The 57,671-nt window shown below is 39.8% G+C and carries 57 protein-coding genes and 1 pseudogene (1 of these 58 running past the window's edge); 26 read left to right on the top strand and 32 right to left on the bottom strand.

Annotation, left to right across the window (positions count from 1 at the left end; genetic code table 11):
• The 11 genes from C502_RS0110235 to C502_RS0110185 all read right to left on the bottom strand — a co-directional run.
• Nucleotides 1–88, bottom strand: the 5' end (the start) of a protein-coding gene (locus tag C502_RS0110235; protein WP_018678732.1) for an AAA family ATPase. The gene continues 1,595 nt to the left of window position 1, outside the view; only the first 88 of its 1,683 coding nucleotides appear in the window; it begins with the start codon at nt 86–88; its stop codon lies off the left edge, out of view.
• Nucleotides 89–117: 29 nt separating this feature from the next.
• Entirely contained in the window at nt 118–2,262 is a 2,145-nt protein-coding gene (locus tag C502_RS0110230) for a Mu transposase C-terminal domain-containing protein (protein ID WP_018678731.1), read from the bottom strand.
• Nucleotides 2,246–3,049: a heteromeric transposase endonuclease subunit TnsA gene (locus tag C502_RS0110225; RefSeq protein ID WP_018678730.1), complete on the bottom strand. Its 804-nt coding sequence runs from the start codon at nt 3,047–3,049 to the stop codon at nt 2,246–2,248. Before C502_RS0110225 ends, C502_RS0110230 begins: the two co-directional genes overlap by 17 nt.
• Before the next feature lie 153 nt (nt 3,050–3,202).
• Complete coding sequence (gene glmS / locus C502_RS0110220) at nt 3,203–5,041, bottom strand: glutamine--fructose-6-phosphate transaminase (isomerizing) (RefSeq protein WP_018678729.1); 1,839 nt, start codon at nt 5,039–5,041, stop codon at nt 3,203–3,205.
• 12 nt (nt 5,042–5,053) lie between these two features.
• Entirely contained in the window at nt 5,054–6,418 is a 1,365-nt protein-coding gene (gene glmU / locus C502_RS0110215) for a bifunctional UDP-N-acetylglucosamine diphosphorylase/glucosamine-1-phosphate N-acetyltransferase GlmU (protein WP_018678728.1), read from the bottom strand.
• Between the two features lie 21 nt (nt 6,419–6,439).
• A complete protein-coding gene (locus C502_RS0110210) occupies nt 6,440–6,961 on the bottom strand; it encodes a phosphatidylglycerophosphatase A family protein (RefSeq protein ID WP_018678727.1) in 522 nt (173 codons plus the stop codon).
• The gene (gene thiL / locus C502_RS0110205; RefSeq protein WP_018678726.1) at nt 6,939–7,856 is read right to left on the bottom strand and encodes a thiamine-phosphate kinase; all 918 of its coding nucleotides are present in this window, start codon (nt 7,854–7,856) and stop codon (nt 6,939–6,941) included. The genes C502_RS0110210 and thiL overlap by 23 nt, the downstream gene beginning before the upstream one ends.
• Nucleotides 7,857–7,871: 15 nt before the next feature.
• Nucleotides 7,872–8,321: a transcription antitermination factor NusB gene (gene nusB / locus C502_RS0110200; protein WP_018678725.1), complete on the bottom strand. Its 450-nt coding sequence runs from the start codon at nt 8,319–8,321 to the stop codon at nt 7,872–7,874.
• 3 nt (nt 8,322–8,324) lie between these two features.
• Nucleotides 8,325–8,795 (bottom strand): 6,7-dimethyl-8-ribityllumazine synthase, encoded by a 471-nt coding sequence (ribH, locus tag C502_RS0110195; RefSeq protein ID WP_018678724.1) that lies wholly within the window; start codon nt 8,793–8,795, stop codon nt 8,325–8,327.
• A gap of 11 nt (nt 8,796–8,806) precedes the next feature.
• Nucleotides 8,807–9,928 carry a bifunctional 3,4-dihydroxy-2-butanone-4-phosphate synthase/GTP cyclohydrolase II gene (gene ribBA / locus C502_RS0110190; RefSeq protein WP_018678723.1) on the bottom strand — a complete coding sequence of 374 codons (1,122 nt, stop codon included), beginning with the start codon at nt 9,926–9,928 and terminating at the stop codon, nt 8,807–8,809.
• Nucleotides 9,929–10,138: 210 nt separating this feature from the next.
• Nucleotides 10,139–11,431 carry a DUF4175 domain-containing protein gene (locus C502_RS0110185; protein ID WP_162147122.1) on the bottom strand — a complete coding sequence of 431 codons (1,293 nt, stop codon included), beginning with the start codon at nt 11,429–11,431 and terminating at the stop codon, nt 10,139–10,141.
• Nucleotides 11,432–11,499: 68 nt separating this feature from the next.
• Between C502_RS0110185 and serB the strand changes: the two genes are divergently transcribed.
• The 3 genes from serB (at nt 11,500) to C502_RS0110170 (ending at nt 14,088) form a co-directional block, all read left to right on the top strand.
• Nucleotides 11,500–12,720, top strand: a complete 1,221-nt coding sequence (serB, locus tag C502_RS0110180) for a phosphoserine phosphatase SerB (RefSeq protein WP_023274634.1) — start codon at nt 11,500–11,502, stop codon at nt 12,718–12,720.
• Nucleotides 12,721–13,123: 403 nt separating this feature from the next.
• Nucleotides 13,124–13,459: a ciprofloxacin tolerance protein AciT gene (gene aciT, locus C502_RS0110175; RefSeq protein WP_018678720.1), complete on the top strand. Its 336-nt coding sequence runs from the start codon at nt 13,124–13,126 to the stop codon at nt 13,457–13,459.
• 149 nt (nt 13,460–13,608) lie between these two features.
• Nucleotides 13,609–14,088, top strand: a complete 480-nt coding sequence (locus tag C502_RS0110170; RefSeq protein WP_018678719.1) for a hypothetical protein — start codon at nt 13,609–13,611, stop codon at nt 14,086–14,088.
• A 51-nt stretch (nt 14,089–14,139) separates the two neighbouring features.
• Here C502_RS0110170 and dtd read toward each other — a convergent pair whose 3' ends face one another.
• Complete coding sequence (gene dtd / locus C502_RS0110165; protein ID WP_018678718.1) at nt 14,140–14,580, bottom strand: D-aminoacyl-tRNA deacylase; 441 nt, start codon at nt 14,578–14,580, stop codon at nt 14,140–14,142.
• A 151-nt stretch (nt 14,581–14,731) separates the two neighbouring features.
• On the opposite strand from dtd, the gene pncB reads away from it, so the two are divergent.
• From pncB to asd, 3 genes are all read left to right on the top strand, one after another.
• A complete protein-coding gene (gene pncB / locus C502_RS0110160) occupies nt 14,732–15,934 on the top strand; it encodes a nicotinate phosphoribosyltransferase (protein ID WP_018678717.1) in 1,203 nt (400 codons plus the stop codon).
• A gap of 353 nt (nt 15,935–16,287) precedes the next feature.
• Entirely contained in the window at nt 16,288–17,136 is an 849-nt protein-coding gene (locus C502_RS0110155) for a sulfurtransferase (protein ID WP_018678716.1), read from the top strand.
• Nucleotides 17,133–17,984 (top strand): archaetidylserine decarboxylase, encoded by an 852-nt coding sequence (gene asd / locus C502_RS0110150; RefSeq protein WP_018678715.1) that lies wholly within the window; start codon nt 17,133–17,135, stop codon nt 17,982–17,984. Before C502_RS0110155 ends, asd begins: the two co-directional genes overlap by 4 nt.
• Before the next feature lie 92 nt (nt 17,985–18,076).
• Here the strand turns inward: asd and C502_RS0110145 are convergent, their stop codons facing one another.
• Together C502_RS0110145 and C502_RS0110140 are read right to left on the bottom strand one after the other, a co-directional pair.
• Entirely contained in the window at nt 18,077–18,982 is a 906-nt protein-coding gene (locus C502_RS0110145) for an SEL1-like repeat protein (protein ID WP_018678714.1), read from the bottom strand.
• A 354-nt stretch (nt 18,983–19,336) separates the two neighbouring features.
• A complete protein-coding gene (locus C502_RS0110140; protein ID WP_018678713.1) occupies nt 19,337–20,272 on the bottom strand; it encodes a LysR family transcriptional regulator in 936 nt (311 codons plus the stop codon).
• Nucleotides 20,273–20,368: 96 nt separating this feature from the next.
• Between C502_RS0110140 and C502_RS19645 the strand changes: the two genes are divergently transcribed.
• On the top strand, nt 20,369–20,494 hold the full coding sequence (locus C502_RS19645; protein ID WP_018678712.1) for a hypothetical protein: 126 nt from the start codon (nt 20,369–20,371) through the stop codon (nt 20,492–20,494).
• 308 nt (nt 20,495–20,802) lie between these two features.
• Here the strand turns inward: C502_RS19645 and C502_RS0110130 are convergent, their stop codons facing one another.
• From C502_RS0110130 to C502_RS0110115, 4 genes are all read right to left on the bottom strand, one after another.
• On the bottom strand, nt 20,803–21,267 hold the full coding sequence (locus tag C502_RS0110130) for a DUF2147 domain-containing protein (protein WP_023274636.1): 465 nt from the start codon (nt 21,265–21,267) through the stop codon (nt 20,803–20,805).
• Between the two features lie 124 nt (nt 21,268–21,391).
• Nucleotides 21,392–22,750 carry a phosphate regulon sensor histidine kinase PhoR gene (gene phoR / locus C502_RS0110125; RefSeq protein ID WP_018678710.1) on the bottom strand — a complete coding sequence of 453 codons (1,359 nt, stop codon included), beginning with the start codon at nt 22,748–22,750 and terminating at the stop codon, nt 21,392–21,394.
• 9 nt (nt 22,751–22,759) lie between these two features.
• Nucleotides 22,760–23,470 (bottom strand): phosphate regulon transcriptional regulator PhoB, encoded by a 711-nt coding sequence (gene phoB, locus C502_RS0110120; RefSeq protein WP_018678709.1) that lies wholly within the window; start codon nt 23,468–23,470, stop codon nt 22,760–22,762.
• Nucleotides 23,471–23,719: 249 nt separating this feature from the next.
• Nucleotides 23,720–24,397, bottom strand: a complete 678-nt coding sequence (locus C502_RS0110115; RefSeq protein WP_018678708.1) for a TetR/AcrR family transcriptional regulator — start codon at nt 24,395–24,397, stop codon at nt 23,720–23,722.
• Nucleotides 24,398–24,791: 394 nt separating this feature from the next.
• Here C502_RS0110115 and C502_RS0110110 point away from each other — a divergent pair, with 394 nt between their 5' ends.
• A complete protein-coding gene (locus C502_RS0110110; RefSeq protein ID WP_018678707.1) occupies nt 24,792–25,619 on the top strand; it encodes an SDR family NAD(P)-dependent oxidoreductase in 828 nt (275 codons plus the stop codon).
• A gap of 78 nt (nt 25,620–25,697) precedes the next feature.
• Here the strand turns inward: C502_RS0110110 and C502_RS0110105 are convergent, their stop codons facing one another.
• The gene (locus tag C502_RS0110105) at nt 25,698–27,065 is read right to left on the bottom strand and encodes an MATE family efflux transporter (protein WP_018678706.1); all 1,368 of its coding nucleotides are present in this window, start codon (nt 27,063–27,065) and stop codon (nt 25,698–25,700) included.
• Nucleotides 27,066–27,164: 99 nt separating this feature from the next.
• Nucleotides 27,165–28,319 carry a methionine aminotransferase gene (locus C502_RS0110100; protein WP_018678705.1) on the bottom strand — a complete coding sequence of 385 codons (1,155 nt, stop codon included), beginning with the start codon at nt 28,317–28,319 and terminating at the stop codon, nt 27,165–27,167.
• Nucleotides 28,320–28,637: 318 nt separating this feature from the next.
• Between C502_RS0110100 and C502_RS0110095 the strand changes: the two genes are divergently transcribed.
• Nucleotides 28,638–29,075 (top strand): hypothetical protein, encoded by a 438-nt coding sequence (locus C502_RS0110095; protein WP_018678704.1) that lies wholly within the window; start codon nt 28,638–28,640, stop codon nt 29,073–29,075.
• A 128-nt stretch (nt 29,076–29,203) separates the two neighbouring features.
• Here C502_RS0110095 and C502_RS0110090 read toward each other — a convergent pair whose 3' ends face one another.
• The 3 genes from C502_RS0110090 to C502_RS0110080 are packed head-to-tail and all read right to left on the bottom strand — an operon-like array spanning nt 29,204 to nt 31,666.
• Complete coding sequence (locus C502_RS0110090; protein WP_018678703.1) at nt 29,204–30,511, bottom strand: DUF445 domain-containing protein; 1,308 nt, start codon at nt 30,509–30,511, stop codon at nt 29,204–29,206.
• A gap of 18 nt (nt 30,512–30,529) precedes the next feature.
• Nucleotides 30,530–31,087: a CC0125/CC1285 family lipoprotein gene (locus tag C502_RS0110085; protein ID WP_018678702.1), complete on the bottom strand. Its 558-nt coding sequence runs from the start codon at nt 31,085–31,087 to the stop codon at nt 30,530–30,532.
• A gap of 39 nt (nt 31,088–31,126) precedes the next feature.
• Nucleotides 31,127–31,666 (bottom strand): DUF924 family protein, encoded by a 540-nt coding sequence (locus tag C502_RS0110080; protein ID WP_018678701.1) that lies wholly within the window; start codon nt 31,664–31,666, stop codon nt 31,127–31,129.
• 193 nt (nt 31,667–31,859) lie between these two features.
• Between C502_RS0110080 and gshA the strand changes: the two genes are divergently transcribed.
• Nucleotides 31,860–33,437 (top strand): glutamate--cysteine ligase, encoded by a 1,578-nt coding sequence (gene gshA / locus C502_RS0110075; protein WP_023274796.1) that lies wholly within the window; start codon nt 31,860–31,862, stop codon nt 33,435–33,437.
• Nucleotides 33,438–33,455: 18 nt separating this feature from the next.
• A complete protein-coding gene (locus tag C502_RS0110070; RefSeq protein ID WP_018678699.1) occupies nt 33,456–33,959 on the top strand; it encodes a disulfide bond formation protein B in 504 nt (167 codons plus the stop codon).
• A gap of 49 nt (nt 33,960–34,008) precedes the next feature.
• Here C502_RS0110070 and C502_RS0110065 read toward each other — a convergent pair whose 3' ends face one another.
• Nucleotides 34,009–35,355, bottom strand: coding sequence for a PGAP1-like alpha/beta domain-containing protein (locus C502_RS0110065; RefSeq protein WP_018678698.1), 1,347 nt, complete (start codon nt 35,353–35,355; stop codon nt 34,009–34,011).
• 261 nt (nt 35,356–35,616) lie between these two features.
• Here C502_RS0110065 and C502_RS0110060 point away from each other — a divergent pair, with 261 nt between their 5' ends.
• The 7 genes from C502_RS0110060 to urtE all read left to right on the top strand — a co-directional run bounded on the left by C502_RS0110060 (nt 35,617) and on the right by urtE (nt 43,966).
• Entirely contained in the window at nt 35,617–36,204 is a 588-nt protein-coding gene (locus C502_RS0110060; RefSeq protein WP_026315778.1) for a YqiA/YcfP family alpha/beta fold hydrolase, read from the top strand.
• Nucleotides 36,205–36,221: 17 nt separating this feature from the next.
• Nucleotides 36,222–38,105 carry a DNA topoisomerase IV subunit B gene (gene parE, locus C502_RS0110055; RefSeq protein WP_018678696.1) on the top strand — a complete coding sequence of 628 codons (1,884 nt, stop codon included), beginning with the start codon at nt 36,222–36,224 and terminating at the stop codon, nt 38,103–38,105.
• A 254-nt stretch (nt 38,106–38,359) separates the two neighbouring features.
• Nucleotides 38,360–39,640, top strand: coding sequence for an urea ABC transporter substrate-binding protein (urtA, locus tag C502_RS0110050; protein WP_018678695.1), 1,281 nt, complete (start codon nt 38,360–38,362; stop codon nt 39,638–39,640).
• A 92-nt stretch (nt 39,641–39,732) separates the two neighbouring features.
• Entirely contained in the window at nt 39,733–41,355 is a 1,623-nt protein-coding gene (gene urtB / locus C502_RS0110045) for an urea ABC transporter permease subunit UrtB (RefSeq protein WP_018678694.1), read from the top strand.
• A gap of 4 nt (nt 41,356–41,359) precedes the next feature.
• Complete coding sequence (gene urtC, locus C502_RS0110040; protein ID WP_004683577.1) at nt 41,360–42,430, top strand: urea ABC transporter permease subunit UrtC; 1,071 nt, start codon at nt 41,360–41,362, stop codon at nt 42,428–42,430.
• The gene (urtD, locus tag C502_RS0110035) at nt 42,431–43,258 is read left to right on the top strand and encodes an urea ABC transporter ATP-binding protein UrtD (protein WP_018678693.1); all 828 of its coding nucleotides are present in this window, start codon (nt 42,431–42,433) and stop codon (nt 43,256–43,258) included.
• 9 nt (nt 43,259–43,267) lie between these two features.
• Nucleotides 43,268–43,966 carry an urea ABC transporter ATP-binding subunit UrtE gene (gene urtE, locus C502_RS0110030; protein WP_018678692.1) on the top strand — a complete coding sequence of 233 codons (699 nt, stop codon included), beginning with the start codon at nt 43,268–43,270 and terminating at the stop codon, nt 43,964–43,966.
• Nucleotides 43,967–44,150: 184 nt separating this feature from the next.
• Here urtE and C502_RS0110025 read toward each other — a convergent pair whose 3' ends face one another.
• From C502_RS0110025 to C502_RS0110010, 4 genes are all read right to left on the bottom strand, one after another.
• Nucleotides 44,151–44,579 (bottom strand): hypothetical protein, encoded by a 429-nt coding sequence (locus C502_RS0110025; RefSeq protein WP_018678691.1) that lies wholly within the window; start codon nt 44,577–44,579, stop codon nt 44,151–44,153.
• 77 nt (nt 44,580–44,656) lie between these two features.
• Complete coding sequence (locus C502_RS0110020; protein ID WP_023274797.1) at nt 44,657–45,397, bottom strand: hypothetical protein; 741 nt, start codon at nt 45,395–45,397, stop codon at nt 44,657–44,659.
• 71 nt (nt 45,398–45,468) lie between these two features.
• Nucleotides 45,469–46,014 carry a GNAT family N-acetyltransferase gene (locus C502_RS0110015; RefSeq protein WP_018678689.1) on the bottom strand — a complete coding sequence of 182 codons (546 nt, stop codon included), beginning with the start codon at nt 46,012–46,014 and terminating at the stop codon, nt 45,469–45,471.
• A 93-nt stretch (nt 46,015–46,107) separates the two neighbouring features.
• Nucleotides 46,108–46,833 (bottom strand): outer membrane protein OmpK, encoded by a 726-nt coding sequence (locus C502_RS0110010; protein WP_018678688.1) that lies wholly within the window; start codon nt 46,831–46,833, stop codon nt 46,108–46,110.
• A 370-nt stretch (nt 46,834–47,203) separates the two neighbouring features.
• Here C502_RS0110010 and C502_RS0110005 point away from each other — a divergent pair, with 370 nt between their 5' ends.
• The 5 genes from C502_RS0110005 (at nt 47,204) to C502_RS0109985 (ending at nt 51,705) form a co-directional block, all read left to right on the top strand.
• Entirely contained in the window at nt 47,204–47,578 is a 375-nt protein-coding gene (locus C502_RS0110005; RefSeq protein ID WP_018678687.1) for an HPF/RaiA family ribosome-associated protein, read from the top strand.
• Between the two features lie 140 nt (nt 47,579–47,718).
• A complete protein-coding gene (locus C502_RS0110000) occupies nt 47,719–48,264 on the top strand; it encodes an ankyrin repeat domain-containing protein (RefSeq protein WP_018678686.1) in 546 nt (181 codons plus the stop codon).
• A 31-nt stretch (nt 48,265–48,295) separates the two neighbouring features.
• The gene (locus C502_RS0109995) at nt 48,296–49,063 is read left to right on the top strand and encodes a transporter (RefSeq protein WP_018678685.1); all 768 of its coding nucleotides are present in this window, start codon (nt 48,296–48,298) and stop codon (nt 49,061–49,063) included.
• A 78-nt stretch (nt 49,064–49,141) separates the two neighbouring features.
• Entirely contained in the window at nt 49,142–50,986 is a 1,845-nt protein-coding gene (gene dsbD / locus C502_RS0109990; RefSeq protein ID WP_018678684.1) for a protein-disulfide reductase DsbD, read from the top strand.
• Nucleotides 50,987–50,991: 5 nt separating this feature from the next.
• Nucleotides 50,992–51,705 carry a glutathione S-transferase family protein gene (locus tag C502_RS0109985; protein ID WP_018678683.1) on the top strand — a complete coding sequence of 238 codons (714 nt, stop codon included), beginning with the start codon at nt 50,992–50,994 and terminating at the stop codon, nt 51,703–51,705.
• A 211-nt stretch (nt 51,706–51,916) separates the two neighbouring features.
• Here C502_RS0109985 and C502_RS0109980 read toward each other — a convergent pair whose 3' ends face one another.
• Both C502_RS0109980 and C502_RS0109975 read right to left on the bottom strand, forming a co-directional pair.
• Complete coding sequence (locus tag C502_RS0109980; protein WP_018678682.1) at nt 51,917–53,104, bottom strand: GGDEF domain-containing protein; 1,188 nt, start codon at nt 53,102–53,104, stop codon at nt 51,917–51,919.
• Nucleotides 53,105–53,389: 285 nt separating this feature from the next.
• The gene (locus C502_RS0109975) at nt 53,390–54,301 is read right to left on the bottom strand and encodes an alpha/beta hydrolase (protein ID WP_018678681.1); all 912 of its coding nucleotides are present in this window, start codon (nt 54,299–54,301) and stop codon (nt 53,390–53,392) included.
• Between the two features lie 176 nt (nt 54,302–54,477).
• On the opposite strand from C502_RS0109975, the gene C502_RS0109970 reads away from it, so the two are divergent.
• Nucleotides 54,478–54,915 (top strand): DUF2147 domain-containing protein, encoded by a 438-nt coding sequence (locus C502_RS0109970; protein ID WP_018678680.1) that lies wholly within the window; start codon nt 54,478–54,480, stop codon nt 54,913–54,915.
• Nucleotides 54,916–54,988: 73 nt separating this feature from the next.
• Here C502_RS0109970 and C502_RS0109965 read toward each other — a convergent pair whose 3' ends face one another.
• Complete coding sequence (locus C502_RS0109965; protein WP_018678679.1) at nt 54,989–55,339, bottom strand: arsenate reductase; 351 nt, start codon at nt 55,337–55,339, stop codon at nt 54,989–54,991.
• A 417-nt stretch (nt 55,340–55,756) separates the two neighbouring features.
• Nucleotides 55,757–56,581: an exodeoxyribonuclease III gene (locus C502_RS0109960; protein WP_018678678.1), complete on the bottom strand. Its 825-nt coding sequence runs from the start codon at nt 56,579–56,581 to the stop codon at nt 55,757–55,759.
• 41 nt (nt 56,582–56,622) lie between these two features.
• On the opposite strand from C502_RS0109960, the gene pyrE reads away from it, so the two are divergent.
• Entirely contained in the window at nt 56,623–57,273 is a 651-nt protein-coding gene (gene pyrE / locus C502_RS0109955; protein ID WP_018678677.1) for an orotate phosphoribosyltransferase, read from the top strand.
• 228 nt (nt 57,274–57,501) lie between these two features.
• Nucleotides 57,502–57,671 (top strand): annotated as a pseudogene (locus tag C502_RS18860) (IS982 family transposase); the annotation flags it as partial.

Raw genomic sequence — 57,671 nt, 5'->3', positions numbered from 1 at the left:
TGGGTGGCAAAGCCTCGATAAAAGGATTTCCCTGATAATCCGAAACTGGGCTAGGTGTATATACTGCATAATCATTTTGATTTGTCATAAACATATCCTAGAGTAGAGCTGGATGTATTAATCCTCATTATCTGAGTGATCAATATCTTCCAGCAAGTCCTGATAAATACCAAAAGTAAGTTGGTAATCCTCATCATGTTCCAGCTTCTGTTTGGACTTAGGCATCTGAATAATGTTATTTGTTGATTCAGATACAGTTTCAGTTGGTTGTTCAGGAAGTGGATTTTTCAGATGATCTGCTTTCCTCGCCAAACGTTCATGATTCTTTTCCCGTTGACGATTTTCCCTAATGCCTGTAACACGTTGTTTTTTGCTTGATGCTGTCTTTGGTTTTTGAGCATTGGCTTGAGCAATAATAGACTCTATATGCTCTTCAAGAGCAGCTTTAGATTTATTGGTTTCCAGCTCTTGAATTGCTTGGGTTTGCTTCTGTTCCTGTTGAACCTGCCAAACCTCCCAGAAACTACAACCCGTAAATTCTCTTGATCTTGGTGCAAGTACAGCTTCCCAATAGTGTAGGCTATCTTCCTGATAAAAAACATAAATTATCTCAGCATTACTTGGATCATAAGCGACTTGTAAAGTATCTGGTCTTGAGATTGATTTTTTACGGTGCATCCAGCCTTGTTGATGAATTTCCGCACAATAATAGAATACGCCAAAAATTTTGAGCCCAAGATCAGATAAGGTTGCTTTGGTTTTAGGAAGCAGTGCAACACGTAATGCCTTTTCGGAAACCTGTTTTAATCTGCCCACTCGGTGTTGTATACCCCAGTTCCAGAGATGAATCGGAACTAAAGATAAATCCGTTGGCATATCAATATCACGGTCATACTTTTTTAATTGGTGTGTCAGGTTGTAGGTGAGGACTGAACCGATAATAATCTGCTTAAAATCATGAATTGTTAAAGTAGCATCTAGACGATAGTCCGAACCACCTCGTTTTTTCTCCTTAAAGGGCTGTACCACACCTGAAGCAAAAGGCTTAAATTCTGCCTGAGCAGTTCTGAAATAACGCTCTACAATAGGTTTTAAATCCCCTCGATATGGTGCAGTATTTTCAATCCGAATTGAAAAACTATGTTCTAGTGCCTCAATCTGATGACCTAATAGTTCTCCACGATCTGCTAAAATCGCATCAGGCAATCCAATACAAGGCCATTCATCACTGGTAATTTCATAACCATATTGTTTGCATAACTCAACTTTATCGGTCACAGCGACTTGTAGAGCCTGCATTGCGGTTACATATGAAGCATTTTCAAAACCAATATAAAAACCGACTACCATTCTGCTAAATACATCAGCGATGAAGTAAATCGTTGGTCTTCCCACAATACAGGCACGATCAGAATCTGAAACAAGATAAATATCGGCAATCGTTGCATCAATCTCATAACGTGATCCTGGCCCTAAGACTTGGGTATTCACTGTCGAGTGAAGTGCCCGAATATCCTTGTTATATAGAATTGGATTACTACGGGCAGCAAGTTGGGCAACTTTAGGAAATTCACGTTCATAAAAATGTTTAAACTGCCATATTGATGGAATCTCAGTATCCTGAACATCAGAAAACAATGAACGATACATCGTATAGAACTTACGATAGGCATAACCTAAAGAATGTTTATCCTTGGTTAACATGTATTTATTGATGTTAATTCTAAATAATCGCTCAATATTTACATCAATAAGTGCCCCTATACCTGGCATAAATTTTCTAGGTCGTCCCAGCTTTTTATCTTTGGCAATTCGTTTACTACCTTTGGCACCAGAATTTTGATAGCTTGGAATAAGAGCATTAGGTATTTGACCTCGTTGCCAATACCTGCGGGCAAGCCTATAAATCGTCTGATGAGTAGATTTCTGCTGCTCCAATATACGTTTAACAAGATCAAAGCGAATAGATGGGTCAAAAAATTGATCATGTGTAATGAGCGGTCTGATTAATGCCATTCCAGCATCACGTTTTTGCTGCTGGATACTACCCTCAACAACTTTTAGCAATGCGATATCTGCAAAGGGGTCTTCAATCCATTCAGCTTCGTTTGCTTCTATAGATTTAGTTAACTCATTTTTTTCGATCAGAAAGGGGTTAGCACTCTGACTATCAATATCAATCCATACGATGTGATAAAGTGTCATTTTAAGGATACGAAAAGATGTATCGTGCAGCTTATAAACATCATTGATTCGAAACATGGCGAATTTCCTCCCACACTTCAATATCACCTAATGTAATTTCAGATAATTTGAGCTTTTTATAGTCTTTGGTTATATCAAAAATAAAATAACGTTGAGCAAGAAGCTCTCGAATTTCTGATAAAGATGAACCTAGTTCTAAATCATATGCCTGATCTACTTTTTTACTTAATTCGATTAATGTGAGATGAGGATATTGGGTAAATTTCTGGATATATTCATTGAGCTTTTCATAAACAGGGATAGTAGATTCCCTCATGGCAGGATAGAGCCATTTGATATTGTGAAGTACAGTGGCAGGAATATCTTTTTCTGTAAGAATGTACCAAGGTATCTTTGTACTTTCCCAATATCTTCGTTCCAGCTCAAGTTTTTCAATGGTTCTGATATCTTCCAAATCTGCTACGTATTTCGTTTGCAGAACAAAATTGGGTTGTTTGGAATCTTTACGGTCTATATAAAAATCCGAACTCATAATTTGTAAGGCATTACGAACTCTAGGGTGAGTAATTTGAGCCTGTTCTGCAATTTGGGTTGTGGCTTGAAGCGGTAAAGGAAACTGTTCTCGAATATCAATAACTGACGGATTCCAGTCTAAAAGTAGAAAGGTTGCAAGTTCTAAATCAGACAATAAATGATGTGTACGTTTGGTTGTATGTCCATATACACGATGTGAGCGACCTTTTGAGCCAAAATCACGCACAGTTACCCAAGGTTTATAGTTCTTTAGGTAGCCCTGACCACGACCTTCTTTAATCCAATTGTCTTGTTGTTTTTCAGTCGCCATAGCAAATCGCCTGCTACTCTCATTAATTTAAGAATAACAGGCGATTGTTATTTGAGCAATATGAGATGATACTTTATTACCTAAGATGAAACTATATTACTTAGGATGATACTTTATTATTCTCATACATAACCCTCCTTTCTTATTTTGTAATTACTCTACCGTTACACTCTTGGCAAGGTTACGTGGCTGATCGACATCTGTTCCACGTAATACCGCAACATGATACGACAGCAATTGCACAGGAATACTATAAACAATTGGTGCTAACCATTCATTGACTGATGGAATATGTACAACGTGTTGGCGGTCTTTACCATGAATTCCACTGTTTTCATCAGCAAAAACAAAGAGTTCACCACCACGAGCTTGAACTTCTTCCATATTCGATTTTAACTTGTCGAGCATTTCATCATTCGGCGCTAAGATCACGACAGGCATGTCATTATCAACGAGTGCAAGTGGGCCATGTTTAAGCTCACCAGCAGCATAACCTTCCGCATGAATATATGAAATCTCTTTCAGTTTCAATGCGCCTTCTAAGGCAATTGGGAAATGCGTACCACGACCTAAGAACAGGCAGTGGTTTTTCTCAACGAAAAGTGCGGATAAACGTAGAATTTCAGCATTGCCTTGTAACGTATTTAAAATGACTTTAGGGCAGTGCCATAATTCTTCAATAATTTCGGTGAGTTGAGTATCTGCAAGACGTTGTTTAACTTGACCAATTTTCAAGATTAATAGCATTAATGCCGCAAGTTGCGTGGTAAATGCTTTGGTCGAAGCGACTCCAATTTCTGGGCCTGCAAGCGTAAGCAAATGATGATCTGTTTCGCGTACCATTGATGAAGTGGCAACGTTACAAATGGTCATGGTGCTAATGTCGAGGTTCTGAGCTTTAGCTCGTTTCTGTGTTTCACGGAGGGCAGCTAAAGTATCAGCTGTTTCACCTGATTGTGAAATACAGATATAGAGCGTATTCGCGACAATCACTGGGTTGCGATAGCGAAATTCACTGGCAATTTCAACTTGGCAAGGCACGCCAATCAGTTGTTCGAACCAGTATTTTGCAATCATGCCAGCATGATAACTCGTACCACAGGCAATAATTTGAACGGTTTGAATTTTGGCAAAATCAGTAGTTGCGTATTGTAGGAAATCTTCACGTAGACTATTGCCATTTAGGGCTTGAGAAATCGTTTGTTGAATGGCTTCAGGTTGCTCATAAATCTCTTTGAGCATAAAATGTTTATATTCACCTTTAGAAACATTACTAACTGTTGCATCAAGTTCTTTGATCGGACGCTCTACACGTGCACCATTTACAAAAATTTCGATGCTATTGCGCGTCAAACGGGCAATATCACCTTCTTCTAAATAGACGAAGCGATTCGTGACAGGTAATAAAGCCAACTGATCTGAACTAATAAAATTCTCACCGATTCCAACACCAATCACTAATGGTGAGCCTTCGCGAACGGTGATCAGTTCATCAGGGTGTGCGGTATGCACAATACCAAGCGCAAATGCACCTTTTAGACGAGGAACAACAGTTTGGACTGCTTCAAGCAAACTATCAGTTTGTTTTAAAGCATCGTTGACAAGATGTGCAACCACTTCGGTGTCTGTCTGTGAAGTAAAGACATAGCCTAAAGCTTGTAATTCATCTTTGAGTTCTTGGTAGTTTTCAATAATACCGTTATGCACAACCGCAACATCACCTGAAACGTGAGGATGCGCATTATTTTCGGTTGGTTTACCATGGGTTGCCCAACGGGTATGTGCAATACCCACATGGCCCATCAAGTTTTGTTCTGATACAGCTTCAGCTAGATTTGCAACTTTACCTACGCGACGCTCACGCAAGATTTTTTGATCATTCAGTAATGCCAAACCCGCAGAATCGTAACCACGATATTCGAGACGTTTTAATCCTTCAATGAGGATATCGGTTACAGAACGTTCAGCAACACCACCAACAATACCACACATAATTGTATCCTCTTATTTTTTCAGCTTTTGGGGACGTTGATAATTTGCTTTTTCAAACTGTTTAGATCGTTCGACAGCTAAACTATGCTCAGCCACATTTCGAGTTAAGGTTGAGCCTGCGCCTGTTGTTGCACCTTGACCAATTTTGATCGGTGCAACCAATGAGTTATTGGTCCCGATAAACACATTATCTTCAATAATAGTGCGATGTTTGTTTGCACCATCATAATTACAGGTAATCGTGCCTGCCCCAATATTACAATTCGCACCAATATCTGCATCACCTAGATAAGTGAAGTGATTGGCTTTTGAACCCTGTCCCATATGGGTATTTTTAATTTCAACGAAGTTGCCAATATGCACATCATCCGCCAAGTTCGCACCTGGACGTAAGCGTGCAAAAGGACCGATTTGGGTATTTTCACCCACAATCGCATTCTCAAATACGCTATAAGCTTGAACTTTAGTGCCTGCGGCAATTCGCGTATTCTTTAAAATACAACCTGCACCCAGCTGAACGTTGTCACCGAGTTCACAGTCACCTTCAATGATGACATTGACATCAATTTGTACGTCTTGCCCACATTTAAGGCTGCCACGTAAATCAAAGCGATTTGGATCAATTAAGTGTACACCTTGTTCCATCAGCTCTTTGGCTTGCTGTTGCTGGAATTGGCGCTCCAAAGCAGCAAGTTGTAATCGGTTATTGACCCCTTCAACCTCAAATGCAAAATCTGGTTCAACCGAAGCAACTTCCAGACCATCCGCAATCGCCATAGCGACAATATCAGTCAGATAATATTCACTTTGCGCATTTTCATTTGAAAGTTTAGGCAACCACTCATGAAGTTTTGCGTTGCTAACACAATAAATGCCTGTATTAAATTCTTTAATTTGGCGTTGTGCCTCGTTTGCATCTTTATGTTCAACAATGGCTTGAATTTTGCCATTTTGACGTACAATACGACCATAGCCCGTTGCATCTTCTACGGTGAGCGTAACTAAGCCAATTCCTGTCTGAGTGGATGTATCTAATAATTTTTGTAGGGTATTTGCATGAATGCAGGGTACATCACCTGATAAAATCAGTGAAACACCTTCCTGTGGTAAAACAGGTAAGGTCATTTGTACCGCATGACCTGTGCCTAATTGTTCAGCTTGTTCAACCCATTCAATATGCTCTTCAGCAAAACTTTGTTTAACGAGTTCGCCACCATGTCCATAAATGGTAATAATATTTTGGGCATGGAGTTTTTTTGCCGTTTGAATCACATGTCCTAAAAGTGGACGACCAGCTAAAGGTTGGAGAACTTTGGGTAATTGAGAACGCATTCGCGTCCCTTTCCCTGCTGCAAGAATAATAACAGTTGTTGACATAACTAACTCTAATTCAATGGCTTAAGTCAAAATATAAAAATGAAGAATAAAAATACAGAGTGCTGCCCAAAGACCTGCGATGATGTCATCAAGCATGATCCCTAGACCGCCAGAAACTTTTTGGTCGGCCCAGCTAATTGGAAATGGCTTCCAGATGTCGAATATACGGAAAAAAATGAAACCGACAATGACCCATAACCAGTTTAATTGCTGTACATAGAGCAAGGGCAATAGCGTAATTGATTGTCCTGCGAATTCATCCCAAACGATGCGTCCATCATCATGTACATCAATGACTTTGGCAGTATGTCCGCAAATGTATATACCGATGACGGACATAATCGTGATTGCGAAAACGCTCAGATTAAAACCAAGATATAGCCAGAGTGGCGTAAATAGCAATGCAAAGGCTGATCCAAACGTTCCTGGTGCTTTAGGACTAAGACCAGAACCAAATCCAACACCGCAAAAAACGATGCAACGGTCAAACCAAGTCATTTGGCTGAAGTGAATGGGGGGCTTATGCAAAGTGTTGGTATCCATGAACATGTAATGGGGAAATTTCACCCATATACTCAAATAACAATCCAGTTTGTTGGGTAATTTTGCCGATTATTGTAAGCGGAACATCTAATTGTTGTCGCGACAGTTTTTCAAAATTTTGCGGTGATATTGTAAAGCATAGTTCGTAATCATCACCACCTGCAAGTGCATATTGCCAAGCTTGTCTTAAATCTAATTTTTTTAGTGATGCATCTATCGGAAGTTGGTCGAGGGATAATTTTGCACCCACATTTGAGGCTTTGAGAATATGCCCTAAATCTTGTGCAAGCCCATCTGAAACATCAATCATACTCGATGCTAGACCCTTGAGTTGTTGTCCTAACTGGCAACGTGGGGTTGGATAATCTAGACGCTGTTGTAAAGGATACCCTAAATGTTGTAATCCAAATGCGGCATCACCGACTTGTCCACTCACACAAATATGATCGCCTACTTGTGCACCTGCACGCGTGATGGCTTGACCTTGTTCAATCCAACCTAATGCAGTAACTGTTATGGTTAATTGAGTACTTTGAGTGGTATCGCCACCGATTAAAGCGACGCCAAATTGATCACAGCAAGCAAATAGTCCCTGACTAAATCCAGCTAACCAATCATGATCAACGGTAGGGAGACTGAGCGCGAGTAAAATACTATGTGGTTTTGCACCCATTGCAGCAAGGTCAGAAAGATTGACCGCTACACTTTTCCAGCCAATGGCATGGGCAGAGGTATCTAAAGGAAAATGACGACCAGCAACTAAGGTATCTGTGCAGATGACCAACTGCTGTGTTAGAGGAGGGGTGACGATGGCGGAGTCATCACCAATGCCTAAACTTACATCTGTATTGGATGTGCGTTTAAAGTAGCGATCAATAATTGAGAACTCAGCCATCGTACATCAAGCCTATTATTTTGCTTGTTGTTTTTCAGCTTCACGAAGCTTTGATGATAGACGATCTAATACACCATTGATGTATTTATGACTGTCTGCACCACCAAAGTGTTTTGCTAGCTCAATTGCTTCATCAAGTACAACACGGTATGGAACTTCGAGATGATCTCGTAATTCATAAGCACCAAGTCGTAAGGTTGCAAGTTCTACACCGTCAAGTGCAGTTAACTCACGATCAAGTACAGGGATGAGTAACTCATCTAAAGCTTCATGTTGAGCAACCACTTGAGTGAGCAATTCATGGTAATAGTTAAGGTCAACTTTGTGCATTGCATTTTCTACACGCGTGCGTGCTTCAATTTCATGTACAGGGTTACGACTCATTTGCCATTCATAAATACCTTGTACAGCAAAACGACGTGCTTTGCGTTTCGCTGCATAAGCGGCCTGAAGTGTTTGCGACATGCTTTAAATTGCCTTTAATAAGTTAACCATTTCGATTGCAGTCAATGCAGCTTCGCTACCTTTGTTGCCTGCTTTCGTACCTGAACGTTCGATTGCTTGTTCAATGCTGTCAGTTGTTAAGACACCATTGATGACAGGCATAGTGCTGTCAAGTGCAACCACACCTAAGCCTTTGGCACATTCACCTGCAACAAAGTCAAAATGTGGTGTGCTACCACGAATCACTGCACCTAAGGCAATGATGGCATCAAACTGATTTGAAGCCGCTAATTTTTTTGCAACGATAGGAAGTTCCCATGCACCCGGTGCATGAATAACAGTAATCGCTTCTTCTGAAACGCCATGACGTTTTAAAGTATCGATCGCACCTTCAAGTAAATGTTCAACCACGAAACTGTTGAAACGTCCTACTAAGATCGCATAACGACCTTCGCTTGCGAGATGTAATAAACCTTCAATTCGGCGAATTGCCATAGCAACCTCGATTATTTTGCTGTGATTTGATCGGCAGTGATGTATTCCACTACCTCTAAATGGAAACCTGACAAAGCATTGAAACGAAGTGGAGAACTCAATAACTTCATTTTTTCAACACCTAGATCACGTAAAATCTGTGCGCCGACACCAATCGTTTGGTACTGATGCGACAATGCTGCATTTGATTTGAGTGGTTTCGGTTGATTTAACTGATCTAAGGCATGCCCTAAATCTTCTAAATGATCCTGACCGATCCAAACTAAAACACCACGTTCACTTGCAGCAATCGTTTTCATTGCTAGGTCTAAATTCCACGCAGGTGAACCGTCGGCTTTATTTAGTTTTAATAAGTCGCGAACAGGATTAAAACCATGCACACGAACAGTGGTGATGCCTTGTTTTGGCTCGCCTTTCACTAAAGCTAAATGGATATCTGGATTACCAATTTCACGGTATTTATACAGTTCAAATGTACCGTATTCTGTATCAATGCTTTCTTGAGATAAACGCTCAACGGTTTGCTCATTGGTCATACGATAGTGAATCAGATCCGCAATCGTACCAATTTTCAGACCATGTTTTTCTGCAAAAACTTCTAAGTCTGGACGGCGTGCCATGGTACCGTCTTCATTAATAATTTCACAAATCACTGAAGCAGGTTCAAGACCCGCTAAACGTGTGAGATCACAACCTGCTTCGGTATGACCTGCACGATGGAGTACACCACCTGGTTGAGCCATCAATGGGAAAATATGCCCAGGTTGTACAATGTCACTTGGTTTTGCATGTGCCGCCACAGCCGTACGAATCGTATGCGCACGCTCAGCTGCGGAAATACCCGTACTGATCCCTTCTGCTGCCTCAATCGAGAGCGTGAAGTTAGTGGCATGTTGTGCGCCGTTTTGATCAACCATCAAGGGTAGGTTGAGCTGTTTACAACGCTCACGACTCAGTGTTAGGCAAACCAAACCACGTGCATGTGTAATCATGAAGTTAATATCTTCAGGGCGAACATGCGTTGCAGCGATGACTAAGTCACCTTCATTTTCACGATCTTCATCATCCATTAGGATGACCATTTTGCCTGCACGAATATCTGCGACAAGCTCTTCAACACGACTCAGCGGCATTCGCTTTCACCTTTTATGCTGCCTTTTAGGGCACTAGTATTCGATAAATCTGGTGTAGTTTACCGTATTTTAATAAATTTCGCCTGTGCTTCTTTATCAATTAAAAAAGTGAACAGAGCAAATAATAAAGCAACGCTTTGTCCTGAGGGGCATTTATAGCCTTGTAAGGGAGCGTTGCATTTTAAATTAGAGCCAATCTAGCCGATTAGCCTAGGATTCAGTCGAAGCTTTTACTTTTTTGCCCATTAGAATTTCAGTGCGAAGATCCTGAGCTAAAGTTGCACACTGCTCATTCATACCATTAATCATAAAGGCATGACGAGTCATAATGTTGCTTGGATTTGGCATGATGACCAACTCATAACTGTTTTGAACCGTTTTCAACTGCTCATGATTAAGATGCAATGCTGCTTCTTTGGCATGTAAATGCTGTGTTAAGCGTTTAGCCGCTTCAATTGCATCTAACTGCATAGCATCTACAGCACTGGCAACCGCACCACGTGTTTGTAGCGCAAAGCGTTTATCTTCACGATAACGTTTATAGAGGACATCCGCTAATAATTGGAAAACAGCACCAACCATCATCAGACATTCTAAGGCATGGGCGTGTTCTGAGGTCGTTGATAAGGTTGCACCCTCAGCATTGAACTCTTGGACTACGCGAATTTGTGCGACATCGAGCTGATAATGTTTAGCGCAGAGATCAATGCTTTTATCTAAGAATAATTGGCAGAGTTTAAAATAAGGCACAGAAACCGACTGATTGACACTGCTCAAGAGTTGTTTTGGATCGTAAAACTGGATGTTGAGTGCTACGGTTTGATGATCGAGTTGAGCTTGATCTGTTGAACTTTTTTCAATTCGTGATTTTGGTTGTGCTTTTGCTTGTTGTTGCGCTTGTGCAACCAAGGTCACGGTATTTTGTTTTTCGAGTGCAAGTGCCTGAGTTAAACGTTGAATTTCATGCTTGAGATGATTTTCTTGGTTAATACGGGCTAAATATTCACTGCGTGTTGGTCGAGCAATGGCACGGTATGCTAACCAAATCAACCCATGAATAAATAAAGATGCCAAAATCGCCAGCCATTGCGTGCGTAAGATTTCACCAATACTTGGTTGGATGAGCGTGATTTCAACCGTTCCAACTTTCTTCTCATTTTGTAACGCATCACGGACAAAGACTTCACCTTGACGCGTCTTTGCCATACCACTGGTCGCAAGGACTTGTTTATTGGCATCTAAAATACGAATTGAAGCAATACTCGGATTGGTTGCATAGCGATTGGCAACCAATGCCAATGAGACAGTATTGGCGGGTTCCAACTCTGAAAGACTATCCGCCACTAACTGACTAGTCATCAGTTGTCCTTGGCTGGCGCGATTTTCATTGAGTTGATGTGTCGTTGCAATCACCAATAAAAAGGTATGCAATGCAAAACTTACGATCAGTAGGCTAGCAAATAGCCCTTGGCGAGGCGCATTCAAGTTAAACTTCCAAGGCAAATAGATTTAGGTTGGGTTATGTTATGATTCTTACATACAATAGTTGTCGCTCAAACACGAGTCAATTCATGCGTGAAATCATTCTTATATCCTTTTTAGGACCAGATCAACCGAATCAGTTTACTCGATTAATGCAGGTACTTTCCGTGCATTCTTTGCAAATACTCGATGTGGGTCAGGCGGTTATCCATAATCAACTTACTTTGGGAATTGTTGTTGCTTCGGATAATGAGACTGCAACGGCATTGGCAATGAAAGAGATTTTGATTTTAGCACATGATATTGGCTTAACTGTGCGATTTAAACCAATCTCTAACGCAGAATATGATCAATGGGTGAGTGAAGGTGGGCGAACTCGCTATATCGTAACGGCACTTGCACCAGAACTCACTGCTGAACATTTGCAAGCGGTCACAAAAATTGTGTCTAGCCAAGGCTTTAATATTGAAACAGTCACTCGTTTATCGGGACGTTTAGACCTGGATGCAGAAAGCCAATTTCCACGTCGTGCCTGTGTGCAGTTTGGCCTCAGCGGACAGATGTTGGATGCACAAGCGATGCGTGCAGCATGTTTAAGCCTATCTGGTGAGTTAAATATTGATGTCGCTGTGCAAGAAGACAATGCATATCGCCGTAATCGTCGTTTAGTTTGCTTTGATATGGACTCCACCTTGATTGAGCAAGAAGTGATTGATGAACTGGCATTAGAAGCAGGCGTTGGCGCTCAAGTTGCTGAAATTACTGAGCGTGCCATGCTGGGTGAACTTGATTTTCAACAAAGTTTCCGTGCCCGTGTTTCTTTATTAAAAGGTTTGGATGCTTCTGTATTACCGAAAATTGCCGAACGCTTGACCGTGACTGAAGGGGCGGAGCGTTTAATTTCAACGCTTAAAGCGTTGGGATATAAAACTGCAATTTTATCAGGCGGTTTCCAATATTTTGCAGAGTATTTACAAGCAAAATTGGGGATTGATGAAGTCCATGCCAATATTTTAGATGTTCAAGATGGCTTGGTGACAGGTGAAGTCAAAGGCGCAATCGTGGATGGCGCACGTAAAGCCGAATTATTGCGTCAATTAGCAGATAAAATGGGAATTTCACTAGAGCAGGCGATGGCTGTTGGTGACGGTGCCAATGATCTACCAATGCTATCAATCGCAGGTCTAGGCGTGGCGTTTCGCGCTAAACCACTCGTTCGTCAAAATGCCAATCAAGCGATTTCGAGTGTAGGTTTAGATGGTGTTTTGTACTTATTGGGTATGCATGATAAAGATTTAAATCGTGCTTAACACATCAGTTCTTATACGTAAATGAAGCCGCTTTCGAAGCGGTTTTATTTATTTTGCAAGCGTCATTAATTCGTCATATTTATGTCTAAATGTATAGAAAAACAACGATAAAAAAATTCTGAAAAAAGTTTCTGAATGATTAAAAAGAGGTATATTTTTTTGTAATGACACGCCGCAATTGATGCTATATAGCACTTTGAGACTTTTGTAATTTAAAAAAATGTAATGACAAAAGCATATTGCGACACCTTGTGTCGTATGGTTAATTTCAGACTCTTTTTTTCTATAAAAAACTCGCCATAATGCTTTAAGACATTAATGCAATACAAAGTACTGTTAGAAATTACAGAACAATATGAGGTCTGAAGATTATACAGACCACCTTTTAAAGACGGAGGTTTCTATGGAAGCAGCGAATTTCACCATGTGGGTTGGATTTGGCTTAATCGCTGTCGCAGTTATTGCTGTTTTCTTTTCTCCGTATCGTCGTTGGTTAGGTTTTATGCTGGCAGGTATGCTGAGTTGGGGACTATTAGAAGTGGTGCGCTTTGGTATGCAAACCATGTTCGAAATGTCGGTCGCCTACAGTTATTTGACAGCCCTAAGCCTTGCGATGGTAACGGTTACATTCATACTTTTACGCGAAGATAAACAAACCCAGAAGCAATTGGAGAAGCGTCAATATATTGAACACACGCCAGTTTACAAGAATGATCAACAACAATGTTCTAGCCGATAATTTATAATAATTTGAACAACAAAAAAGGTATGCTCAGCATGCCTTTTTTTGTATTCATTTTCTGCAACAAAGCTTTTACAGACTGATCTACAATTGTGCTAGGATACAGTTGTCTTAATTTTCATCATTATACTGTGGGCATAAATGTCATGAAGCTTTCTTCTCTACCTGTCGTTAAGTTACCGATCGTTGATCTAAGCACTGATCCACTTGATTTGTTAGTGGCAGGTTTGGCGTTACGTATGAAGCAATTGGCACGTACTAGCCCAAAGTTTATTGAGTTGGTTCATGACCGTGAATTCCGTATTCAGATTGGTACAGATTTAGGTTTGGCACGTCAGATTATTGTCAACCGCGGCAAGATTGATACCGTTGCGGGTAGCCCTGAAAAAGCTGATTTTATTTTGCAATTTGCTTCAAGTGAGCAAGGTGTGAAAACTTTAGTGAAAGGTGATCCAACGGCATTCATGACAGGCATGCAAGATGGCAGCATTAAAATGGAAGGCGACTTTAGCTTGTTGGTTTGGTTCAACCAAGCAGCGAAATTAATTCCACCAAAAGTGCCAAAGCCAGTAAAAGAAAAAATCCGTCAAGCACGCGCATTTATCAAACAAAAAACAGGTAAATAAACCAACCTGAAAAAAAACTCCCTGAATGGGAGTTTTTTTTATTGCTTAGTACTATTCAATTTCTAAGTTAAACGTCACAGGTCCATCATTGATCAAATGGACTTTCATATCAGCAGCAAAAATACCAGTTTGGATATTTTCAAACTGCTGTTGTGCATATTCAACCAATTGTTCATACAGTGCTTTCGCTTCGGCTGGCGGCATGGCAGGTCCAAAGTCTGGACGCAAACCTTTTTGAGTCTGAGCCATCAAGGTAAATTGCGAAACCAATAATAGTCCACCTTTGGCTTGACTGACATTCCACCCCATTTTGCCTTGTTCATCATCGAAAATTCGATATTTTAAAATTTTATCAATCAGTTTTTGCCCTTTCTCTAGCGTATCTTCTCTGCCTAGACCTAAAAAAACCAGTAAGCCGTGTTGAATCTCCCCCGTGGTTTGACCCTCAACCACCACTTTCGCTTCGAGAACTCGTTGAATTAATGCACGCATAAGATTGAAAAAACAGAAAAATGAAGTGGGTAAGTTTAGCAGAGACACGCTATAAAAATGAGTTGTGCAGCAAAAGTCTACTATCCAACAAGCCTAATTTGATTGTATAACAACAATTATTATGCAAAAGAATTGGTTATAACCATCCGCTATGTCTGCCATTATTCGATCTTTATTGGACACTGACCTATATAAATTCACGATGTTACAAGTGGTGTTGCATCAATTTCCACAGACACATAGCGTGTATTTATTTCGCTGTCGAAACCTAGAAGATACGGTTTATCCTTTAGTTGAGATTCTAGAAGACCTGAATCATCAGCTTGATTTACTCTGTGAATTACGTTTTGCCGAAGATGAATTGCAATATCTTCGTTCTTTACGTTTCATTAAAAGTGATTTTGTTGATTATTTAGAATTATTTCAGCTTAAACGTCGATTTATTCAAGCCAATATTGATCAGGCAGATCGTTTGGATATTCGTATCGAAGGGCCGATGGTTCAAGCGATGATGTTTGAGATTTTTGTGTTGGCGATCGTCAATGAATTGTATTTCCGCCGTATCCGTAGCGATGATGTATTGGCAGAAGGCGAGCATCGTTTACAGCAGAAATTGATGCAATTAGAAAAATATTCGCAAGAACAACGGGATAATGAGCCACCATTTTTAGTTTCAGATTTTGGTACTCGTCGTCGTTATAGCTTTGAATGGCAGAAACATGTAGTCAAGGCATTTCATGCTGCTGCACCTAAAGTGTTTCGTGGAACCAGTAATGTCCTACTCGCCAAAGAATTAGGCATCAGCCCGATTGGTACAATGGCACATGAGTTTTTGCAAGCCTTTCAGGCTTTGGATGTGCGATTGCGTAATTTTCAAAAGGCAGCGCTAGAAGCTTGGGTACAAGAATATCGGGGGGATTTAGGCATTGCCTTGACTGATGTGGTGGGAATAGATGCCTTCTTACGTGATTTTGATTTGTATTTTGCCAAACTGTTTGATGGCTTACGCCATGATAGTGGTGATCCGTACGAATGGGGCGATAAAGCTTATGCACACTATCGTAAATTAAAGATTGATACCAAAACCAAGATGCTGACTTTTAGTGATGGTTTGAATTTAGAAAAAGCATGGTTATTACATCAATATTTTAAAGATCGTTTCCAAGTGAGTTTTGGTATCGGAACGAATCTAACCAATGATATGGGACAGACGCCATTGAATATTGTGTTGAAATTGGTGGAATGCAATGGTCAGTCGGTCGCAAAAATCTCGGATAGTTCAGGCAAGACTATGACTGATAATGAGACTTTCTTGGCGTATTTGCGTCAGGTGTTTGAGATTGAAGAAGCCTAGCTATTCTTTCACACTCAAATGGAATAGCTCAAACGTTATGAGAGATCTGTATAGGCACTCTTTACTTTTAAAAGATCAGAATTAACAAAAATCTTTTGTTGAACTGACGGCACATCCTTGATGCCGCAGTTCAACGGGCAGCATCCATGCCGCCTCCGCACCAGTAAATTGTCTCGATAGATTTATATGGCTTAACTTTAGCAATGGTCAGCAAATTTTATACTTTTAATCCATAGTCGTTGGGCTTTTTGCTATATCTCCTTTTCTGCTAAATGAATGCAAAAAATCAGACAAAGATAAAAAGTCGGCTATGCTAAAATCATCCACAATGCGGATGATAAAACAGCATAACTATGACTGACGTAGATTTTAAACTGGGTTTATTGATTGAGCCTGAACAACTGGTGCCTTATCTAGGGCATGAATTGATTCGTGTGGTTGATTTAAGCCGAGCTTCGGTATATGAGCAACTACACATTCCCCATGCGATTCATTTGCAGCCAAAATATTTGGTTGCGCAGCAAGAACAAGCCAATGGGGTATTACCTGATTTAGCAGGTTTGCAGGCTTTAATTGAGAAATTGAATATTACCCCTCAGCACCATGTCGTGGTCTATGACGATGAGGGTGGTGCATGGGCAGGGCGTTTAATTTGGAATTTACATTGTTTAGGTTTTGAGCGTACCAGTTTAATCAATGGTGGAATTCATGCTTGGTTAGGTGCAGCTTTGCCAACAACCGCAGATGTTGAAAAAGTCATACCAGTCGCTGATCTTCTACACGTTGATTTAGAGACGGTGCAACAACATCGTATTGAGTACAACGAATTACTTCAGCAAGTGCAAGAACAGAATATTCAGCTATGGGACTGCCGTACCAATGAAGAATATACTGGACTACGTTTAGCTGCACGACGCGGTGGTCACATCCCAAATGCATTGCATTTTGAATGGAGTACTGCCCTAAACCGTGAAAATCATCTAAAATTACACTCGCTTGAACGCACACAACAACGTTTAGAACAATTAGGCTTTAATTTACAACAACCTGTCGTGGTGTATTGTCAGTCTCACCATCGTTCGGGCTTGGCGTATATTTTGGCAAGATTGCTCAATTGGCAAGTTAGAGCCTATGACGGTGCGTGGAGTGAATGGGGCAATCGCCTCGATAGTCCTATTATTTCAGGGGAGTCACCGTCTTGAGTTTTTCAGCAGATTTAAAAAAACAACTTTTTATCCAAGCACAAAATTTAGTACCACAACATCAACTCAGCCGTGTGATTGGTAAAGTTGCCGCAAGTGAAAATGTTTTGGTGAAAACTGCTGTGATTCAAGCATTCAAAGCAAAATACGGCATTGATATGAGCATTGCCAAGCAAACCAATCCGAACCAATATAAGTCATTTAATGAATTTTTTACTCGTGCGCTTAAAGATGGTGTACGTGGTGTAGATGAACAAGCGGATAGTATTGTGTGTCCTGCTGATGGTGCGATTTCACAGCTTGGTAAAATTGAAGCGGGTGACATTTTTCAAGCCAAAGGTCAAAGTTTTTCTGTTGATAAATTGATTGGCGATCCACAACTGGCAAAACCATTTATTGATGGTCAGTTTGCAACGGTTTATTTATCACCGAAAGATTATCATCGTGTACATATGCCATTGGCTGGCACGTTGACTGAAACTTTATATATTCCAGGTGAGTTGTTCTCAGTCAACCAGACCACTGCTGAAAATGTACCAGGTTTGTTTGCACGTAATGAACGTATGGTGTGTTTGTTTGATACTGAACTTGGTCGTATGGCGGTAGTCTTAGTCGGTGCAATGATTGTGGCAGGCATTGAAACTGTTGCGACAGGTAAAGTAAAACCATCTGGCAAAGTTGAATTGCAGCATCATCAAATGAAATTGGATAAAGGTGCAGAGTTAGGTCGTTTCTACCTAGGTTCTACTGCTGTGGTTTTATTTGAAAAAGATAAAATGGTTTGGGAAGAACAGTTTAAAGCCAATTCAACTGTGGTGATGGGCGAGCGTTTAGGTCATACCGTTTAATTTATAAAGTGATTTGGAAAGCCCCAAAATTTTTGGGGTTTTTCTGTTTAGGTCTTGTCTATTTTATTCAAGCTATATGAGATTAATTTAAATCATTTAATTTCATTTAGTATTAACTGGGCTTGAGGATAGCCATTACTCGCAGCTTTTTTTAGCCAGTTTAATGCTAAAACTCTATTTTTAGATACGCCTTGCCCTTTTTCATACATCATACCAAGATTAAATTGAGCTTCTATATCACCTTGATCTGCCGCTTTATTATACCATTCAAAAGCTTTGGCATAATTTTGATCTACGCCTTCACCCTTATAATACATTTCCCCTAAAGCAAACTGTGCATCTACAAAGCCTAGTTCAGCTACTTTATTATAATATTCAAAAGCTTTGGTATAGCTTTGAGGTACACCTTCACCTTTGTCATACATCACACCAAGACTATATTGTGCATGTCCATTACCTTGATCTGCTGCCTTGTTATACCATTCAAAAGCCTTAGTATAGTTTTGTGGTACACCTTCACCATTGTAATACATCACACTAAGATTGAATTGGGCTTCCATGTCCCCTTGAGTAGCCGCTTTGTTATACCATTCAAAAGCTTGAGCGTAGTTTTGGGCTACACCTTTGCCCTTATAATATATCTCACCAAGATGGCTTTGAGCGTACATATTACCTTGTTGTGCTGCCTTATTCATCCATTCAAAAGCTTTGGCATAATTCTGTTTGACATCTTGAGTGCCAATATAATACATATATCCGAGTTGAGTTTGGGCATCAATATTTCCTTGATGAGCAGCTTTTGTATACCATTCAAAAGCTTTGGTATAACTTTGTTTAAGATTTTCTCCCATATAATATAGATCACCAAGCTTTTTTTGCGAAGAAGCATTGCCTTTGTTTGCTGAATCTAAAATCTCTTTAATCGTATTTTCATTGGCAAACGTAGAGCTAAGAAAAAAACATGGAAATAGTATCAAAAGAATTTTTTTAAATTTCATTATTTGTACAGCTATAAAGTATTATTGGACAATTCTAGACTAACCATAATTTGCAATGATTTTAATTTCAATAGATTAATTTTTATAGCTAAGCAATCGTATGTGTATGTTGGTTTTATTTATATATTATTAACTATCAATCAATAGAAGCATGTACGCTTTTTCTTACACCAATTCCAGTCAATGACCCATATTCGTACCGATCCAAATCACCTAATATCAACTCATCAGGGAACAGGTAGTTCCAAAACATAAAACAAAAATAATAAGTTTGAGCATCAGGACGTGAGGTAGGACAGGAGTTATACCTAAAGTGCGAAATACGAAAAAGCCCGACAGGATGTTGGGCTTTTTTCATTTGATTTTAAGCTCAGTGAGTTCTTCAAAGTTCATCTGTTTAGTATTGTAATAAGCATAAATAGCATCTGCACACATGTTGATGATAGGGTCTTCATCCTTTTTCCAGATTAATCTGACTTCACTCAAAGCATTTTCATCATGAATTGGAATCAGTCTGACATTGTTGGGCAAAATCACTTTAAATTCTTCAGGCACAATACAAACACCAAAGCCATTCGCGACCAGTTCCAGTTGAGACCTTTTTCTCGAATAAATTCTGGTTCTTTTCGGACTAAAACCGTTGACCAAACATAAATTGGCGGCCAGATAGCTTAACCCACCACGGGCTTTATGCGGTACAGAAACAAAACTCAATGGCTCCAATTCACGAATCGTCACACTTTCTTTTTCACGTAAGAATGGATCTAAAATATGGGCAGCAACATATAAGGGGGCTGTGTATAAACTGATTGAGTTTACATCATTTAAATTGTGATAAATCGGGGGTCGAATAAAACCCAGATCAATTGTCCCATTCAACAAATATTCAAGCTGTAATTCAGAGGATAGGGTGTTCATTTCGATATCAATCAAATGTGTATCACAGAGCTGTTCAAAGATTTCCAGCTTGTTTTGATCCAATACGATACTACTGGAATGTGCAATTTTAATAATTCGACCTTCACCACGGCTGATGCTTTGGGCGCTGACAATTGAACTTTTTAAATGATCAATATTGGTTTTTAAACTTTTATACAGTGCTTCCCCTGCAGGTGTTAGTCTAATTTTCTTCTCAGATCGATCAAAAATTTCAAAACCTATTTCTTCTTCTAAATTTTTAATTTGTCTGCTCAGTGCTGATTGAGCAATAAATAGCTTCTCTGAGGCAGCAATAAAGCCCCCAGTTTCAACAATCGTGATTAGATAATTGAATTGTTTAAATGTCCACATATCTCAAAATTAGATCAGTGCTTGTTTTTTCTATATTAGATTAGATGGAAGAAATCTTATACCTTTTTTATAGATCCTTGATTTAGGTAGCTGACGATGACAATAAGAAACAAGATTTTGACCTTGATTGCTGCTGTAGTTATTTGTCTACTGGCACAAAGCTATGATCACTATATGGGTGTAATGACGACAGAGCAGCCTATTGATTTATTCGGAGATTAATCAGTTCTCTAGACTTATTTCTCTATACTTAGTTACTTTCTTAATGATAAGAAAGCTCAGCAGTGTACGCTTTTTCTTACAGTGATTAGGGTCAATGTCCCATTTTCAGGCATGATTGAATCACCTAATATCAACTCATCAGGAACAGGAAGTTCCAAAACATAAAACAAAAATGATAAGTTCATGCATCAGGACGTGAGGTAGGACAGGAGTTATACCTAAAGTGCGAAATACGAAAAAGCCCGACAGGATGTCGGGCTTTTTTACTTTTGCTTTGATAGCGTTAACTAGAACCTAGCGCAGTCACATTACAATCGAATCCAAGTCATATTTCGGAAAGTATTATTGCTAGGATTTTTTGCATTAATGTTCAGCATTTTACCAGTTTTGCTCAAACGTGCATTCAGGTTGTATTTATAGCCATCATAAGGATTTACCCAAATACCGAGTCCAAATTCCTCATTTGGAGTCAGCATCTTAAGACCTGTTAGAACTTCCATACCGACAATTGGTTGATTTTTTAAAGTACCTGAACATAGGGTACATAATGTCGGTATTGCCTCTTTACCCAGAGGGTACATTTTGACAATCACAGCACTATATTGTTCAGTTTTAGAATTTCGTCTAATCACAATATCAGATAAATAAGAGCCAGTGCGTTCATCTACAACCTTCCAAGTTCCAATTAAAGGATCAAAAGGTGTAGCCATTGTAGCAAATGGAATACCGAGTCCAAGGAGAAGTACCAATGTGCGGAAAAAGTGAGGATTCATAAGTATTTTACATCGAAATAAAAATGCGTTAGCAATGAAATAAAGCAGATTATTATTATATTAGTATTGTAATTAAATTGTAATATCAAATATTTAGGGAACCTTATTAGTTCCCTGTAATTTTCTAATTAATACGATAAAGCCGTTCTTTTGGAAAAACAGCAATAAAGGTTGAACCTTCATTTTCTTTAGAACTAATTTCTAGATGAGCACCGTGTTGCATTAAGACATGCTTTACAATTGCCAACCCTAAACCTGTACCACCTGTTTGACGACTACGCGCACTGTCTACGCGATAAAAACGTTCAGTTAAACGTGGTAAATGTTTTGGATTAATACCAATCCCATTATCTTGCACGGTAAAATAAGCATGATCACCATCTTCATGCCAACCAATCGTAATAATCCCACCTTTCGGGGTGTACTTAATTGCATTGGTAATTAAATTGCTGAAAGCACTGGCGATTTCCATATCTGAGCCAATTAAATCACAATGGCTATCGATATCGAGATTTAAAGTATGACCATAATCCAAATTGTAGGCACGAGCATCGTCAAAGAGTTGATTCATCAAATTTGCCATGTCAATAATCTGATTTTTTGCGACCTTTTTATTGTTTTCTAAATTGGATAACAATAGTAAATCATTGACCAAAGCATTCATACGTTTGGTTTGTGATTGCATTTGTGTAAAAGCACGTTTCCAGCGCGGCGTGATGTCATCTTGATCGATAAATGTTTCAATATAACCACTCAGTACGGTGAGGGGCGTGCGTAACTCATGTGAAATGTTATCCACAAAATCTTTACGCATTTGCTCTAGGTTATGTACACGTGTGGTGTCATACGCGACCAAAAGGCGACTTTCTCCACCAAAACGTGTCAGTTTCACTTGCACATAGCGGTCTTCATCCATTTGGGCTTGTAGGCGAATACCATCAGGTGCTTGATCAATATGATTAAAATATTCAATAAAACTCGGTTGGCGCAAAATAGCCAATAGATTACGCCCGCGATCTAAGGGATTAATCCCCAATAATTTTTCTGCTGCAGGATTCCACCACTCAATTTGGTGTTGATCATCGATTAAAACCACAGCTTCGGCGAGTGCAACCAAAGAAGATTGCGCTCGATCAATCAAACCCACCATTTCCGCTTGAACGATACGTTCTTGGCGTTGTGCACGATGAACATTAAACAGTAAAGCCCCCCAAATTCCACTGAGATTTGGTGGTACATCATAAGGGCGGTTCGAAATCCAATCATTCACGAGATAAAGCGAGCGGAGCTGCAGGATAAAGAACACTACAAAAGCGACAAAAATACAGCTCCAAAAGTATCCGACCCCAAATCCGATTAAGCTCGCAATCAATAAAAAGAACATTAACAGTCTTAAATCTTGTTTTGCAAACGCCCATAAACTGCTATAGCGGAAACGTTGATGTTCACGTGCCAGTTCAGGGACGGGATAAGGTTCATACATAAAGGATTTTTAACCTGCCGCTAAATCAGCGCGTGTAGAGAAACGGTAACCTGTGCCACGTACGGTTTGCACAAAACGATCAACGCCGAAAGGCTCTAAAACTTTGCGTAAACGACGGATATGTACATCGATGGTACGGTCTTCGATATAGACATTGCCACCCCAAACTTGATCAAGTAGTTGCGCACGTGTGTAGGCGCGTTCTGGGTGTGTCATGAAGAAAGCCAGTAAGCGATATTCAGTTGGACCCATCTCTAAAATACTGTTACTAAAACTAACGCGTTGGCTGACAGGATCAAGCATTAAACCATTGGCATCAATCACTTTCTCACCACTGAGTGCATTAGCACGGCGTAGGACAGCTTTGATACGAGAAACCAACTCTCGTGTGGAGAATGGTTTGGTCATATAATCATCTGCGCCTGCATCAAGACCTTGTACTTTATGATCTTCTTCACCACGTGCAGTCAGCATAATCACAGGAATTTCTGCCAAATTTTCATCGCGTTTGAGGCGGCGACAAAGATCTACCCCACTGATGCCCCCTGGTAGCATCCAATCTAACAAGATCAGAGCAGGCCGCTGATCGACAATAATCTGATGTGCTTGTTTGGCGTCTTCAGCTTGTAAACATTGGAAGCCTGCCATATCTAAAGAAGTATGGATCATCTCACGAATCGGTAACTCATCATCGACAATTAAAATATAGTCATCTTTCACAGCGCAATACCCTTAAATTTGTAACGGTGAACCGTTTTGTTGTTATGACAGGCTTATTACAAAGATTAATTATGACAATATCATTGCAAAAGAGTGAATAAAGTCGAATTTAGCAATAAATTGTGACAATTCTGGGGCAAAGCAGTGACCAAATGATGACAAGTTGTTTGTAAATAAAACAAATGAATTCATTTGGTTAATACTGCTATAACCTTATACTTTTGTTTGTCACAAAACTGTAAAAGGATTTTAATTTTTTTGAGAGGTTGTTTCGATAAAAGATAAAAACACGGCGCAACACGCAGATAAAACATCTTCTAAGGGCTGTTTAAAATTTTCAGAAACCCAACGAATAATGATATGGGTGACATAACCATTTAAACCTGTTGCCATTAAAGAAACTTCTTCAGCACTTTGTGGTGCATTTGGCATGGTAATCATCACGAATGCTTGAATAATACGATCAAATTGGGTCAAGGTTTCCTGAATCGTGGCTTGATTATGTAAGTCTTGAACCAACATCGCATCGATATAAATGATCCGGGCCATACGGGGATCATCTTTAATCGCATTGAGTAAAGCAGATAAACCCGCATTGACCATATTCTTGGGTTCGGGTGCAGCCATTAATACCGCTTGAGTTAAACAATGCTGCATTTTGCCGATCATTTTTAAAAAAACAGTTTGGAATAGTTCCTCACTTTTTTTAAACGATTCATAAAAATAGCGTTCAGTCAGTTTCGCCTCATTACAAACATCTTTGACGGTGACAGAAAAAAAACCATGTGTTCCATACGTGGCGATACCTGCATCAATCAGTTTTTCCCGACGTAATTCTTTACGTTCAGTTAAAGAGAGACCTTTAAACTGACGTTCTTTCGCTTCGGTATTATTTTTTTTACGTGTCGCTAGATCTTCAGTTGCCATTGAAAAAACCGTTCCCTAAAAAGTCTTTGAATCGTATATCTAAGATTTATTTACATTTTAAACAGGTCTTGCAGATTTAGAATAACTAAATTTCGTAAAACATGCTTGATCACATCTCAACATCTCAACATCTCAACATCTCAACATCTCAACATCTCAACATCTCAACATCTCAACATCTCAACATCTCAACATCTCAACATCTCAACATCTTAAGTCATAAAATGTAAATAGACCTAATATGACAAGCAATATGTTGGTTCCTGCCATTTGTCTTAAAACAGTAGTGTACTATATTGACAACACGTATTGTCAAAATTATATTGGTTATATCTTAAACGGCACATGATCTAGACAAATATGTGCATATCATTCGCAATACAAAGGATAGGCAATGAAAAATTTTAAAAATAAAGTCGCAGCGATCACAGGTGCAGGTTCTGGGATTGGACAACAATTGGCAATTTTATTGGCTAAACAAGGTTGTCATTTGTCATTGAGTGATATCAATGAGAAAGGATTGGCGCAAACTGTTGAGTTGGTAAAACAAAATCCTATCACTGTAACCACCAAAGTTCTTGATGTGTCTAACCGTGAAGCGGTGAAGCAATGGGCGCAAGAGACTGTTCAAGATCATGGTTCTGTGAATATGATTTTCAATAACGCAGGTGTGGCCTTAGGTTCAACTGTTGAAGGTGCGAGCTATGAAGATTTAGAATGGATCGTGGGGATTAATTTCTGGGGCGTGGTTTACGGCACGAAAGAATTTTTACCATTCATTAAGCAAACCAAAGATGGTCACATCATCAATATCTCAAGTATTTTTGGTTTAACCTCACAGCCAACACAATCTGCTTATAACGCAACTAAATTTGCAGTCCGTGGCTTTACTGAATCATTACGCCAAGAGCTTGATATTGAAAAGACGGGTGTAAGTTCACTGTGCGTACACCCAGGAGGTATCCGTACCAATATTGCGAAAGCTGCGAAAATGAATGACAGCTTAAAAAGTTTAGGTATGGATCCAAATAAATCAATCAAACAGTTTGATAAATTCTTACGTACACCACCTGAGGAAGCTGCACGTCAGATTCTAAATGCTGTGCTGAAAGATAAACGCCGTCTGTTGATTGGAACAGATGCACGTATTGTGGATTCTTTCCAACGTTTGTTCCCAACGGGTTATCAACGCCTTGCTGCATTCGCCACTAAAATGATGTAAGTTTCCGTGATTGTAAAAAAGCCATTCTGATGAGAATGGCTTTTTTATTGAAATTGCGAATCGTTGCTTGTGCGAATTTTAGATCAAGACTTTGATCTTACTTTTCTTCCAAACGAATTGATAATAAGACGCTTGTAATACGCATAAGCAGACAAAAGAAAGCGCGTAAGCCGTCCAAATGCCCGTTAAGCCCCATAACGAGCTAAACCAATAGGCACAAGGAACTTCAATTAAAATAATGGTCAGAATATTGATCATCATCGGAACATTGACGGTTCCACTGGCACGCATAATTGAGGCAAAAATGGCACTCGCACCAAAGAATAAAAGCGACCACAATACGATGAATAAGAGCTGCTGCCCAAGTTCAATGACGCTGTGATCGGTAATAAATAGTGCCATTAAATATTTGGAAAATAAGTAGGCTAAAGTGATCAAACTGCCTGTGAATATCACATTCATTCCCAAAGCAGTTCGTGTGACTTTGGCTAATAATTCGGGTTTTCCTGCACCAATTGCCTGAGCGGCAAAAATAGAAGCCGCAATTGAAATAGAGAGGGCAGGAAACTGAATATAGTTGAGTACTTGGTTCACTGCACCATACGCTGCGGTCGCATGCGCACCATAATGATTAACCAAACCAATGATGACTAAGCCTGCCAATGACGTCGTCACCATTTGGATGCCTGTTGGGATACCAAGCTTTAAGATCAGTTTGCTTAGGTTGCTATCATGACGAATACTTTTCAATAGACGGGCATCTATTTTCAGTGGATGGTTCTTATAATTGAGATAGAAGCTCAGAAAAATAAGGACTGCGGCATATCCCATAATGGTTGCCACCGCAGGCGCAACAATGCCCAGAGCAGGAAAACCAAAATAACCTTTGAGTAAGACTGGAGTAACGGCTAATCCAATTAGGCTGGTTAAACTCAAAGCAATCAGAGGGGTAACGCTATCGCCTACACCACGTAGAATTGAAGTGTAAATAATATAGACAAACAGTAATGGACTACCCACCAGCATCCATCGAACATAGGGCAGAGAGAGGTGCATGACTTTAGGATCTGTGCCTAATAATTTCAAAATATGCTCAGCAAAGCCCCAACCTAAAATGGCAATGATACTGCCACCAATCAAGGTCATAAATAGGGTCGAGCCAATCACACTTCGTACTTTTTCAAGGTTTTGCGCACCCCACGCTTGCCCAATCAGTACAGTCGTTCCTGCTGAAATACCGATGACAAATGCCAATAAAAAGAAAAGAATGGGAAAGAAGACGGAGACCGCAGCAATTGCATCTACCCCCATCATTTGACCGACAAAGATGGTATTAATCGTTCCCGATAAGTTCTGTAAAATATTGGTGGCGATCAAGGGAACCAGAAAAACAAAAAATGTTTTCCATAGATTGGGTTGCATCACCAAAGGTTGGCGTGGTGTCATTCTATTTCCTTCACGCTTCATCCAGAAACGTTTCTATTTTTTCCACGATACCATCATCGGTCATATTGACGTCATGATTGTTCGGTTTATTTTTGTTGATCAACACTGTGCAAGGATTGCTCCTGCACGTTGTAACGTCTGATCAGTTTTGGCAAAGCAGAATCGAATCAGACGAAGTGATTCAGGGGCTTGTTGATAAAATACGGAAATTGGAATCGCGACAATTTTGTGCTGCTCAGCGAGGAATTGGCACATGTCGACATCATTGAGGTCAGGGCGAATGGCACTGTAATCGAGATTTTGAAAATAGGTACCTTGCGATGGAATGAATTGAAAACGTGAGTTTTGAATTTGGGTATTAAAAAGATCCCGTTTTGCCTGATAAAAATTTGGGAGTTCCTGAACGTGCTCAGGATGCTGCTGCATATAGTGCGCTAGGGCAACTTGGCAAGGTGTGGTGCCGCAGAAATTGGCAAATTGATAAATCTGACGGAACAGATGCATCAAATGCGGAGCCGCAACACAATAGCCAGTTTTCCAACCTGTGACATGATAACTTTTGCCAAAAGAACCAATCACATAACTACGTTCACGTAATTCTGGAAATTGCAGTGCGCTATAGTGCTTTTGCCCGTCAAAAATCAAATGTTCGTAGACTTCATCTGACAGCACCACAATATTTTTATCTTGAATGAGTTCAATCAGTTGGTGCCAGTCTTGTTCTGACCAAATCGCCCCTGTTGGGTTATGCGGTGTATTGACGATAATCATGCGAGTTTTTGCATTGATACAATCTTTGACCTTCTGCCAATTCACCTGAAATGTTGGTGCTTCTAAATGAATATGAACTGATTTTCCCCCTGCTAGTTGTACCGCAGGAGCATAGCTGTCATAGCTCGGGTCAAAAATAATGACTTCATCATCTGCATGAATACAGGCTTGAATCGCACAAAAAATTGCAATGGTTGCGCCAGGGGTAATGGTAATTTCAGTGACAGGATCAAGTTGTAGTTGATCTCGCTGTAAAAATTGCTTTGCCAATTGCTCTCTGAGTGCCAACACACCATCACCCGCAGGGTACTGGTTATAACCTGAAAGCGTGGCTTGGCTCAGCGCTTCAAGCAATGCAGGCGGAGCAGGGAAATCGGGAAAGCCTTGTGATAGATTCAGTGCATTCAGTCGTTGTGCAAGTTCAGTCATCACGCTAAAAATAGTCACGCCTTGGCTTGGGAGTTTTGACTGGAGCTGCAACATTGTAGTTAACCTAATTCCATTTTATTTTGAGGTGATTGTATCTATAAAAAGGGGCTTTTTCCAAATTATCGATCTCTAAATAAAAAGAGATATGCCTCTCTTATTGGTTTAAGGAATGTGTTTCTCATCAAGAGAAATATTGGAATTGTGTCTTAATAAAAACAATATTGACAGAATTGGTCAATTTTGACTTAAAAATATCAAATTAATTGTTAATTTTCAATTATATATGCTATTTAAATTTTGGTTGTTAAGCGATATAATTTATGGATGGTGATTAAAATAAATACAAATTTTTGTGAAATGGGACATTAAGTAATGGACAGTTTCGATCTAAAAATACGCTATCCACATCATATTAATTTAAAAGATGTGGAGCAGCTTGAAGCACTGAATACCATTGGAGTATTAACACACTTTGATAAAATGGGTTGGAAAAAACAATTAAGCCGTTGGTTACAGCTCAATGGTGCAAATCCGACGTTTACAATTACAGATGAAAACAAGGAACGGACGATTGAAATTGTCTTGAATCCTTATGGGTCTGCTCAAGAGCTTAAATTTATCGTGAAGACTAATATTCCAGTGGTTATTGCTAAAAAGCAAATCTTTGGATTAATTACACGTCAGGCAAAAGAAAAGATTCATTTTGATCAACTTTCATTAGTGCAAGTGAAAGCCTATCTAACTGCATTTTTAAAGCAAGATACAGACGCTTTGACTCGTTATTATCAAGAAAGTAAATACATGGTTTGATCTACGAAAAGAAAGTGAAATGACAGATCTCTAAATCTGATGATAGTCGTATTGGGGCTTATTTTATTGCAGTTCAGTGATAAAAAGACGGCAAAACATCACGGTTTTACCGTCCTTAATCATATCACTTACAAAACATTTTCAACAATGGCACGAATCACACCGAGGGCTAAACCAATAAACGCACCCACGATGACGCCATTGACACGGATCATATGCAAATCACCACCCACCTCACTTTCGATTTTGGCAATCATTTCACGCGAATCCCATTCATGAATGCGCTCACTGATATAGCGAATAATCTTATCGCTGTATTGCTCACTGAAATTGGTTGCTAAGCCGACCATTTTCTCATTCAAGACTTGGCGCACTTTTTCATTTTGAATCAAGCTTTCACCCAACTGTTGAATCGCGACTTGTAAGTTGGTGGCAATGCCTGAATCTTCTTGCATTAAATCAGTTTTAATCGCATCGCATAAAATTGCCACTGCACCACTGATAAAGTTCAGCACTTGTGGGCTATCGAGCAGCGCATCTTTTCCACTGTTTAAACGTTGACTGGCATCACTGTCTGTATCTGCCAGTTGTAACATCAGTGCATGCGTAGTTGCTTCAATGTCTTGTCGCCATGGATGTTCAGGGTTGGCTAACATTGATTCAACTTTTTCGATCAATGAATCAATGGTACGTTGTTGTACATCAATTCCGATCCAACTTGCGCCTTTGGCAAGCTTCCAAACACCTAATTCTTGGAACAGTTTACGGGAAAGATCACGTGCTTCTTCAGGATGAGAGACCATCCATTCATGCGCAAGATCCAGCCCACGTTGTAGCACATCTTGATGGAAATCATTTTCCAAAACAGCACGTAACATTTCACTGGCGAGTTTATTGACTTTAGTACTGCGAACCCATTGCACACTATTATTTTGTACGAAATGGGCAATTTGATCTTGGCTTACAAATTCAAAGATCTTCGGTACAGTGTGCTGAATCATCTGCACCACTTGCTTATTGTTTTTTTGATTGGCTAACCATTGACCCACTGCCAAGCTGATGTCGGTATTTTGTAAACTGCGTTCAACGATCTGTGGTGATAAAAAATTTTCTTGTACAAAGCGTCCCATAGATTCAGCAATACGTGCTTTATTTCGGGGAATAATTTCGGTGTGGTCACGCAATAGTTTGGGTAACGGCATTTTCCCGAAAGGGTTGCGAAAGAGTACAGTTACCGCATACCAATCGGCTAATCCACCGACCACGCCTGCTTCTGCACCGAGCATCAAGATGTGGATGACCCATTTATATTCAGGTAGAAAATGTGCCACGACCATTAATGCAATCCATGCCACCACAGCAATAATCAATGCCATTGTGGCGAAGTATTTACTTCTTTGTAGACTCGGTACGTGAATTTCTTCGACTGAATTCATTAAGTCATCCTTATCAATTTACTTTTTGTTTTGAGGTGGTGCAGGGGGTTGCAACACGTCTCCTGTTGGACTTAAGCCATATTTCTGCCCTAATGATTGCAAAATGAGTTGTGCATCAAAAGCATCAGGGGATTGCTGTTGTGTCTGAAAACACTCAATAGTATACGACACTTGGATTGGATCAAGATTGACCACTTGTGGCATATCATAGAATGGATCGGGCCAAAAGGCAGGGTGACGACGATAGTAGCCATATGGGTAATACGATGGGGTGGAGTAAATCACGGCTTGGCGTTGCGTTTTATGTCGTGCGTTACTTGGGTCATCGACCACGGTAAAATAATGGAAACCATTCTTTATCGTGGTTTGTGCAGCTTTGAGTAAAGTAATTTCCTCTGCTGTACCATAACTCAAATTATTATCTGCTTGGAAACCAATACGGTAAGTTTTGTTATTTAATGGATAAGCGGTGAATTGACCCAGTTGATCGAAGGTTTTGGGTTTAGATGGAACGGTTGCACAGCCTGTGAATGTCAATGCAACAAGGAGGGGCGTGTAGATCAATAAAGCTTTCATCTGCAATTCCTATGGTCAAAGTCGTGGGAGATGCGCGACTTAAAAGCTGCTATTCGGTTGTGTTAAAAACGCTAGTTCTTCGGGGGTTGAGACGCGCCCTAATAGTGCATTGCGATGTGGGTAGCGTCCAAAACGGTCGATAATGACTTTATGTTTTTTCTCGAAATTTAAGTTAATTTCGTTGCCCAAGCGTTGAAATAGTTTCAAGGCAAACTCATGTATCAGCTTAGATTCACTATGCATAAATGGCATATACAAAAATGCACGTTGTTCAGGGCTAAGTTGAGCATCGAGTTGTAAGCTAATCGCTTCTTGAGCCAGTATCAACGCCATATTGTCATAGGCAAAGGCGTGTGGCTGATCGCGGTATAAGTTACGAGAAAATTGATCTAATACGATAATTTCAGCTAAACGACCTTCGGGTGTTTGTCGCCAAGACCAAAGCTCTGCTTGGATCGCTTGATGGTGAATTATTTGAAATTGGTCGCGAATTTTTGCATCAAATTCATCACTTTTGGCAAACCAAAGCGAGCGATGCTCAGGGTCAAACCAGAAATTAATAATGTCCTGCGCTTGCATAGTTTAGTATCCATCGGAAGATTTATTTTTTAATAAAATCACAATTTCAGCATGTCTTATGTAATAAGATTGTGATAAAAATTGCCAAACTAAATCAGATGACTAGATCACAATTGTCGTTATAATTGGCGGAATAACCGAGTCGCGACCATTGATGTGGTTGGCTGATCTTAAATAAGCGAGCATATAAATTATGAATCAACCCAGCATACTTTCTTCCTTTGTGATACCGACTTGGGTAGATGCTTCGCTATTAAAAGGAATGTTACGGGGTCTTGAACGCGAAAGTTTACGTATGCAAAGCAATGGATTTTTATCACAAAAAAATCATCCAGATGCTTTGGGTTCTGCACTGACACATCCGCATATCACGACAGATTATTCAGAAGCGTTGATGGAGTTTATTACCACACCGAAAACAACCATCGCAGCGGCATTAGATGAATTAAGAGATATTCATAGCGTGGTGCATCAGCAGCTAGAACAAGGCGAAAGACTTTGGCCTCTTTCTATGCCGTGTATGTTGGACGACAACGAAGAGAATATCCGATTAGCACAGTACGGTAGATCTCATATTGGTCGCTTTAAAACCTTATATCGTCATGGTTTAGGTGTGCGCTATGGTCGCCGTATGCAAACCATTTCGGGTGTACATTACAATTTATCTTTTCCTGATCAATTGTTTGCAGTATTGCAACAACATGAAACCAAGCCAGAATTAAAACAACTCAGTTTGCAGGATTATCGTAGCCACCGTTATTTTGGTTTGATTCGAAACTTTATTCGTTTGATCCCTTTAGTGATGTATATGTTGGGTGCAAGCCCATCTGTCTGTCGTTGCTTTTTAACAGGGCGCGAGCATCACTTGCAGCCGTTGGTTAAAGGAACTTTATATTTACCAGAAGCGACTGCATTGCGAATGGGGCGTTTGGGCTATCAAAACTCAGCACAAAAGGAATTGGGCATTCATTACAACGATCTACATGATTATCTCGATGGATTACAAAAAGCGGTGCATACGCCTTATCCTGAGTTTACCGACTTAGGTCTCAATGATGCGCAGGGTGAACCTATTCAGATCAATGATCATGTGCTTCAAATCGAAAATGAATACTACAGTCTAGTTCGTCCGAAGCAAGTGCCACAAGCGGGTGAAACCCCATCACAAGCATTGAAAAATCGTGGTGTGGGCTACGTGGAATTACGTGCAGTCGATGTCAATCCCTATAGTGCGATTGGGATTGATGAAATCTCGGCAGGTTTCCTTGAAAGTTTAGCATTGTATTGCTTATTACAAGACAGTCCTGATTTGTTTGCAGAAGAACAGGAGCAAATTGATCATAATCAAACTGAAGTGGTCAATCGCGGACGTGCAGCAGATGCCAAAATTCAAGATGGTCAAACCACAGTTTCACTTCAGGATTGGGCACAACGTCATTTAAATGCGATTCAAGACTGTGCCATTTTGTTAGATCAAATGGATGGTTCAGCGTTATATCGTGAGGCAATCCAAGTAATGCAACAGCGTTTGGATCATGTTGAAAATACGCTTTCAGCACACGTGATTAAAGACACTTTGGATAATGGTGGGACATGGAGCTTTGGCAGTGTCATGGCCCAACAGCATGTCAATCGTTATGAGCAACATCAGTTAAGTGCAGAAAGAGAACAATATTTTGCAGAATTAGCGCAAACATCGTTGCAAAAACAGGTGCAACTTGAACAAGATAACGACATGAGTTTTGAACAATATCTTGCACAATATCGCTAAAATTTTAGAGGGCTTCCCATGCGATGGAATTACCGCTTAGTTAGTGCATTACTGGTACTGACAAGTATTATTGGTATCTCATTTGCGTTGTATTTAGAACATGTACAAGGTTTGGAGCCTTGTCCATTGTGTGTTTTTCAACGTATTGGCTTGATTGGAATGGGATTTATTGCTTTAGTGGCATTTATCCATAATCCGATTTCAAATGGTTTTAAGCGTTTTTATGCATTGTTGGCGACGCTATCGATTGGTTGGTCCGTTGGAGTTGCAACCCGTCATGTTTGGCTACAGCATTTACCACCCGATAAAGTACCAAGTTGCGGCCCTGGCTTGGATTATTTGGTCGATGCATTACCCATGAAAGCGGTATTCCAAGAAGTGCTTTCGGGTTCAGGGGAATGTGCTGCAATTGATTGGACGTTCTTAGGTCAATCCTTGCCAGTATGGTCGTTGCTTTATTTCAGCCTGATCTTATTGGTTTGTTTATGGCAGCTTTTTAGAAATTATAAGGTCGCTAAATAAGAAAAAAAGCCAACGTGAGTTGGCTTTTTTTTCGCATGAAGAATACGGATTAGGTTTCTACAATGCCATCTAAGTCATCAAAAGTATAATTATTCGGGACGTTGATCAGATGTGTCTGAATACCTTCTTCAACCACTTCATCGGCTTCAGGGTATAACCAACGGGTAATCTGCTCTGCCACACTAGAATGGTACTGAATTTCAAAATGATTCAGTCCATAGAAGACAGCTTTATGCGTATCAGGTAGTTTTAATTGAAAACGTGGGTTCGGATGTTCTCCTAAGGCACTTTTTACACTGACCAAATAATCGCCAATGACAGAGAGTGCTTTATTGCGCAACTTCTCAAATTCTAAAGTACCTGCAATCAAGAAGGTATTGATATGTGAGGGCAATGGTGCAGGTTTACGATTGTCATCAGCAAAGCCAATCCGCGCATTATTATGTTCCCAATCATCATCTCGAACACTGCCATGACGCAAATCTAAAATGCCATTACTGCGAATGTTGACCAGCTGACCAATTAAGCTAATTAACGGGAAAGCGCCAAGTTTATCTTGCAAAATAAAGCCAAAACGTTCTAGCACCGCACCATGATGTGGCGAACCAATACAGACTAAATTCTCAACCATATGTACCCACTGATAGAGATTTTGTTTGCCATAAAATAGAGCGCTGCGAGAAACCAAGCCACCCATACTATGCCCAATCAAATCGATACTGGTGATTCGTGGATTCCGTTGAACTAAATCCTCAAGTACATTGGCATAACTACGGCCATTGGCTGAAATACGTCGCCCCGTATTGTAATTGAGGTACAACATGGTGTTGTTATCACGTTGTGCCAGTAAACGTTCGCCAATTCCACCATAGCGATGATTTGACCATGTGAGGTGATTCATACATAAGCCATGCGCTAGAATGACGACACGCCCTGTGAGCTCACCTTGTTGCAGTGATCCATAGTGATCATAAAGTACCATTGGTAATGCAAGTGGATTATGTTGCTTTAAGAAAAAATCTCCAAAAATCCCGTTTAATGCACCAACGGCAAAATGTAAGGTTGGCGTAAGTGGTTTATCGTGTAGGACTGGAAATTTTTCAATAATACGGCGTAAATTAGGCGCAAGAAAACTGCTGCCGTATTTCTGGAGTGAATCATAAGAAAATTGATAAAACTTTTGTAATTGTGGATGCTTTTGTAATTTCTTGGCTTTTTGTGCACTTAAACCGAGTGTCGTCCTTAACACTTCAGTTTGTACCAATTGCACCAATTCGTGTACTCCACTTAAACTCGTGCTGACAACTTGTGCCAAACCTTCCAAAACATCTGCCTGACTAGGGGGTGTACTGTCCCATTTGCAGTAGGTTTCATGCAGAGGTGTTAAACTTGGCATATTGATTTCCCCATCCTTGATATATACCGAAGGTTTGAAGTAATTGACTTAATATTATTTAGATAAACTACAACAAACGCTTACATCTTATGTGTTTCATAAGTAATTTTTTTAGAATACTGATGAACGGAGTGCAGTATCGTTTTTTGTGTCTGACAATATTAAGCTTAAATGTAATTTATATTGTTATTTGTTTATCTGTTAATCAAAATAATGTGATTTATTTCACTATAAGTCAAGCTCTCGACCATAATGGTGCGTATGCAAATTATCTATTTACATGGTTTTCGAAGTGGCCCGATGTCTAAAAAGGGGCAACAGTTGAAACAATATTGTGCAAACTACCATCTAGCACAGGTACATTTACCTGACTTAAATCAGCCACCAGCGCAAGTCATTCAGCAACTCTCTCAACTTATCAAAAATTTATCACACGATAAAGTTGTTTTAGTGGGAAGCAGTTTAGGTGGTTTCTATACGACATATCTCGTCGCAAAATATGCTTGTGCTGCTGTACTGATTAATCCTGCTATGCAACCATGGCAATTATTCGAAGATTTATTTGGAATTGAACAAATCCCGCTCAAAGTCACGGAATCCTGGACGCTTGATGCTGATCAATTGCAGCAATTACAATCAATTGCTGAGACGAAGTTACAGCATGCTGATAAAATTCTCGTACTATTGCAACAAGGCGACGAAGTCTTGGATTATCGTCAGGCACAACGTTATTATAGTGCGACACATCCATCTTCATTGATTTTAACCGACGCTGGTGGTAATCATGCAATGGATGATTTTGAAGAAAAATTACCCTTCATACTCGAATTTTTATCGACAGCCATCTAATAAGGAAGTCAGACCCAGTGACACAATACACGGCACAATCCCTTGAAGTTCTTTCTGGTTTAGATCCTGTTCGTCGTCGTCCCGGTATGTATACCGATACTTCACGCCCAAACCATTTGGCGCAAGAGGTGATTGATAATGCGGTTGATGAAGCACTTGCAGGACATGCCAATCAAATTTGTGTCACCGTGTATGAAGATGGTTCATTATCTGTAGAAGACAATGGGCGTGGTATGCCTGTCGATATTCATCCTGAATATGGGCAGAGTGGTATTGAAATTATTTTGACCAAGTTACATGCAGGCGGAAAATTCAGTACCGATAATTATCAGTTCTCAGGCGGTTTGCATGGTGTCGGGATCTCCGTTGTGAATGCGTTATCAACACGTGTTGAGGTTGCGGTACAACGTCAGGGTAATCTGTATCAGATGGCGTTTGAGCAAGGTGAGCCGGTTGCACCTTTGTCGGTCTTGGAAGGTAAAGTGGCGAAACGTGCCACAGGAACAACGGTGCGTTTTTGGCCTGAAACCAAATACTTTGATAGTCCCAAATTTGCACTCAAAGCACTGAAACATAATTTAAAAGCCAAAGCCGTCTTAGCAGCGGGCTTAAAAATTATCTATGACGATAAAATCAATAAAGAAAAGATTGAATGGCAGTTTGAAAATGGTCTGGTCGACTATTTAATGGATGAGCTAGAAAATCGAGAAATTTTACCTGATCCTGCTTTTGTCAGTAGCGGGCAAGCGGATCGGGCTGCCTGTGAATTTGCAATTTGTTGGAATGTTGAAGGTGGCGAACAAATTCAAGAAAGTTACGTCAATTTGATTCCAACCGCGCAAGGTGGAACGCATGTGAATGGTTTACGTTCGGGTGTCACAGAGGCTTTACGTGAATTTTGTGAATTACGTAATTTATTGCCACGGAACATGAAACTTTCAGCCGAAGATGTCTGGGATGGTGTCAATTTTATTTTATCGCTGAAATTTCAAGAGCCTCAATTCTCAGGGCAAACCAAAGAACGTTTATCTAGTCGTGAAGCCTCTAATATTGTGCTGAATATTGCCAAAGATGCCTTTGCCTTATGGTTAAACCAACATGCTGAGATTGCAACGCAGTTAGCTGAAATGGCAATTGCCAAAGCTGGACGTCGCTTAAAAGCAGCAAAAAAAGTGGAACGTAAAAAGATTGTCTCAGGGCCTGCATTACCTGGAAAACTTGCTGATTGTGTGGGCTTGACTCGTGAAGACAGCGAATTATTTATTGTCGAAGGGGACTCTGCGGGCGGAAGTGCCAAGCAAGCGCGTGACAAAAATTTCCAAGCGATTATGCCGATTCGAGGCAAAATTCTAAATACATGGGAAGTTTCTTCGGATGAAGTATTGGCTTCGCAAGAAGTACATGACATCGCGATTGCCATTGGGGTTGATCCGGGCAGTGATGATCTGTCTGAATTGCGTTATGGCAAAGTCTGTATCCTTGCCGATGCGGACTCGGATGGTTTGCATATTGCGACCTTACTTTGTGCGCTATTTGTGAAACATTTCCCTGCTTTGGTTGAAGATGGTCATCTGTTTGTCGCAATGCCACCACTGTATCGTATTGATATTGGTAAAGATGTACATTATGCGCTTGATGATGATGAGCTAGAGACGATTCTGAAAAAAGTGAAAGGGAATAAGAATCCACAAATCACTCGATTTAAAGGATTGGGTGAGATGAATGCCAGCCAATTGCGTGAAACCACGATGGATCCGAACACACGCCGTTTGGTGCAATTGGATTTGGATGATGCACATTTTACCGCAGGTTTGTTGGATAAACTGCTCGCCAAAAAACGTTCTGCTGACCGTAAATCATGGTTAGAGCAAAAAGGTAATTTAGCGGATATAGTCGTTTAATTCTTTTCAATAAAAAGATAAAAAGCCAAGCTTATGCTTGGCTTTTTTATTGAAAAAAAAACCATTCTTGATGAAAAAATCTGCATCATTTTAGTTCATCTCGTTCTTTTTGTATGCAATGTTGTATACAAGATTGAATTCTTATTCATCCGATTTGATAAATATTAAAATAAAACAATGGTTTAAATTATTGGCATAGAAATTGAATAACTCCACTCAGTAAAAATCACAATATCAACCTGTGGAGAACAAAGATGCAAAATAAATTGATGTCGATGTCTGTACTTATGGCAGCGATGATGGGGATAGGACTGGTCGGCTGTTCAAAACCGACAGAAAAAGTAGAACAAACAAAAACTGAAACTAAAGCGGCACCTGCGGCAAGTGGCGATACGATTAAGGTGGGGATTTTACATTCACTTTCGGGCACGATGGCGATTTCTGAGACATCTCTGAAAGATACTGCATTGATGACCATCAATGAAATCAATGCCAATGGTGGGGTGATGGGTAAAAAACTTGAACCCGTCATTGTTGACCCAGCCTCAGATTGGCCACTATTTGCTGAAAAAGCACGTCAGTTAATTACTCAGGACAAAGTTGCGGTTATTTTCGGTTGCTGGACGTCAGTATCACGTAAGTCGGTTCTTCCTGTGGTCGAAGAATTGAATGGTTTATTGTTCTATCCAGTGCAATATGAAGGTCAGGAACAATCAAAAAATATTTTCTATACAGGTGCAGCGCCGAATCAACAAGCCATTCCTGCCGTTGAATATTTAATGGGAGATGAGGGTGGTAAAGCACAACGTTTTGTTTTACTCGGCACAGATTATGTCTACCCGCGAACAACCAATAAAATCTTACGTGCATTCTTAAAGTCTAAAGGGATTGCCGATGCAGACATCATGGAAGAGTACACGCCATTTGGTCATAGCAACTATCAAACCATTGTTTCCAATATCAAGAAATTCTCTGCAAGTAAAAAGACTGCGGTGATTTCAACTATCAATGGCGATTCCAACGTTCCTTTCTATCGTGAGTTAGGCAACCAAGGTATTAAAGCTGCTGATATTCCAGTGATGGCTTTCTCAGTGGGCGAGGAAGAATTACGTGGGATTGATACCAAACCATTGGTTGGACATTTAGCTTCATGGAACTATTTCATGTCGGTGAAGAATCCGAAAAATACCGAATTTGTAAATAAATTCAAACAGTATGCAGTGGAGTACAAACTTCCAAATGCAGACAAAGTTGTGACCAACGATCCGATGGAAGCGACCTATGTGGGTATCAATATGTGGAAACAAGCAGTTGAAAAAGCAGGTACAACGGACGTTGATAAAGTTCGTGATGCGATGGCGGGTCAAACTTTCGCAGCACCATCGGGTTATACCCTCAAAATGGATGAAACCAATCACCATTTACATAAACCTGTGATGATCGGACAAATCCGTGGTGATGGTCAATTTGATGTGGTTTATAAAACACCACAAACCATCAAAGCTGAGCCTTGGAGCCCATATATTCCTAAATAATTTTCTCACGCAACCTGCTGCCTAGGTAGCGGGTTTTTCTTAGTTTTTAGTTTTGATTAATTGGTTTAAATAGAAAATATAAGGGGAGTCTTATGGCGAAACACTATGTTTTGGCACTGCTCTGCATCATGGCACAGATCATTTTTAATCCTGCATGGGCAGAAGTTACTTCACCAACAACAGTGACGTCTACAACTTCTCAGGATGCCATCCAGACTTTTGTTAAATCCGATTTTACTGCTCGTCGTACCATGTTGAATCAATGGCCAGCGAGTATTGAGCAACTGGATCAATTGGTCGCATATATTGATCAAAATGAGTTATATACCGATAGTTCAGGTCATACTTACATTTTAAAAAACGATGAAAAATTATTAAGTTATCCGCAATTGCAAGCCATCGACATTTGGCCATCTGATTTATCGCAAGTGACTTTGGTCAATACCTTGCGTAAGGCACTTAATTTTGGACAAGCCAAAGTTAAATTGAGTTCTGATGATGCATCACAACGTTTAGCTGCGGTGGATATTTTAGAAAATAACTTGGATGAGCTCGATGTAGCAACGATTAAGCAACTTTATCTCAATGAAAAAAGTGAAGCGGTTAAAGCACGTTTGGCACAACTGAAAGCTCGTTTAGATTTTAATAGTTCAGATGAATTCACCAAGAGCGAAGCGGTAAAAATTTTGGCAGATTCGAATCGCCCAGATGTATATGCTTTAATCACACAAAGCTTAGAGCAACCGCAGAGCAATCCAGCACTCAAGACAGCTTTGATTGAAGCACAAAATAAAATTAAAACCCGTTTACAAATCAGTGAGTGGTCAGGACATGTCTTTTCGGGTCTCAGTACTGCCAGTATTTTACTGTTAGCAGCGCTTGGTCTGGCAATCACATATGGTTTACTTGGTGTTATCAATATGGCACATGGTGAACTCATCATGATTGGTGCTTATACCACTTACGTGATTCAAAGTTTTTTTAAAACGCACTTTGCAGGCTTAGTCGATTGGTATTTATTGGCTGCGATTCCTGCTGCATTTCTGGTGAGTGCGCTGATCGGCATGTTGATTGAACGCACAGTGATTCGCCCGTTATATGGCCGCCAACTGGAAACATTATTGGCAACCTTTGGTGTGAGTTTAATCTTGATGCAATCGGTTCGCATGATCTTTGGCGCACAGAACGTTGAAGTGTCGAATGTCGCATGGCTCAGTGGTGGTATTGCCCTGACGCCAAGCCTAATGTTGCCGTATAACCGTATTGCGATTATTGGCTTTACCGTGGCGGTATTACTACTTTTAGTTTTCTTATTAAATAAAACCCGTTTCGGATTATTTGTCCGCGCTGTGACACAAAACCGTCAAATGGCGCGTGCTGTGGGTATCCGATCTGCACGTATCGACATGATGGCATTTGGCTTAGGTTCAGGCTTGGCTGGATTGGCAGGTTGTGCGTTGGCACAAGTCGGTAATGTCGGCCCAGACCTCGGACAAAACTACATCATCGATGCTTTCCTTGTTGTTGTCGTTGGTGGTGTCGGTCAAGTATGGGGTGCGGTACTTGCAGCCTTAGGCTTAGGGATTAGTGGTACAGTTTTGGAGATTGGCTTAGGTGCGGTTTTAGCAAAAATTATTCTCTTAGTTCTTGTGATTTTGTTTATCCAAAAGCGTCCACAAGGTTTGTTTGCCATCAAAGGTCGTTTCGTGGAGTAAGCCAATGAAAATCACTTCTTTATTTGCAGATAAACCCTATAGCGCAATCGCGATTGCCATTTGTTTTGCCGTGTTATTGAGCTTACCTTGGTTACATCTATTATCCCCTGATTCGGCATTTTATCTGTCTGCGTATTGGATCACGTTGATTGGCAAAATCATGTGCTTGGCTTTGGTCGCATTAGCACTGGATTTAGTGTGGGGCTATGCAGGGATTTTAAGCTTGGGGCACGGTTTGTATTTCGCCCTCGGTGGTTACGCCTTTGGCATGTACTTGATGCGCGAATCCGCAGGCGATGGCTTACCTGATTTCATGCGTTTCCTCAGTTGGACAGAGCTCCCTTGGTATTGGGTGGGAACAGAGCATTTTGCTTGGGCAATGATTTTGGTTTTATCAGTGCCTGCTTTAGTTGCCTTTATTTTTGGTTTCTTTGCTTTTCGCTCCAAAATTAAGGGTGTGTATTTCTCAATTATTACCCAAGCCATGACTTTTGCTGCGGCACTCTTGTTCTTCCGCAATGAGACAGGTTTTGGTGGAAATAATGGCTTCACGGGTTTTAAAACCTTACTCGGTTTTGATATCACTTCAGCGCCGATGCGTGCCACTTTATGTTTTGTCACTGCTTTGGTGTTAATGCTGTGTTTTATCGGCTTACGTCAACTGATGAATCGTCCTTATGGCCGAGTGCTTGGCGCGATTCGTGACAGTGAAAACCGTTTGCAATATTTGGGCTATCGCACACTCTGGTACAAGCTTTCAGCGTGGGTACTCTCTGCCGTAATTGCAGGTATCGCAGGTGCGTTGTATGTGCCACAGGTTGGTATCATTAACCCAAGTGAAATGAATCCAGTTAATTCGATTGAAATGGCAGTGTGGGTTGCCGCAGGCGGTCGTGGCACTTTGATTGGACCGATTCTAGGTGCAGGTTTAATCAATGCGGTGAAGACTTATTTCACTGTAGCAGCACCAGAAGCTTGGTTACTGATCTTAGGTGCTTTATTTATTGTGGTGACGATTTTCTTACCGAAAGGTGTGATTGGATTATTTGACCGTTTTAAAAAGGAGAGCAATTAAATGAGTGATTTATTCATAGACTCAGCTCAACATGGCGGTCAACTTGGTGAGGGCTATGGTCGTGCCAAAACCGAAGGCGCAGATTTTAGTCACGGGATTGCCTTGTATTTAGAAAAAGTCAGTGTGTGGTTTGATTCGTTTCGCGCCCTCAATGATTTATCACTGTACATTGACGAAGGTGAGTTACGCTGCATCATTGGACCAAACGGTGCAGGTAAAACCACGCTAATGGATGTGATTACAGGTAAAACACGTCCAACTACAGGTACAGCATTTTTTGGACAAAACTATGATCTTGCCAAAATGAGTACCGAGGAAATTGCGGAAGCTGGGATTGGACGCAAATTCCAAAAACCAACAGTATTTGAAAATTTCACAGTCATGGAAAATTTACTGCTCGCTGCACCACGAGATAAGCGAGTGAAAAAGAGCTTGTTTAGCCGACTTGATCCAGAAGCGCAGTTAGCATTGGAGGAAAGTTTAGAACAAATTCGCTTAAAGGAATTTGTGAAAAAACCCGCAGGATTATTATCTCATGGTCAAAAGCAGTGGTTAGAGATCGGCATGTTGTTGATGCAACGTCCGAAGCTGATTTTATTGGATGAACCTGTGGCAGGAATGACCGATGCAGAAACAGAACGGACTGCTGAACTGTGTTTGGAATTGAAAAAAAATCATACGCTTGTGGTCGTAGAACATGACATGAGCTTTATTGACACCATTAGTGAAAAAGTCACGGTATTGGCGCAAGGTGCAATTTTGGCAGAGGGCACATTGGCAGAGGTACAAGCCAATGAAGATGTGATTGAAAAGTATTTGGGACGCTAGGAGACTGCCATGTTAGAAGTGAAAGAAGTTAACCAGTTTTATGGTGGCAGTCATATTCTGCGTGATGTGTCTTTATCTGCACCTGTTGGAGAATGCAGTGTCGTTTTAGGACGGAATGGCGTAGGTAAAACCACGTTGCTGAAATGCTTGATGGGGATTCTACCGATTAAATCAGGACAAATTTTGTTAGACGGCAAAGATATTGCCAAAATGTCTCCTGAACAACGAGTACGTTCAGGATTGGCGTACGTGCCTCAAGGACGAGATATTTTTTCAACTTTGACGGTAGAGGAAAATATCTTAATTGGTATGGCGAAATTTTCGGGTGCAAAAACCCGAAAAGTACCGAGTCATCTCTACGAAATTTTTCCTGTCTTGGATGAAATGAAGCATCGCCGTGGTGGAGATTTATCAGGTGGTCAGCAACAGCAGCTCGCAATTGCGCGAGCTTTGGCTTCTGAGCCAAGGGTCTTGATTCTGGATGAACCGACTGAGGGGATTCAGCCCTCAATTATTAAAGACATTGGTCGGGTGATTCGTAAATTGGCAGATCAAGGCGAAATGGCGATCGTCTTAGTGGAGCAGTTTTATGATTTTGCTGAAGAATTGGCAGATAACTATACGGTAATGGCTCGTGGACAGGTGATTGCACAAGGGCAAGGGGCAGAAATGCCTGAAAAGGGGATTCGGGAGTTGGTGGCGATTTAGAATTTTTCGGTTAACCATTGTTTTATCTATATTTTAAGTAATATGTCTTTGCGACGCACCCTACTTTTGATGGATCAAAAGTAGGCAAGAATTCTTTGTCCGATTGATGGTAGTGAATATTGATGAAGAGGTAATTTTTTATTTTGTCGAATAACAAGATAATAAAATCAAATATGACGAAATTTTAAGAAAAATATTCAACTCCCAAATTAATATTATATTTAGCTAATAATTGGAGTTGTTTAATTGTAAGTGTATCTCCTATATTCCTATTACTCATTAGATTTATAATGAGATTAACTTCCCCACCATCGGAAGTTATTTCTTGAAAGAATTCTTCTAATTGATGTTTTTGTATTAGATCAATGAGAAAAGTTACCGAATAATTGAAAAAATCTCTTCGACCTTGTATTTGAATCTGATAATTCCAATAAGTCTCTTTTCTGATACCTCCTAATTTTTCTCCATTTGGCGCTCTTCGTTCAGTTCCGATGTCCCATCCATTGCTCATCGGTAAAGGTATTTTTTTTTGAATCAGTGCTAGAGGTTTATATGTATGTTTAATATAAAAATGCAGTATAAAATTATAATGATCTAAATCAGTATGTTCCATGAATCCCTTTATTTTGCTCGTTTAGTTTGGTTGAACTTCTATTGCCTCATTTCACTGTGCTGTATATTTCATCTAAGTTATTTACTCTCCACTTTATAGAACGTGCCACCAGCATAAACATTATGTCCAAAGCCACATGAGGACTCGCCATTGTTCTGTTCTACCTCAATTTTTTGACCATTTATTGGATCATTTAAAAATTGCAGTTTGATCTGACAGTCTTCATAGCGATAGTTTGCTTGCTTTGCAGTTATTGGCATGTTGGTATCAAACTCACCCAAGTTTGGACCATAAATCAGCCCACGAATACCAAAATAATAGCCTTCAAAATTAATTCGATATTGATGCTGCTGTTTCGTGACAGTGATGTAATCCCATTGTCCAAAACCATTGGCTCGAACATAAGTGCCTTGTAAATCTGCTGCAATTTTTGGTTTTGGTAACTGTTTGAGATTATATTGACTGGTTTTAGATTCAGCATCTCGTAAAAACCACACTCTTGCCCATTGTGGTTTTCCAAGTTTTGCATAGCTGAGACCGACATTATTATTGGCAATTTCAATCTCTCTATCGCTCACTTGAATGCCACTTTCGTCAGCATTCATTAGGCAGAATTGCGCCCATGCTGCCTGATCTTCAAATTGTTTCGCAGCTTGGGCATATTGCTTTTGGTCGTAAAGCTTTTTACCCGTTTGGGCGTATTGTTTTACTTTGCTACAGCCTTGTTGTAACTCTTGTTCAAACGAATCTTCAGCAAAACTACTGCTTGATAGAATTACGGTAGCCGTAATCATACTGAGTTGAGATATTTTAATCATTTTCAATATTTTAAAAGTTTTAAGGTGTTTATTCTAACCAATAAATAGAAATACATGCTGTGAGCAAATTGTTAGCTTGGAAGTTGCAGTTGCATCCAAACTAAATCGCGCCATTGTCCAAATTTTTGTCCAACCTGTGGCATATAGCCTGTTTGTACAAAACCAAGCTGTTCATGCAGAATAATTGAGCCTGTATTTTCACTATCAACCGCAGCAATCATCATATGCATGTGTTGTTGGGCCGCAAGATGAATGAGTTGTTGCATTAGGGCTTTGCCTAGACCTTGGCGTGCATACTGCGGATCAACAAAGACAGAATGTTCAATGCTTTGACGATAACCGCTAATCGCTCGAAAAGCTGAGTAATAAGCATAACCAGCAATTTTATCATTGTGTTGGTCTTCAACCACAATCATTGGGAATTGCTGCTGTTGCATGTCCTGAAAACGTTGTTGATATTGTTCTGAAGTAACTGCTTGATCATTCCAGTTGGCTGTACCTGTCAGGATTTGATGATTATAAATAGCGAGAATCTGTCCCAAATCATCCATCGTGGCAAAACGAATTTGATAAGATGAATTTAGAGAATATGCTGCAAGCTTAAGATCGAATGACATGAGAAAATAAAAGAAAGTTCACATATCCTCAATATGCGTGATTGCAAAAAAAACAGCAAGACTGAGCTTGCTGTTTTTGAATAGATTGACGGCTTAGAAATGGTATTTAACTAAAGCGCTGACATTGTTTTCATCGCTGCCTTTGATACCAAATTTGTTATTCCAAACAGAATGCTCTACACCTAAATATAAACGTGTTTCAGGTGAAATATGTTTACCGACATTCCACTTATATTGTGTGGTCCAGTTGAGTTCACTCGCATGATCTTTTTCTGCTGTAGACCAGTCAATGAAACCATCAACCACAAAATCTTCTGTAGAGACTTTAAATGGCAACGCATAAGCGATGGTCATTTGATAGTCATCAGCGGTTTTTTCATTATTGGCACGGTAGAAGTTTACATTCGCATATTGGAAATATGGAACTTTAAGATCAAAACCTACACCATATAAAAAGTTGTCAAAATTATTGCCATCAGCGCTGTTCGCTTCCCATGTGGTTGAGATCAACACATCTGTTACTGGACCGAAAGCAAGCTTTTGACCTGAAATTTCACCCAAGCTTAATCGTGGAGAAAGTTCGAAATAGGTACTTTTGTTGTCATCCCCACCGCGCATACGATCCATAAAGAAAAATACATCGGCATATTTTACTTTGGCAGCATATTCAACCGTTAAAGTCGTTTGTTTTTCGTCAACAACTTCGTAGTTTTCACCGTATAACCCAGTGAGACTAAAATCTTGCCAAATAGGCTTTGCCTGAACGAAAGCTGCTGTAGATACCAATAAACAAGTCGCTGCAAGTTGCTTCAATTGCATTTAAAAAATCCCCCCAAAAATGGCGTGTCAAGCATACAAGGAATTAAGCAAAAATAAAGCCAAATTTGACCAAATGCTCAAAAGAATTATGTTGAGCCGATCAAAACAAAAAAGTGAATGAATTTAAAAATATTTTTAATCAAGTTTTAATGAAAATGTCAAAAATCAGCTTGCATATTTGTTATGAAAGTCAGATATTGGAGTTATAGAAGATCTTCTTAACTACTGAAAAGCAACAGATGTAAAGCAAGGAGACCACACGCATTTACATAATCAAAATATACAACTGCATTGAATGAATGCATGCTCAAAGCGTGCTAAATATAAAAGTTTCGTAGAACTGTCTCACAGAAAAGAGAGGAAGATATTTATGAATATTGAAATCCGTACAGATAAAAACATTCAAGGTAGCGAACGACTAAATAGTTATGTCCGTGCAGAACTTATGCAAGAATTCCAACGTTATAGTGAACGTATTACACATTTTTCGGTTCATATTAGTGATGAAAATGGGGAAAAATCGGGAGATCATGATAAACGTTGTATGATCGAAGCCCGTCCAGCAGGTTTGAAGCCACTTGCCGTGACTCATAAAGCTGCGAATATCGATGCATCTATTCATGGTGCGATTGATAAACTAAAACGTAGTCTGGAACATTTATATGAGAAAAAAGAACATCATCGTGGTGGTTTACCAGAATATGTTGACGTCGATGACGATGTAAAAATTGATGATGAAGCGTAAAATTAGCGCATAAAGAAAGCCCAATTGAGGGCTTTTTTTATGCGTGTATCAAATTTATACATGATTTTTAGATCGTTTTATAAAAACCTGTCGGGATATTCGGCATAATAGAAACATTCAATACAATGTGAGAATTGGTCATGTTAAGCAATCAGCAGCAAGCCTTGGTGCAAGCCATACAACAACTCGATTTAGACCAAGTGCAATCTTTACTTGCTGAAGGACTCGACCCGAACTTTATTGATGCTGAACACGGTTTTCCTGTATCTATTGTATGTGATGGTTTATTTGTGTGGTGGGAAAATGTGTGTGAAGCCTATGAAGCCGGCAAGCCATTCACCGAAGTTGAAAAACAACAACAACTGCAAGTTTACCTACACATTTTAGATGCATTGATTCAAGCAAAAGCCAATTTACATTTATGGGATGCAGAAGAATTCTATGGCCCACTTTGGGATGCCGCTAGTGCAGCATGTGTACCTGTTGTACAGCGTTTACTCGATGAAAAAGTAGATCCGAACACACGTGACGAAGAAGGTTTAACGATTTTATCTTCAATCAGCCAACTGTTTTTTGATTGTGATTTTGATGAAATTAATTGGTCAGAATCTTTACCAGAAGAACGTGAAACTCTCGAGTTATTACGCAACCATGGTGCGAAAATGTCAAAAGAGCTAACGGTATAAGTTCAGCCAATAGAATAGAAAGGGGATAATCATGAAAAAAATTGGAACATTGAGCTTGATTGCTGCATCAATGATGGCAAGCACTGCTTTTGCAGCAGATTTCTCTTTTGACCGTCCTGGTATAGGAATGGGCACAGGTATTACACCTGTAGGGCATTTGGCTTGGGAACAAAGTTTGCCGAGTGTCAGTTATCAAGAAGGTATCGTTGATGGTGAAAAAGATAAAACGCTAACAGTCAACGGTGACATGCTGTTACGCACAGGTTTAGCTGATGGTCTAGAATTACAATTGGGTTGGCAAGGCCCTGTTTGGCAGCAATACAAACGTGCGGGTGCCAAGAAAGAAAGCAATGGTTTAGGCGATGTCAGCATTGGTTTGAAAAAGTCGATTGATTTAAAAGATGATCGTTTATCAATGGCATTGTTGGCTAAAGCAATCATTGCCACAGGGAACGATGAGTTCACGGCACATGATGATATTTATAGTTTAAGCTCAGCGGTTGCTTACGAATTTAGTGATTTAATTGGTACCTCGATGACCATGCGTTATGAGGCACAGAATAGTAACTGGGCAGTAACGGCGATTCCGACCATTGACTACAAGATTGCAGGTAAATTATCTGGGTATTCAGAATTTGTTTACCGTAAAGCGGAGAGCCAAGACTATGAATATGGTCTAGGCACAGGTCTTGTTTATGCTTTAAATAATCGAACTCAACTGGATGCGAGCATTGGGGTTGACCTCAATGGTGACCAGAAAAGCTATAACGGTGGCTTCGGCGTATCGGTTTTATTCTAATCAAAATGCACCTGATTTCTCTTAAATGAACTCCTGCATTGGAGATCGGGAATTTGGGGGCAAGATAGAGAGATCATCATGAAAATGTCTATTCAGGCTGGGTTTAGTTCCCAACTGATGAGTTACTTTTTGGGTAGTTTATTGTTGTTATGTGGGTCTTTGACTTACGCTCAAGAGAATTTATCAGCACCTTTGCTTAGCCCAGAACAGGCATTTGTATTTTCCGTTGAATCGACACAAACCAATCAAGCACGATTACATTGGACTATTCAGCCGAATTACTATTTATATCAACATAAATTTGAAGTGCAGCAAGGCAATCAGCCTGTTGCATTAAAACTGCCCAAAGCAGTTGAACAATATGATGAAAATTATGGGCATAGCCAAGTTTATTATCAGCAAGTTGAGTTCAATATCACCACACAAGCCGCTCAACATTATCGGGTGACATGGCAAGGCTGTGCCAAAGACCGAATTTGTTATCCTCCTCAAAATATTGAATTTCAAACTGATGCTGATGGATTGGTGAGTGTCGAAAATGTCAGCTCAAATTCCCAAAAACGTTTTTTAGATATTGCTCGTTCAGCAAATACCTTGAATGCGCAAACAACAGATGTTGAAGACCTGACAACGGGAAAATCAGTATCAGCAAATATCAGTAACTCAACACCAATGGCGCAAGACCAAAAGTGGTCAAATACTTTAGAGCAACATTCGCTCGCTTACAGCCTTGTGCTGTTCTTAGGTTTGGGCATTTTGTTGGCATTTACGCCGTGTTCTTTGCCGATGTTGCCAATTTTGACCTCATTGATCATAAGAGAGCATAAAGGTGTTAAAGCTTGGACAATTGCGCTGACCTTTGTGGTCAGTATGGCAATGGTTTATGCCGTTTTAGGTTTAATCGCTTCTGCTGCTGGACTTAATTTTCAGCGTTGGTTACAGCAACCCGCGACCTTAATTGCCTTTAGCTTATTGTTTGTGATCTTTGCATTGAACCTGTTTGGCTTATTTGAGTTAAAACTACCGCAGAAATGGGTGAATCGACTAGATCATATGCAATCCACACAAAAAGGTGGAACGCTGGTGGGTGCCAGTGTGATGGGAATGATTTCTGCTTTATTGGTTGGGCCATGTATGACCGCACCTTTAGCAGGGGTTTTACTGTTTATTTCACAAAGCCAAAACCAATGGCAAGGTGCATTATTGCTGTTTAGTTTAGGTTTTGGGATGGGCATCCCTTTGCTTCTTGCCAGTGTTCTCGGCGCGAAAACCTTACCCAAAGCAGGGGAGTGGATGCATCAAATTAAGGTGATTTTTGCCTTTTTAATGTTGGCACTCAGTCTTTATTTTATTCGTCCCTTATTGCCAGAGTTGGCAACTCAAGTTCTGAGCTTAATACTTGGCTTAGCATTTATTATTTATGCAATTTATCGTTTATTCGGTCAGAGACGTCAGTTGCAATGGCTATATGCGCTATTACTGCTTTTAGCGATTCCATTGCTTGCTTTGAATCAATATCAACACATCCAAAGTCTTAATGCAGTTCAAGCTGAAAAATTGGCAGAATGGCATGTGGCAAAAACCGCAGACGAATTTCAACAGATTTTGAGCCATGCGCCAAAAGACCGTGGTATTGTGATCGATGTCTATGCGGATTGGTGCGTAGCGTGCCAGCCGATCGAGCATCGTATTTTAAAAGATGCAGAAGTACAGCAAGCTTTATCAGGTTATTATTTAATTAAACTCGATTTAAGTCATTATGATGCTTCGCATCAAGTCTTATTAAGTCAATGGGATATTTTAGGGCCTCCAACCTACCTATTTTTAAACCCACAACAACAAGAAATTCGTTCATTACGTCTAACAGGTGCATTCCAAAAAACGGAATTATTACAACAACTCAGCTTGTTTAAAGGAAAGTAATAACGATGTATCAGTTATTTATTGGCAATAAAAATTATTCGACATGGTCAATGCGCCCTTGGATTCTACTAAAACAAGCAGGAATCCCATTTCAAGAACATTTAATTCAATTTGATGGTCTTGAACCCAATAGCCAATTTAAAATCGAGATTTCCAAACTCAATCCAACAGGTAAAGTACCGATACTGGTGGATGATGATCTCATTATTTGGGATAGTCTTGCCATTTGTGAATATATTGCCGAGCAAAGCCCAGAAAAAAACTTGTTGCCGCAGGATAAAAAATTACGTGCCAGAGCACGTTGTATCAGTGCAGAAATGCACAGCAGCTTTCAAACTTTACGGAATCTGTGTCCAATGAATGTTGAAGCAGATTTAGCGCATATTGGTCAACAATTATGGGCTGAGCATGCGCAATTACGTGCCGATGTTGCCCGAATTGATCAGATCTGGTCGGAACGACCGAATGAAGATGGTTTTTTATGTGGTGAGTTTAGTCTTGCAGATGCATTTTATGCGCCTGTGGCGATGCGTTTCGAATGTTTTAAATTGCCGATCTCACCATCAAGCCAAGCCTATCTACAAAAGATATTGTCTTTGCCATCTGTTCAACAATGGATGACTGAAGCCAAACAAGAACAGATGTTCGTTGCTTTTGATGAGCCTTATCGCACGCATCGCGAAGAATTTTTAAAAGACCCAAAGTACAATCAAAACTAAAGGTATTTTGAGATGAATGCCAGTCAGTTAAGCATTTTTAATCCACCCCTTGCGAAGTGATGCTTCTCACCTTTTTCAAAGGAGAGCGTATTTCGAAATTCAATGGTGTTCCCCTCTTTTTCAAAGAGGGGTTAGGGGGTGATTGATCAATCAGTAATCATGAACGTACGCTTAACTGATCAGCATTACATTCTGAGATATCCTTATTCGCTTAATTTGAAAATAATTCAGTAAATACTTTGACCTGATTACGACCCGCTGCCTTTACCGCATACAATGCTTGATCTGCTTGGCTAATAACCAGATGTGGCTCATCTGCACTTAAAGTGCTACTAATTCCAAAACTGGCACTGACCGAAAACTCTTGATGATCTTCTGATGTGAAGGTTAAGTAAGAAATTGCTAGGCGACAGCGTTCAGCAACATTCTGTGCTTGAATCGTAGTGGTATTGGGAAGGAGCAAAATAAACTCTTCTCCACCAAAACGTCCGATCATATCTTGATCACGTAAATTGTTGGCCAAGCATTTTGCAACCTTTACTAAGACTTGATCACCAACACTATGACCAAAATAATCATTAATATTCTTAAAATGATCCAAGTCTAATAACACGATGGAATACAGTTGATTAGGCTGTTGATGTAATTTTTCCAATTGATTACTGATACTACGGCGATTCATCACATTGGTTAAGGGATCAAGTCGACTTAAGACTTGGATTGAAGTTTCACGTATACGCCATTGTTTAAGCAGGATTTCAAACAGACATAAGCAAGCAATCAAGATCGGGAGTAAAAAAAAGAACATACTGCCGACCCAAAAGGGATGCATCTCCGCTTGATTGAGCACTTCTCGTTTAAAAATGGGTGCGTATTGGAGTACGCCATACATACTCAAAAAATTACAAAAAAGTAAGGCGATTGTTGCTGGTATTAAGGCGCAATAAATCATTTTTCGGTCAAATAAAACTAAGCCAACACCAACAACACTAACATAAGCAACCATTGTTGCTGGACTAAAGCTACCGATCAAATAACCCGTATGACAGAGCAAAACGGTAAAAACTTGCACGCTTAGAATAGGGATAATTTCTTGTACCCATTTTTTATGTTTATAAAAATAGCAGGGTACAATCAGACTTAAAAAAACAACAAGCATCAGGAGGTTGGTCCAAAACTTAGACCAAACCAAAGGCAAATTGACCCATTGCCATGTAATTGGATTCAGCAGAACGAAACTGTCCCAAATAATTCCAAACAAGCTCATAAATGAGGCGAGAATGAGTAATAGAATACATTTCTTTAACATGTTCCAGTTTATCAGAGGTTCATGTGCCCAGAATTGTGAGAAATTCCATTTTTCTCGAAGTACGAACCGCTTAAATTGAATCTTCATCATTGGCATGCATCCTTTATGCAATGAGATTCCTAAGAAACTTTATAAGTGTAAATTCATCATCAAAAAGATTGTGAAATGATTATTAAAATAACAATAACATCTTTGGAATGAGAATAAAGTCTAGCTCCATGCTTTTTAATGCTAATTAGGACGGGATTTTTTTTTGAAAAAAGGCACTATGATCTGAATATCCAATCAATTTTATTTTATGATGACAAAAAGAAATTAAGAATGACAATGGTCAGACATAGCTGACCATTTTTTGCACAAATATTTTAGGTTATTTTAATCAAGGTCAAGTGAGTGAGCGAATTCACTAATATCGGCTAAAGCTTGTTTGGCTTCAGGGAACCATGCATTAAACATTTGGAAGTTATGCCACATGCCTGTATACAGTTTAAAGTGTACTTTGACGCCCGCTTTTTCTGCTTTTTCTCTAAAGCGTTTTGAATCATCTAGTAAAATTTCTTTTGAGCCGACTTGAACCAGTGTAGGCGGTAAGCCTTTAAGATCATCAAATAGAGGTGAAACACGCGGATCATCCGCTTGAACACCATCTTTTAAGTAATGATTAATTCCTGCTTGTAAGGCTTCAATGGAGAGTAAGGCATCATGTTTTTGGTTAAAGCGTAGAGATTCACTGGTTAAGGTGAGATCTAAATAGGGTGACATGAGAATTAAACCACTTGGCATTAACTCTGGTTGTGCTTTTAGTCTTAGACACAATGCCAATGCGAGATTTGCCCCACAAGAGTCACCCGAAATAATAATATCTTTGGGTTTGATACCTTGTACTAACAATGCTTGATAAACATCAAAAATCGCATCAATGGCTTCGGGAAAAGCATGCTCAGGCGCTAAAGGATAATCGATATGAACCACTTGCATTTGAGTTCGTGCAGCAATATCTGTCATGAGGGCACGATGGGTATTTAAACTGCCTAAGAAAAATGCACCGCCATGAATATGGAAAATTAGTTGAGTGGCCGATGCTTGTGCTTTGATCTCTTCGCCACGAACACCCGCTAAGCGCAATGGTCGAATTTTTACTGTGCCATTTTGTGGAAATAAACGACAAAGTTGATCGAGTAAAGGTCGTAAAGCATTCGGGGCTAAATTGAATTGACTCGGCGTACGAATGGTCGCTTTTAGTAATGATTCAGTAAAATAATATTTCCAAACAGTACCAAGTTTCATAATTTTTCCATATTGTTAGGTCAATATATAAATAGGAGTTTTGACTTGCGCTGCAATAAAAGCAGTGCTTTGTTTTTGCTCAAAGTATACCCAATAGTCATAATCAAGAATTGCAATATTGATAAAAATTCTCAATACTCTTAGTCTTGAAAAGACCCCTTAAGGATATTACAAAAATGAAGAAAATTGCTTTAGCATTTGGATTGCTCGGTTTAACAACTTTTGCCAATGCAGCAGATATATTAAATGGTTCAGTTTGGCAAACCATTGATGATGAAACAAAACAGCCAAAAGCGATTGTTAAATTTACTGAGCAAAAGGATGGCTCGCTGACTGCATCTATTCAAAAATATTTAGTTCCAGGTCAAGAGAATGCATGTTCTAAATGCGAAGGAACATTTCATAACAAGACATTAAAGGGCGTAACGATTGTTCATAGCCTTAAAAATGTGGGTGGCGTAAATTATGATGGTGGTTCAATTATCGATCCTAAGAATGGTAAAACCTATAAATTGAAAGCTGAAATCATCGAAGGTGGTAAAAAGCTTAAATTACGTGGTTATATTGGTGTCGCGGCATTAGGTCGTAACCAAACTTGGGTTCGTGCAAACTAAGCGTTTGTTATCCTAAAAAGACCGAGTCTAATGACTCGGTTTTTTATGTTTGCTCAGTCGCTGTTTGAACGTATTAAGCAGACAAAGCTTGATAAGTGGCTTCCTCAAAGCCAATCACCAAGCCTTGAGGGGTTTGCAATACTGGACGTTTAATTAGGCTCGGTTGAGCGATTAACGTTTCAATCAGATTTTCTTGATTACTGATCGCATGTGCTTGTTCCACTTCGGTTAATTTGCGCCATGTCGTGCCTTTTTTATTTAATACTTTCTCCGCACCCATGTCTTTTAGCCACACTGCTAAAGTCGCTGCGTCAATGCCTTGTTTTTTGTAATCATGAAATTCGTAAACAATACCTTGTGCTTGTAAGGCATCGAAAGCCTTTTTCATTGAATTACAATTTTTAATACCATAAATTTTAAACATACTGAAAAACCATCAAGATGATAGATATATTTGCATGAAAGCCTAACGCAAAAGAGCGAGATATTGCTAGTTGAAATTTTTTATAAAGTTTGTGGGTCTATTGTCTTTCGTAAACGTGCATTAATGATTTATGCGCAAGATAAAATTAAGAAAAATATTGAATATATAAAAAGAGAAAACCCGCATCTAATCATCCTGATCATGCGGGTCTCATTTCAACGTCCAATGTCTCATCCTTGCAAATAAACTTAATCTAAGTTTATTTTGTCTTCCTACGGCGTCCTATCCCTTTTTGGTCATCCTGACCGCTTCCCTGTGCCGTGGTGCTATAATGCCGTTACAGCTGGTAAATAAAAATACACAAAAAACGACATGATATGTAAGCTAAAGAGGCGGTCAAAGTGAACAAGTGTTCACTTATTCGTGTATTTTATAATCAATAATCACAGGTGCATGGTCACTAAACCATTGTTCTTTATACACCCAAGCATTTGCAGTCCGTGCTTTCCAATCTGGAGAACATGCTTGATAGTCGATACGCCAACCGACATTTTTCGCACGTGCTTGCCCACGATTTGACCACCATGAATACAATTCGGGTTCTTTTCGTACCTCACGGAAGGTATCTACATAGCCAAGTTCATCATAAATATGGTCAAGCCATGCACGTTCATGCGGTAAACAGCCAGATGATTTCTGATTGCCTGACCAATTCTTAATATCAATACGTTTATGCACGATATTGTAGTCACCACACACGATGATGGATTTATTTTCATTTCGCCATTGTTTGAGTATTTGGGCATATTCTTGAAGAAATAAATCTTTACGTGCTTGGGCTTCATCACCACTTGAACCCGATGGCAAGTATAGCGAAGCAATATGAACTGGCTGTGACAGACCTAAATCGAATTCCGCCGTGATAAAACGTCCTTGCGAATCTGCTAGCTCAAAACCTAAACCATTTTGAACAGATACAAAGGGTAAGCGACTATAAATCGCCGTGCCTGCATAGCCCGCACGTTCAGCGGGGAACAGATGTGTATACCAACCTTCAGGTTTAAATTTATCAGTCCATTGTTCATGAGTAATGCGGCTTTCTTGCATACACACTACATCGGCACCAGACTGTTCTAACCATTCGAGTAGACCCTTCGTTACCGATGAACGTAGACCATTTACGTTGATTGAAACGACTCGAAGAATTTTTACATCACTTGAATAGCTATCCTTTGGTATCATACGTCTGTTTAACCTCAATTAAAGAATTTGGAGCACCTTATATGACAACGCCTGTGTCATTTCATCCGCAAGCTTTTATCGAACTCGCATTATCACGTGGTGTGCTTAAATTTGGTGAGTTTACCTTAAAATCAGGTCGTGTCAGTCCTTATTTCTTTAACGCGGGTTTGCTCAATGATGGCGAAGCGTTGTCTTTGTTAGCAGAAGGCTATGCAGATAAATTGGTTCAGTGTGAAAACGTTGGTGTGATTTTTGGTCCTGCGTACAAAGGTATTCCTTTTGTCGCGGCGACTGCGGTGGCGTTGTCTCAAGTACATGGCAAGAGTGTTCCTTGGGGTTTTAACCGTAAAGAAGCCAAAGATCATGGTGAAGGTGGTGTGTTGGTTGGTGCATCGGTTGCAGGTCAAGAAGTCTGGATCATTGATGATGTGATCACTGCGGGGACTGCGATTCGTGAAGTTGTGACAGTCTTAAAAAATGCAGGTGCGACGATTGCAGGGGTTTTAGTGGCGTTAGATCGTCAAGAACGTGGTCAAGGTGAACTTTCTGCGATTCAAGAAGTGCAAAAAGAACTCGAAATTCCTGTACATGCTTTAATCACGATGAAAGATTTGATGGATTATTTGGATGCAAAAGGCGAGAAAGAAGCTTTAGCAAATATGCAGGCTTATCGTGAAAAATATGGTATCTAGGTTTTAGGTGGTAGGAAAGGAAGCGGGGAGCTTCCTTTTTAGTTAGAGATTTAATGTTCAAGCGTTCATCAGGATTGCTAACTTAGCAAACCTGGTTTTAGTCATTATTTAGATAGATAAGATTTGAACAAAGGTATTAATAACCCGAATCGTGGATAAAAAATTGACTTGAAAAATAAAAGAACTAGAGCCATCAGTTGAGTTACCAAACCTAAAGCTCTAGTCCTAATGTTCAATAGTACCGAATTATTCTGTGTAATCGATGATTTCTTTCTTAAATTTGAATCAACTTATTGGAAGTTTCTCAAACAAATCCGCTACTCTTTAAGAATCAGAACTGCACAGCTGACCATCTCGGAAATTAGCTTTATCGCCATTTGGTATAAGTGTTCTCACTT

It is taken from the genome of Acinetobacter tjernbergiae DSM 14971 = CIP 107465, assembly GCF_000374425.1.
Classification (GTDB): Bacteria; Pseudomonadota; Gammaproteobacteria; order Pseudomonadales; family Moraxellaceae; genus Acinetobacter; species Acinetobacter tjernbergiae.
Note: the sequence above shows the minus strand (reverse complement) of the source record. Positions and strands in the feature narration are given on the sequence as shown.

Bases quoted from the DNA above. Each gene is read 5' to 3' on its own strand.
- C502_RS0110230 (WP_018678731.1), bottom strand. From the start codon at position 2,262: ATGTTTCGAATCAATGATGTTTATAAGCTGCACGATACATCTTTTCGT.
- C502_RS0110225 (WP_018678730.1), bottom strand. From the start codon at position 3,049: ATGGCGACTGAAAAACAACAAGACAATTGGATTAAAGAAGGTCGTGGT.
- glmS (WP_018678729.1), bottom strand. From the start codon at position 5,041: ATGTGTGGTATTGTTGGTGGTGTTGCTGAACGTTCTGTAACCGATATC.
- glmU (WP_018678728.1), bottom strand. From the start codon at position 6,418: ATGTCAACAACTGTTATTATTCTTGCAGCAGGGAAAGGGACGCGAATG.
- C502_RS0110210 (WP_018678727.1), bottom strand. From the start codon at position 6,961: ATGGATACCAACACTTTGCATAAGCCCCCCATTCACTTCAGCCAAATG.
- thiL (WP_018678726.1), bottom strand. From the start codon at position 7,856: ATGGCTGAGTTCTCAATTATTGATCGCTACTTTAAACGCACATCCAAT.
- nusB (WP_018678725.1), bottom strand. From the start codon at position 8,321: ATGTCGCAAACACTTCAGGCCGCTTATGCAGCGAAACGCAAAGCACGT.
- ribH (WP_018678724.1), bottom strand. From the start codon at position 8,795: ATGGCAATTCGCCGAATTGAAGGTTTATTACATCTCGCAAGCGAAGGT.
- ribBA (WP_018678723.1), bottom strand. From the start codon at position 9,928: ATGCCGCTGAGTCGTGTTGAAGAGCTTGTCGCAGATATTCGTGCAGGC.
- serB (WP_023274634.1), top strand. From the start codon at position 11,500: ATGCGTGAAATCATTCTTATATCCTTTTTAGGACCAGATCAACCGAAT.
- aciT (WP_018678720.1), top strand. From the start codon at position 13,124: ATGGAAGCAGCGAATTTCACCATGTGGGTTGGATTTGGCTTAATCGCT.
- C502_RS0110170 (WP_018678719.1), top strand. From the start codon at position 13,609: ATGAAGCTTTCTTCTCTACCTGTCGTTAAGTTACCGATCGTTGATCTA.
- dtd (WP_018678718.1), bottom strand. From the start codon at position 14,580: ATGCGTGCATTAATTCAACGAGTTCTCGAAGCGAAAGTGGTGGTTGAG.
- pncB (WP_018678717.1), top strand. From the start codon at position 14,732: ATGTCTGCCATTATTCGATCTTTATTGGACACTGACCTATATAAATTC.
- C502_RS0110155 (WP_018678716.1), top strand. From the start codon at position 16,288: ATGACTGACGTAGATTTTAAACTGGGTTTATTGATTGAGCCTGAACAA.
- C502_RS0110145 (WP_018678714.1), bottom strand. From the start codon at position 18,982: ATGAAATTTAAAAAAATTCTTTTGATACTATTTCCATGTTTTTTTCTT.
- C502_RS0110140 (WP_018678713.1), bottom strand. From the start codon at position 20,272: ATGTGGACATTTAAACAATTCAATTATCTAATCACGATTGTTGAAACT.
- C502_RS19645 (WP_018678712.1), top strand. From the start codon at position 20,369: ATGACAATAAGAAACAAGATTTTGACCTTGATTGCTGCTGTAGTTATT.
- C502_RS0110130 (WP_023274636.1), bottom strand. From the start codon at position 21,267: ATGAATCCTCACTTTTTCCGCACATTGGTACTTCTCCTTGGACTCGGT.
- phoR (WP_018678710.1), bottom strand. From the start codon at position 22,750: ATGTATGAACCTTATCCCGTCCCTGAACTGGCACGTGAACATCAACGT.
- C502_RS0110115 (WP_018678708.1), bottom strand. From the start codon at position 24,397: ATGGCAACTGAAGATCTAGCGACACGTAAAAAAAATAATACCGAAGCG.
- C502_RS0110110 (WP_018678707.1), top strand. From the start codon at position 24,792: ATGAAAAATTTTAAAAATAAAGTCGCAGCGATCACAGGTGCAGGTTCT.
- C502_RS0110105 (WP_018678706.1), bottom strand. From the start codon at position 27,065: ATGACACCACGCCAACCTTTGGTGATGCAACCCAATCTATGGAAAACA.
- C502_RS0110100 (WP_018678705.1), bottom strand. From the start codon at position 28,319: ATGTTGCAGCTCCAGTCAAAACTCCCAAGCCAAGGCGTGACTATTTTT.
- C502_RS0110095 (WP_018678704.1), top strand. From the start codon at position 28,638: ATGGACAGTTTCGATCTAAAAATACGCTATCCACATCATATTAATTTA.
- C502_RS0110090 (WP_018678703.1), bottom strand. From the start codon at position 30,511: ATGAATTCAGTCGAAGAAATTCACGTACCGAGTCTACAAAGAAGTAAA.
- C502_RS0110085 (WP_018678702.1), bottom strand. From the start codon at position 31,087: ATGAAAGCTTTATTGATCTACACGCCCCTCCTTGTTGCATTGACATTC.
- C502_RS0110080 (WP_018678701.1), bottom strand. From the start codon at position 31,666: ATGCAAGCGCAGGACATTATTAATTTCTGGTTTGACCCTGAGCATCGC.
- gshA (WP_023274796.1), top strand. From the start codon at position 31,860: ATGAATCAACCCAGCATACTTTCTTCCTTTGTGATACCGACTTGGGTA.
- C502_RS0110070 (WP_018678699.1), top strand. From the start codon at position 33,456: ATGCGATGGAATTACCGCTTAGTTAGTGCATTACTGGTACTGACAAGT.
- C502_RS0110065 (WP_018678698.1), bottom strand. From the start codon at position 35,355: ATGCCAAGTTTAACACCTCTGCATGAAACCTACTGCAAATGGGACAGT.
- C502_RS0110060 (WP_026315778.1), top strand. From the start codon at position 35,617: ATGCAAATTATCTATTTACATGGTTTTCGAAGTGGCCCGATGTCTAAA.
- urtA (WP_018678695.1), top strand. From the start codon at position 38,360: ATGCAAAATAAATTGATGTCGATGTCTGTACTTATGGCAGCGATGATG.
- urtB (WP_018678694.1), top strand. From the start codon at position 39,733: ATGGCGAAACACTATGTTTTGGCACTGCTCTGCATCATGGCACAGATC.
- urtC (WP_004683577.1), top strand. From the start codon at position 41,360: ATGAAAATCACTTCTTTATTTGCAGATAAACCCTATAGCGCAATCGCG.
- urtD (WP_018678693.1), top strand. From the start codon at position 42,431: ATGAGTGATTTATTCATAGACTCAGCTCAACATGGCGGTCAACTTGGT.
- urtE (WP_018678692.1), top strand. From the start codon at position 43,268: ATGTTAGAAGTGAAAGAAGTTAACCAGTTTTATGGTGGCAGTCATATT.
- C502_RS0110025 (WP_018678691.1), bottom strand. From the start codon at position 44,579: ATGGAACATACTGATTTAGATCATTATAATTTTATACTGCATTTTTAT.
- C502_RS0110020 (WP_023274797.1), bottom strand. From the start codon at position 45,397: ATGATTAAAATATCTCAACTCAGTATGATTACGGCTACCGTAATTCTA.
- C502_RS0110015 (WP_018678689.1), bottom strand. From the start codon at position 46,014: ATGTCATTCGATCTTAAGCTTGCAGCATATTCTCTAAATTCATCTTAT.
- C502_RS0110010 (WP_018678688.1), bottom strand. From the start codon at position 46,833: ATGCAATTGAAGCAACTTGCAGCGACTTGTTTATTGGTATCTACAGCA.
- C502_RS0110005 (WP_018678687.1), top strand. From the start codon at position 47,204: ATGAATATTGAAATCCGTACAGATAAAAACATTCAAGGTAGCGAACGA.
- C502_RS0110000 (WP_018678686.1), top strand. From the start codon at position 47,719: ATGTTAAGCAATCAGCAGCAAGCCTTGGTGCAAGCCATACAACAACTC.
- C502_RS0109995 (WP_018678685.1), top strand. From the start codon at position 48,296: ATGAAAAAAATTGGAACATTGAGCTTGATTGCTGCATCAATGATGGCA.
- dsbD (WP_018678684.1), top strand. From the start codon at position 49,142: ATGAAAATGTCTATTCAGGCTGGGTTTAGTTCCCAACTGATGAGTTAC.
- C502_RS0109985 (WP_018678683.1), top strand. From the start codon at position 50,992: ATGTATCAGTTATTTATTGGCAATAAAAATTATTCGACATGGTCAATG.
- C502_RS0109980 (WP_018678682.1), bottom strand. From the start codon at position 53,104: ATGATGAAGATTCAATTTAAGCGGTTCGTACTTCGAGAAAAATGGAAT.
- C502_RS0109975 (WP_018678681.1), bottom strand. From the start codon at position 54,301: ATGAAACTTGGTACTGTTTGGAAATATTATTTTACTGAATCATTACTA.
- C502_RS0109970 (WP_018678680.1), top strand. From the start codon at position 54,478: ATGAAGAAAATTGCTTTAGCATTTGGATTGCTCGGTTTAACAACTTTT.
- C502_RS0109965 (WP_018678679.1), bottom strand. From the start codon at position 55,339: ATGTTTAAAATTTATGGTATTAAAAATTGTAATTCAATGAAAAAGGCT.
- C502_RS0109960 (WP_018678678.1), bottom strand. From the start codon at position 56,581: ATGATACCAAAGGATAGCTATTCAAGTGATGTAAAAATTCTTCGAGTC.
- pyrE (WP_018678677.1), top strand. From the start codon at position 56,623: ATGACAACGCCTGTGTCATTTCATCCGCAAGCTTTTATCGAACTCGCA.